Raw genomic sequence first — 55,985 nt, 5'->3', positions numbered from 1 at the left:
TCGGTACGGGGCCGGTCGAGCGCGGCGGCTCCTGGTACCCGGTGCGTTCGCCGTTCTCCCCGCTGAAGATCCGGTTCAGGGCGCTCGCGAGACCGGCGCCCTTGATCACGGCGGTGATCTTCCGGCCCTCGATCGCGGCGCGGCCCGTCATACCGAGCACCTTGTTGGTGAGCTTGACGGCGACGCCGTTCATGAAGTTGTCGCCCACACCGCGCAGCGCTCCCATGCCGCCGATCCTGAGCCGGCCCAGGCCCGAGACGCCCTTGAGCCCCTTGAGGGCCGTGAGGCCCTTCAGCGCACCGAGGCCGGGCAGTACGCCCAGCACGTCGGTGCCCAGCTTCATCCAGTCGACCTTCCCGCCGCGCGCCGTCATGTCGTAGGCGTGACCGGCGAGGGCCGCCGCGCTGGCGATCACGGCAAGGGCCGCGAAGATCGGCGCGAGGAACTGCAGCGGCGGTACGAAGGCGCAGATCACCGCGAGCACGGACAGTACGGCGGAGATGTTGGAGAACAGGTCCGCCCAGTCGGCGAGCCAGTTCATGAAGCCGCCGGGGTCGCGGACCGCGTCGTGGTGGATGACGTTCCGGATGTGCCGGGCCGCCTTGTCGCCCGCGTCGTCGTAGATGTCCCGCGCGTCCTTCACCGCCCGGCGGGCGTCACCCATGCCCCGCATGGCCTCGGCGCGCTTCTTGACCCAGCGGTCGTACTCCTCCTTCTCGGCGGCGGGAATGTCGCCGAGGGGGTGTTTGTCCATGACCTTCTTGACCTCGGCGTCGGCGAGGTCGAAGTCCGACTTGGTCTCCCGGTAGTCGGCGAGCGCCCGGTCCGCCTTGCGCTGGGCGCGGCGCATCTCGCCGGCGAACTGGTCGGAGGCGCCTTCCTGCACGCTCTCCCCGACCGCCTTGGCGGCCTCGTCGTAGCGCTCGAAGGACTTCTTCAGTTTGTCGCCGGTGCCGTCGGCTATCTCGTGGAAGCCCTTCCCGGCCTCGCTGTCCCAGCCCTCGACCGAGGCGAGGGCCTTGATGACCCGGGACTGCTCCTCGATCATGTTGGCCATCTTGCGCAATTTACGGCCGAGTTCGGCCACTTCGTCCGGATCGCCGGGGGTCGGGTCGTCCTCCCACAGCGGCGGCCAGTCGGAGTCGGTCCTGCTCACTTCTTCCCCTTGCTCTGCGCCTTGGCTTCCCGGATGGCCTTCGCCAGTTCCTGGTCGATCTCGTCGTAGGCCTTCGCCGCGGTCTTGGTGAACTCGGCCAGCGCCTCCAGTTCCTCCATCAGCTTCTTCCTGGTCTTCTTCCAGGTGTCGCCGAACTCCTCGAAGGCGTCCTTGAGACCACCGTGCCCCACCGCCGGGCCGTACTCGTCCGCAGGATTGCCGTTGCGCTCGAACTCGCCGTGAATCTTGGTGAGATCGCGCGAACACTGCTTGATGGCGGCGAGATCCGCCTTTATGTGGTCCCCCACGGGTCATCCCTCTCTACGACTTCCTGACCTTCTCCGGTGGCCTTCGGGGAGAGCCCGCCGAGTGCGGACTCCGTCACTCCTCCCGCCGACCCGTGCCAGCTAGGCTCTCGACGCAACGCAGTCCGGCGCCGACGAGGAGAGTCCCGACGTGACACGTAACGACAAGCCGCGCGTGCTTTCGGACCGCCTCGGCGTGCAGGTCGAAGCGGCGGAGTGGTCCTGGATCGAGAAGATCCCCCAGCCTCCGGCGGAGGTCCTCCAGGCCGCCGGCAACCCACGCCTGCGCCCCGCCCGGCTGCCCCCGCTGGCCCTGGCCGGCACCGTGCTCGGCAAAGCGCTCTGGCTGCCGTTCCTTCCCCTGATCCTGCTGCTGATCCCCCTGTCCAAGGCACAGGACGCGGTCATGCGGGCCCTCGACTCGAAGGAGGAGAAGGAGAGTCGGCGGGCGAACAGGGAGGCGGAGCGGCGACGGGACGCCACGATCGCCGAACAAGGCCTGGACAAGGTCTTCGACGGCAACTGGCAAGGCGACGCCGGGCAGTTCCTGTTGCGCTGGTACACCCACTCCACCCACCCTCAGCGACTGCTTGTGGCGACCCCGGACGGCATAGCCCTGGCGGCCCCGCCCCAGCGCGTCAGCGTGGGCCGGGAGAAGCACATGGAGGTCGTCGCCCGCATCCCCTCCGCCGAAGCGAGCCTGGTGGACCCCTTCTCCGGCGAGTTCGCGACCAGGATGCTGCTCATCCGCTTCCGCGACGGATCCTGGCTGCGCGTCGACACGGAGGAACTCCGCAGCGACCTCCACATGCACCTGCTCCGGCAGCCGCTCTCCGACAGCTGAAGCGCGCACGTCCCGCGCGGTGGTGGGGCGGCGCCCGAACGCCGCCCCACCGCACGGGAGAACAGCCCGTTACCGGGCCGACGTCACTTGCCCCGAGCCTGCTTGGCCAGCTCGTCGTCGATCTGCTCGAACTTCTCCGCGGCCATGGTCAGGTAGTCGCCCATGCCGTCGAGGCCGTCCAGGGTGTCCTTCGAACCCTGCACGAACTCGGTGAAGTTCTCGTCGAACGCCTTGGAGGAGCTCTTGGTGACGTAGCCCGACTCGACCAGGTTGTTGATGTACTTCTTCAGGCCCTCGAGCTTCTCCTGGAGCCGCTCCTTCTCCTTCACGACATGCTTGGCAGCATCCCGCATGTCCTGATATGTGACATCAAGGTCCTTGGCCATGAAGCCGCTCCCTCTTCAAAACGCCGCAGGGCCAACCCCCGTGGCTCCCTGTTTGCGGACCGACAGCCACCGATTCGCCCCAACTCGTGTGCGACAGCCGGTGTGATCGTCCGCTCTTGGGTCAGCAGCCTACTTGCGAGGCCTGAGGTGGCACATCCCGGCTTTGTGAACATGACGTCGTGAGCTCGTCACAGCCTCGTGGGGGTCGCGTTGCCATCGGGAAGGCTCCGCGGCCACCCGCTGTCCGCGTTCCACCCCCAGCGGATATCGTCGCTTCCAGCTGTGACCTGCGTTGCGGAAGCGGTCACGGGGGCAACGGGGAGGACAAGAGACGTGCGCCTGACTCTGACCGTCGTCGACCCGTTCGGCGGGGGCACCGCCGACGTCGTACTCGACGCCGATCCCGAGTCCACGATGGGGGACATCGCCCAGGAGCTGGCGAAGCAGGTCGGGCACAGCGGGGCACAGGTCATCCCCATCGGACAGCAGCCGCAGCAGGTGCCGGGCAACAACGCGCCCCTGCTGTACGTCGACGGGTACGCCGTCGATCCCGCCGCGACCGTGCTCAACTCCCCCGTGCGGGAAGGGGCGGTGGTCAGTCTCCAGGATCCCGCCGGGTGTCTGCCGGGCGAGCCGTCCGGGCTCGTCGAACTGCGGGTCGTCGGCGGTCCGGCCGCGGGGTACGTGCACCGGCTCGGCGTCGGGCGGTACGACATCGGCAGCGGCGCCGCCAGCCATCTGCGGATCGACGACCCCGAACTCGACGCCCGCGTCCTGACCCTCTCCGTCTCCACCGACGGCACCTGCCGGTTCAAGGTGCACGGCGACGAGGAGAAGGTGTTCCTCGACGGGACGTCCGTCGACGACATCCTCCACCCCAAGGAGGACAAGAAGGAGGAGAAGAAGAAGCGGCGCCGGCGCAGGAAGAAGGCGGCCGAGGAGGAGGGCGAGACGGCGGCCGCGGAACCCGTGGAACCCGTCGACCCGGACATCTGGCCCCTCGGCGGCCAGTTCGCCGTCGGCAACTCCCTGATAGAGCTGACCCGTTACTCCCCTCCCAACGCCGCCCTGAAGTGGTCCGACGACGGCGTGGGCCTCGACTACAACCGGCCGCCGCGGCTGCGGCCCCCCGAGCGCCAGACCCGGTTCCGGCTGCCCTCCTCGCCCCGCGAGTACGAACCCCGGCCGCTGCCCTGGCTGATGGCCCTCACCCCGCTCGTCGGCGCCGTCGTCGCCGTGATGATCTTCGGGCGCTGGTACTACCTGATCATGGCGGGCCTCAGCCCGATCCTGCTCTTCGCGAACTACTACAACGACAAGAAGCACGGCCGTAAGTCGCACGCGAAGCAGGTCAAGGAGTACGAGGAGCAGAAGGCCCGCATCGAGCAGGACGCCCAGGACGCCCTCGTCGTCGAACGCAACGACCGACGGCACGCCATTCCCGACCCGGCGACCGTGCTGTCCATGGGCACCGGCCCGCGCACCCGCCTCTGGGAGCGGCGCCGCACCGACCGCGACCACCTGCTCCTGCGGGTCGGCACCGGCCAGTTGCCGTCCGAGGTGATCCTCGACGACCCCGAGCAGGACGACCACAAGCGCGAGGTCACCTGGAAGATAGAGGAGGCGCCCGTCGCACTGAACCTGCGCGGTCTCGGCGTCGTCGGCATGGCCGGCCCCGGCGACTCCGCGCGGGCCATGGGCCGTTGGGCGGTCGCCCAGTTCGCGGCGCTGCACAGCCCGATGGACGTGCAGTTCTACGTGCTCAGCGAGCAGAGTGCGCAGGACAGTTGGGACTGGGTCCGCTGGCTCCCGCACGCCAGGCCCAGCACCGGCCAGGACATCAACGTCCTCATCGGCACCGACGCCGAGACCGTCGGCGCCCGCATCGGTGAGCTGACGCAGATCCTCGACGCCCGCAAGAAGGCCGCCGAGCAGAACCGCAGCCAGGGCACCAGCTTCACCGACCCGGACATCGTCGTGGTCTGGGACGGCTCACGGCGGCTGCGTTCCCTGCCCGGTGTCGTACGGCTGCTGCGCGAAGGCCCGGCCGTGTCGATGTTCGCCCTCTGCCTGGACGCCGAGGAGCGCTTCCTGCCCGGCGAGTGCCAGGCGTACGTGGTGGCCGAGCCGAAGGCCGAGGAGCCCGGGCAGCCGCAGCGGGCGGCCGACCGGAGCCCGCAGGCGCCCGGCGGTTTCCCCTCCTTCCAGGCCTGGCACCAGGCCGCGCCCGAGCCCGACCGGGCCCGCGAGCCGGACAAGCTGCGGCTGCGGGTGGAGGAGGCCGGAGCGGAGCGGCGCAGGGACGTACGGCCGGACTTCGTCTCGCCGTCCTGGTGTCTGCGGCTCGCCCGCTCGCTGTCCTCGCTGCGGGACATCAGCGGCGAGACCGAGGACTCGGCGCTGCCCGGCGCGAGCCGGCTGCTCGACGTGCTCCAGCTCGAACCGCCCACCAGCGACGCGATCATGGCGCGCTGGCGGACCGGCGGCCAGTCGACGATGGCCGTCATCGGCGAGTCCTACGACGGCGCCTTCGGCATCGACATCCGCAAGGACGGGCCGCACGGCCTCATCGCCGGCACCACCGGTTCCGGTAAGTCGGAGCTGCTCCAGACGATCGTCGCGGCGCTGGCCGTGGCGAACACCCCGGAGAACATGACCTTCGTCCTCGTCGACTACAAGGGCGGCGCGGCGTTCAAGGACTGTGTCCATCTGCCGCACACCGTCGGCATGGTGACCGACCTCGACGCCCACCTCGTGGAGCGGGCGCTGGAGTCGCTCGGCGCCGAGCTGCACCGGCGCGAGCACATCCTGGCGAAGGCCGACGCGAAGGACATCGAGGACTACCAGGACCTGGTGCGCAGGGACCCGAGCCACAAGCCGGTCCCGCGGCTCCTCATCGTCATCGACGAGTTCGCCTCGATGGTCCGCGACCTGCCCGACTTCGTCACCGGCCTGGTCAACATCGCCCAGCGAGGCCGTTCCCTCGGCATCCACCTGCTGCTCGCCACGCAGCGGCCCTCCGGTGTGGTCTCCCCCGAGATCCGCGCCAACACCAACCTGCGGATCGCGCTGCGCGTGACGGACGGTGGCGAGTCGACCGACGTCATCGACTCCCCCGAGGCCGGCCACATCTCCAAGAACACCCCGGGCCGGGCGTACGTCCGGCTCGGCCACGCCTCGCTGGTGCCGTTCCAGTCCGGCCGCGTCGGCGGACGCCGTCCCGGTGCCGCCGATCCCGCGGTCCTCATGCCCTGGGTCGGCCCGCTGGCCTGGGAGGACCTCGGCCGGGCGGCGCTGGCCAAGCCGAAGGCCGAGTCGCGCGAGGACGAGGAGATCACCGACCTGAAGGTGCTGGTCGACACGATCCGCTCCGCCAACACCTCGCTCGGCATCCCGCCGCAGCACAGCCCATGGCTGCCCGCGCTGGACGAGCAGCTGCTGCTCGACGAGATCCCGGCGCCCGCGTTCACGCCCGCGCCGGGCAAACTCGCCCCGGCGGCGTTCGGTGTCGAGGACCTCCCCGCGTCGCAGTCGCGCCGCCCGGTCGCCATCGACTTCGCGGGCTTCGGCCATCTGATGATCGGCGGCGCCCCGCGCAGCGGCCGTTCCCAGCTGCTGCGCACGATCGCCGGTTCGCTGGCCCGTACGCACTCGGTCGCCGACGTGCACCTCTACGGCATCGACTGCGGCAACGGCGCCCTGAACGCGCTGACCCGGCTGCCGCACGTCGGCGCCGTCGTGAGCCGGAACCAGACCGAGCGGGTGGTCCGGCTGGTGAACCGGCTCAAGGGCGAGATGGACCGCCGGCAGAACCTCCTCGCCGACAAGGGCTTCGCGGACATCGGCGAGCAGCGGGCCGCGTCGGCCGAGGAGGAGCGGCTGGCGCACATCGTGGTCCTGCTGGACCGGTGGGAGGGCTGGGTGCCCACCCTCGGCGAGGTCGACCACGGCGCGCTCACCGACGAGTTGCAGACGATGATGCGCGAGGGCGCGAGCGTCGGCATCCATCTGGTCCTGACCGGTGACCGGACCCTGCTGGTGGGCCGGATCGCGACACTGACGGAGGAGAAGTACGGTCTGCGGCTCTCCGACCGCAGCGACTTCTCCATGCTCGGCATCCCGGCGCGCAAGGTGCCCGAGGAGATACCGCCGGGCCGCGCCTTCAAGAACGACGCGGGCACCGAGACGCAGTTCGCGCTGCTCGCCGAGGACACCACCGGTCAGGGCCAGGCCGCCGCGCTGGCCGCGATCGGTGAGGCGGCCGCCGCGCGGGACGCCGAAGTGCCGCGTTCCAGGCGGCCGTTCCGGGTGGACAGCCTGCCGAGCCGGATCGCCTTCGACGAGGCGTGGGAGATGCGCGACCCGGACCTGTCGGGCTCGAAGCTGTTCGCGCTGGCCGGTATCGGCGGCGACGAGATCATCGGCTTCGGCCCCGATCTCGCCCAGGGCGTGCCGTCGTTCGTGATCGCGGGCCCGGCGAAGTCGGGCCGCTCCACGGTGCTGATGAACTTCGCCCAGTCCTTCCTCAAGCAGGGCACGCGGCTGGTCGTCGCCGCCCCCCGCCAGTCCCCGCTGCGCGGACTGGAGGGCGTGGAGGGCGTGCTCAAGGTGTACACGGGCGACGACATCGACGAGGACGAGTTCGAGGAGCTGATCGACGACGCGGAGCCGTCGCCCGGGAGCCCGGTCGTGGTCCTCATCGACGACGGCGAGATCCTGGAGGACTGCGACGCCGAGAAGCAGATGAAGAAGATCATCTCGCGGGGTGCGGAGCGGGGGCTCGGCCTGGTCATCGCCGGTGACGAGGAGGACGTCTGCTCGGGCTTCTCCGGCTGGCAGGTCGACGCCAAGAAGGCGCGGCGCGGCATCCTGCTCTCCCCGCAGGAGTCCTCCAGCGGGGAGCTGATCGGCGTCCGGCTCAACCGGAGCATGGTCGGCGGCCCGGCGGTGCCCGGCAAGGGCATGCTGCACCTGGGCGACGGCGAGCTGCGGACGGTGGTCGTCCCGGGCTGAGCCCCGGGGTCAGGGGTGGTCCCGGGCCGGCGCCCGGGACACCGTCCGCCGAAACGTCACGGCTGGAGCAGGTCCACCTTCACGTCCGCCGGGAATCCCGTCGTGGGGCCGACCCGGCGGGCGAACTCCGCGACCGCTTCGAGCTGCGGCCCGCCGAAGCGGAAGTCGAGCGTGGTGAAGTACCGCTCCAGGATCCGCTCGTCGAAGGCCTCCCAGCGGGCCGCCTGCTCGGCGACCTTGCCGACCTCCTCCAGGGAGAGGTTGCGGGACTCCAGGAACGCCTGGTGGACCCGGCGGGTGATGACCGGCTCCCGCTCCAGGTAGTCACGGCGGGCGGCCCACACGGCGAAGACGAAGGGCAGCCCGGTCCACTCCTTCCACAGCGCGCCGAGGTCGTGCACCTGGAGGCCGTAGCGCGGGCCCTCGTGGAGGTTGGCGCGCAGGGCCGCGTCGCCGATCAGTACGGCCGCGTCCGCCTCCTGCATCATCAGGCTGAGGTCGGGCGGGCACGAGTAGTAGTCGGGCCGTACGCCGAAGCGCTCGGCGAGCAGCAGCTGGGCCAGGCGCACCGAGGTGCGCGAGGTGGAGCCGAGGGCGACGCGGGCGCCGTCCAGCCGGTCCAGCGGTACCTGCGAAACGATCACGCACGACATGACCGGTCCGTCGCAGCCGACGGCGATGTCGGGGAAGGCGACCAGGTCGTCGGCGTTCTTCAGGAACTCGACCAGGGTGATGGGCCCGATGTCGAGGTCTCCCTGCACCAGCTTCTCGCTGAGCTTCTCCGGGGTGTCCTTCGTCAGCTCGAAGTCGAGGAGCGTGCCCGTTCTGGCGAGCCCCCAGTACAGGGGCAGGCAGTTCAGGAACTGGATGTGGCCGACGCGCGGCCGGGTGCGAGAATTGTCCACATCGCGAGGCTAGCCCCTTTGGGGTACGCTCCAGACTCCGGCCCCGACGTCAAGCGATTTCACCCTTTCAAACGTCCGGGTGACGTGATCTTGACCTCTATTGCTTTCGGCTGCCCGCGTGCTAGGCTCGCCGCAAGTTGCAGTTTGGTTTCCCTTGCAGTACAGAGCCTGCGGAGCATGTAACCGCGGGCTCTAGTCGTTTTCAGACGTATGCAGTGCGGCATTTGCTCTCACACTTGCAGGTTCTGGAGCAGGGCAACCCTTTGGGCCCAAGGAGGGCTTATGGCTACCGGAACCGTGAAGTGGTTCAACGCCGAAAAGGGCTTTGGCTTCATCGCCCAGGAGGGCGGCGGCCCCGACGTCTTCGTCCACTACTCCGCGATCAACGCGAGCGGCTTCCGTTCGCTGGAGGAGAACCAGCAGGTCTCCTTCGACGTGACCCAGGGCCCGAAGGGCCCGCAGGCGGAGAACGTCACCCCCGTCTGAGGCGATCCTCGTCTCTGATCCGGACCTGAGAGCAGTACCCAAGGAGCCCCGCGCCGCAAGGCGACGGGGCTCCTGCCTTTTCCCGGCCCCTTTCCCGGATGCTCAGAGGGTGCCGGCGAGGTGCCTGGCCGCGATGTAGCCGAACGTCATCGCCGGGCCGATGGTCGAGCCCGCGCCCGCGTAGCTGCGGCCCATCACGGCGGCGCTGGCGTTGCCCGCCGCGTACAGGCCGGGGACGGGCGTGCCGTCGGGGCGCAGGACCCGCGCCCGGTGGTCGGTGCGCAGGCCGCCCTTGGTGCCCAGGTCGCCGGGCACGATCCGGAAGGCGTGGTACGGCGGCAGCCAGAGCGGGGCCAGACAGGAGTTCGGCAGGACCGCGGGGTCGGTGTAGTAGTGGTCGTAGGCGCTGTCGCCGCGCCCCTGGTCCAGGTCCCTGCCCCGGAGGGCGAGGGAGTTGAAGCGGTCCACCGTGGCGCGCAGGGCGGCCGGGGGCACCCCGATCGACCGGGCGAGGCCGTCCCAGGTCCACGCCTTGTGGGCGGCGCCCGAGGAGTACCAGCCGTCCGGGAGGGGCAGCGTGGGCGGCACGTCCCGGAAGAGGTACCGGTTGCGGTAGTTCTGGTCGACGACCAGCCAGGCCGGGATCGCCGGGTCCGTGGGGTTCTGGTCGTACATGGTGTGGACGACGTCGCTGTACGGCGCCGCCTCGTTGACGAAGCGGGCGCCGGCCCCGTTCACCAGCAGCCCGCCCGGAAGGGTGCGCTCGGCGAGGCAGAAGTACGGCTGACCCGGTATGGGGATCGCCGGGCCCCACCAGGCGTCGTCCATCAGGTCCAGGGCGCCGCCCGCACGTTCACCCGCCCGGATGCCGTCTCCCGTGTTCTCCTTGGCGCCCACCGTCCACTCCGTGCCGATCGGCTGGCGCTGGTACTCGGCCCGCATGGCCGCGTTGTGCTCGAAGCCGCCGGAGCCCACGATCACTCCTTTGCGGGCACGCACCAGGGCCGGTTCCTGGCCGTCGCGGGTGACCACCGCGCCCGTGACGGCGCCGGCCTCCACCAGGAGGTCGGTGAGCGGGGTCGAGAGCCACACCGGCACCCCCGCCGAGGCCAGCCCCGCGCGCAGGCCGGCCGCCAGGGACTGCCCCATGGTGAGCGGCTTCTGCCCCAGCGCCGCCGCCTTCGTGCCCCGCGCCAGACAGGCGGCGGCCACGGCGGCGCCCCTGGCGTTCACCGCGGCCAGCGCGAGCCACTTGTAGTCGGCGCTGAAGACGACCATCCCGGCCGGGACGTCCATGTACGGCGGGTTCAGCCGGGCCAGCTCGGCGCCCAGGACGTTGCCGTCGAGCTGGTCGGGCTCGACGGACCGCCCGCCGGGCAGGCCGCCGGACAGCTCGGGGTAGTAGTCGCTGTACCCCTCCATCCAGCGGAAGCGCAGCGGGCTGTGCGCCATGACGTACGACAGCATGGCCGGGCCGTGGGCGAGGAACGCGGCCTGCCGGGCGGCGGAGACCTCGGGCCCGACCACCGCGGCGAGGTAGGCGGCGGCCTTCGCGGGGGTGTCCGGGACGCCCGCCGCGAGGATCACGGAGTTGTTGGGGATCCAGATCCCGGCACCGGAGCGGGCCGCCGAGCCGCCGAAGGTGGCCGCCTTCTCCACCACCACGCAGGACAGGCCCTGGCGGGCGGCGGTGAGGGCGGCGGTCATCCCGGCGGCCCCTGCTCCGACGACCACCACGTCGTAGGTGCCGAGGAGGGGCAGGTCCGCCGCGGACGCGCCCCGCCCGCTCAGCGCCAGGGCCGCGCCGGCGGCCGTCGCGGTGGTGAGGACCCGTCTGCGGGTGGGTGACTGGCTCGTGGTCATGGCAGGCCGCTCCAGCGTCACGGGAACCGGATTCCTGACGATGTGTCAGAAATCGGAATGTGTCGCGACGGTCTTGTGAAGTCAAGCGCCGTTCACCGCTCAACCGGTGCCGATCTCCGCCCACACCGTCTTGCCGACGTCCCTCCGCGCCACGCCCCACGCCCGCGCGAGCAGCGTCACCAGGATCAGCCCCCGCCCGCTCTCGCCCTCCGGCTCCGACACGTACCGCAGTTCCCGGTCACCCCGCGCGTCGCTCACCTCGATACGGAGCGTGCCCTCCGGGAGGAGCAGCAGCCGCAGTTCGAAGGCGCGGCCGGACACCCGGCCGTGGGTCACGGCGTTGGCGGCCAGCTCCGCCACGAGTTGCTGCGCCGCCAAGCTGACCTCGCCCTCCTGCGGGAAGCCCCACAGGGCGAGCTGCCGCAGGGTCAGATGGCGGGCCTCGCGGGCTCCCCGCGGAGTGGCTCCGATGCGCTGCGCCAGTTCGGCGGTGGGGGTGATGATTTCGGCGTTCACGTCACCGAGAGTGGCGGGTTCTCTCTACCCTGACCAGGAGTGACAGGTCGACGCCGGGTATCTGTACGACTGCGGTGCGTTCTGCGTGCGGGTCGTCGGGCGGGAGGGTCCGAGTGGGCGAGAACGAGGGCGCGGCGGGGTTGTTCGTCGCACTCGGCAAGCAGATGAAGGTCCTGCGCGAGCGGAAGGGCCTGACGCAGAAGGAGTTCGGGGCGCTGGTGGGGTACGGCCCCGACGCCATCTCAGCGATGGAGCGGGGCGTACGGACGCCACAGCCGGAGCTGTTGGAGAAGGCGGACGAACTCCTGGACGCCGGGGGGCTGTTACGGGAGGTCGTCCCGGAGGTACGGGAGGCGATGTCCACGGCTCGGACTCGGCATCCGGAGTGGTATCGGGATTATGCCGGGATGGAGGCGCAGGCAATCGAGCTGCATTTCTATGCCAGTCACGCGATGCAGGGTCTCCTCCAGACCGAGGATCACGCTCGGGCCGTGTTCGCGAAGCGGCGTCCGCTTCTCGATGAGGAAATGATCGAGAAGCGGGTCATGGACCGGCTCTCCCGACAGCAGATCTTCGAGCGTGTACCGGCCCCTGTCGTCAGCTACGTCCTTGAAGAAGTGATCCTGGACCGGCCGACTGGTGGACGGCGCATCCACTCGGACCAGCTCCGGCGTCTGCTGCACATCGGGCACATGAGGAACGTCGAGATTCAGGTGATGCCGACCTCGCAAGAGGAACACCCCAACATGGACGGCGCGTTCAACCTGGTGACGCCCAAGGGGCACGGGCAGGTGGCCTACACGGAGATCCAGGGTATCCCCGACTGATCACCGATCAGGAAGAGGTCCGGAAGATCGCAGACCGCTATGGAATCATGCGAGCGATGGCCCTGCGCCCGGCGGAGTCCCGGAAGTTGATCGAGAGGAAGCTGGAGGAGCTGTGAACACTGAGCGCCTTAACTGGTTCAAGTCCAGCTACAGCGACGGCGAAGGCGGTCAGTGCCTCGAAGTCGCCTACACCTGGCGCAAGTCCAGCCACAGCGGCGGCGAAGGCGGCGACTGCGTGGAGGTCGCCAAGACCCCCACGCACATCCACCTCCGCGACTCCAAGAACCCCGCCGGAGGCCACGTCACGCTCGCCCCCGCCGCCTGGGTCGCCTTCCTCGGCTCCGACTACTGCGGGAACGACGCCACGACGTCCAGCTCCTGAGCGCCGGTTCCGGTGATCGCGGAACCCGTGCCCGGCAGCAGCACGCTCGGGCCGTACCAGTCGGGCGAGACCAGCAGGTCCCTGTCCCCGTCCCGGTCGATGTCGCGGATGCGGACCAGGTGACCGAGGGTTCCGAAGTCGGTCGGGCTGCCGGGGACACCCGCCGTGGCCCGCGTGAACCACTGCGAGCCGGTTCCCGTGATACCGGACGTGCCGCCGCGCAGGACGTGGACGCCGCCCGCGTTCTCGACCGAGCCGACCGTCTCCCACGGCACGCCGACCGCCAGGTCCGCGTAGCCGTCGCCGTTGATGTCGGCGGCGGAGACGGCCCGGCCGAAGCCCTCCCCCTGCGCCGCGGCCGTAGCCACGCCCGAAGTGGACTGCGTGATGCGGTACTTCGTCGTCGGGCCCGTGCTGCCGCCCCGCCAGACGACGACCGAACCGGCGGACTTGTTGTACACCGAGTCGCCGACCGCCAGGTCCCCGTAGCCGTCCTTGTTGAAGTCGGCGACGACACCGGTCGCGTCGTAGCCCGCGCCCGAGCTGTTGTAGACGGTGACCGATCCCGGCTTGATCGTGGAGCCGCCGCGGAGGAACCATGCCTCCGAGGTGAACTTGTCGTCGCGGTAGCCCGTACCGAGCAGGAACAGGTCGGTCGCGCCGTCCTTGGTGACCTTCCCGGCGACCAGGCCCGCGGGTTCGAGCAGGCTGTTGGGGACGTGCTTGGTGACCGACCCCGTCGTACCGGTCTTGGAGAAGCCGCCGCGGTAGATGCGGACGCCCTCGATGCCGTCGGCGACCGCGAGGTCGGCCTTGCCGTCGCCGTTGAAGTCGCCGGCCTCGATCTGCTTGCCGAAGGCGCGGTGGGAACTGGCGGTGATCTTGAGGCGGAGGGCGCCCGTGCCGGTGAGGCCGGACGACGAGCCCCACACGATCGTCACGGCGCCCGCGCTGACCTTGCCGTCGACCTTCTCGGTGAAGTCGGCGACGGCGAGGTCGGCGTAGCCGTCCCGGTTGAGGTCGGCGGCGGCGACGTCCTCACCGAACGCGTCGGCGTAGCCGCCCGCGTCCCCGGCCGTGCCCGGGATGCCCGCGGTGGCCTGTGTGAAGGTCTTGCTGGTGGTGCCGGGACCCTTGGCGGTTCCGTAGGTCACGGTGAACTGGCCGTGGCCCGCGGCGGCGAAGTCGCGGTACCCGTCGCCGTTGAAGTCGTCGAAGTACTGCGCCGGGGTGGCCGCGTGGGCGGCGCCCACGGAGAGGGTGAGCAGTCCGCCGGTGAGGGAGGCGGCCGTGGCCGTGGCCAGCGCCAGGCGAACGGTGCTGCGCGTGAACATGCGTCTCCTGCGATGAGCTGTGACTGGCGACGAGGAGACCCACGGCGGTGGGTGATGGTTGTACGCCGATTCGGACTCGTGATCAGCGCGCGTACAGCGCCTCGATCTCCTCGGCGAAGTCCCGCATGATCTGATCCCGGCGGAGCTTCATGGACGGGGTGAGGTGGCCTTCCACCTCGGTGAAGTCCACCGGCAGGACCGCGAACCGGCGGATCGACTCCGGGCGGGAGACCAGCTTGTTCGCCTCGTCGACCGCGCGCTGGAGGATGGCCATCAAGTCGTCGTCCTCCAGCAGGAGTTCGGCCGGCACCGGGTGGCGGCCGTTCATCCGGCGCCAGTGCGTGATGCCCTCCATGTCGAGGGTGATCAGGGCGCTGACGTAGGGGCGGCGGTCGCCGAGGACGATGGCCTGCGAGATCAGGGGGTGCGAGCGGAGCCAGTTCTCCAGCGGGGCGGGGGCGACGCTCTTGCCGCCGCCGGTGATCAGCAGCTCCTTCTTGCGGCCGGTGATGGTCAGATAGCCCTCGTCGTCGAGTTCGCCGATGTCGCCGGTGTGGAGCCAGCCGTCCACCGCGGCGGGGACCACTCCCCCGGCGGACGGGTCCCAGTAGCCGCGCAGCACCTGCTCGCCGGAGATCAGGACCTCGCCGTCCGCGGCGATCCGGACCTTGGTTCCGGGCAGCGGCCAGCCCACCGTGCCCAGCCGGGGCTTGAGCGGCGGGGTGACGGTGGCGGCGGCGGTGGTCTCGGTGAGGCCGTAGCCCTCGAACACCTCGATGCCCGCGCCGGCGTAGAAGGCGCCGAGCCGGCGGCCCAGCGGGGAGCCGCCGCAGATGACGTAACGGACCCTGCCGCCCATGGCGTTGCGCAGGCGGCGGTAGACGAGCGGGTCGTAGAAGGCGCGGGCCATGGCCAGGGCGCGGCCGGGGCCGGACCCGGTGCCGTGCTGTTTCGCCTCGACGGCCTCGCCGTAGCGTCCGGCGATCGCGGCGGCGCGGTCGAAGGAGGCCACGCGACCGCTCTCCTCCGCCTTGGCGCGGGCCGAGTTGAAGACCTTCTCCAGCATGTAGGGGATGGCGAGCAGGCAGGTGGGGCGGAAGGCCGCGAGGTCGGCGAGGAGGTCGTCCGCCTGGAGGCTGGGCGCGTGGCCGAGCCGGACCCTGGCGCGGACGCAGGCGACCGCCACCATCCGGCCGAAGACGTGCGACATCGGCAGGAAGAGGAGGACGGAAACCTCTTCGCTGGTACGGGACTTGAAGACCGGGTAGAGCAGTTCGATGGCGTTGTCGACCTCGGCGAAGAAGTTGCCGTGGCTCAGGGCGCAGCCCTTGGGGCGGCCGGTGGTGCCCGAGGTGTAGATCAGGGTGGCCAGGGTGTCCGGGCCGAGCATCCCCCGGCGTATCTCGACCTCCTGGTCGGGGAGTTGGGCCCCGGACTCGGCGAGCCGCTCGACATGGCCCTTCTCGATGACCCACAGGTGGTGGAGGTCGGGGAGGCGCTCGCGCTCGGGGCCGAGCGCGGCGGCCTGAGCGACGGTCTCGGTGACCAGGGCGACGGCGCCGGAGTCCTGGAGGATCCAGCGGGTCTGGAAGAGCGAGGAGGTCGGGTAGACGGGGACGGTCACCAGACCGGCGGCCCAGGCGGCGAAGTCGAGGAGCGTCCACTCGTACGTCGTACGGGCCATGACCGCGATCCGGTCGCCCGGCGCCAGGCCCTCGGCGATGAGGCCCTTGGCCACGGCGAGGACCTCCTCGGCGAACCGCGCCGCCGTCACATCGGCCCAACGCCCCTGCTCCGTACGGCGGCTGAGCAGCACCCTGTCCGGTACGGCGAGCGCGTTGTCGAACGGCAGGTCGCCCAGCGAGCCGTGCGAGACGGGCGGGGCGAACGGCGGTACGTACGCCTCCCGGACGGCTCCGTCCAGCCGCCGGGTCTCGGGCCGCACGAGGGCGGGCGCGGGGGCGTCGTCGAAGGCGGCGGACGCGGCGAAGGACGGCAGTGACGTGGACACGGGGGCGGCTCCTGGCACGGCGATCACGGACGGCTCCCCAAGTGCGGGAAAGGGGTTACCGCCGGTTAGAGAGGGGATCGTACGGGGCTCACGTGTGGGGTCTGTGCGCGTTCGGAGAGGGTCGGGAGGCGGGGCTGTGCAACCTCGGGGGTAACTCGAGGGTCGTTCGGGTTCGCGTCGTACGCGGCCTATTACCTCCGGTAACCTTACTCCGGAGTCAGCAATTGGAGGAGTAGGGAGACGCCTGTGTCCGAGTCGCTCATGCCGGTGTTGGCGCGCGGCGCCCTGCTGTCGCCGTTCAAGCGGCCGCACCCCGGGGCCGGCTTCCCGCGCGCGCCGCTGACCGTGTCCGGCCTGCGGGTGGACCTGGCGCGGCTCGCCGCCTACGAGCGGATGTGCGGCTTCCCCACCGGCCAGGACGCCCTGCCCGTCACGTATCCGCAGGTGCTGGGCTTCCCGCTCGCCATGCGGCTGATGAGCGGACGGGACTTCCCGCTGCCGCTGCTGGGGCTGGTGCACACCTCGATCGGGATCACCCGGTGGCGGCCGATGCCGGCGACCGGCTCCTACGACCTCTCGGTGCGGGTGGACGGGCTGGCGGCGCACCGCCGGGGGACGGAGGCGTCCGTCGCCACGGAGGTACGGGCGGGGGCGGAGGTGGTGTGGGAGTCGACGAGCACGTACCTGGCCCGGCACCGGACCTCCACGCAGGGCCCGGCGGCACCCGATCCGGCGGCACCCGATCCGGCGGAACCGCTGCCCGCGGTCGCCGAGTGGCGGCCGGGCGCGGATGTGGGGCGGCGGTACGCGACCGTGTCCGGGGACCGCAACCCGATCCACCTCCACCCGCTCACCGCGCGGCTGTTCGGCTTCCCCCGGGCCATCGCGCACGGCATGTGGACCCTCGCGCGGTGCCTCGCGGCCCACGGGGTGCCGGACGCGGCCCGGGTGCACGCCGAGTTCCGGGCGCCGCTGCTGCTGCCCGGCACGGTGACCTACGCGGCCCGCGGCGAGCGGTTCGAGCTACGGGGCGGCCGGACGCATGTGAGGGGCTCGGTCTACCCGGCCTGAGACTCCTCCGGGGGCGACCAGGGGCGGCCGTCCATCAGGTTGCCCAGACCGGCCCAGGCGAAGTCCATCAGGGTCGCCGCGGCCTGGCGGGCGGTGACGCCCGGGGTGGCGTTGGCCCAGTCGGCGAGCGACTCGGCGGCGCCCACGAGGGCCTCGGCGAGGCCGGCGGACTCGTGCTCGGTGAGCCAGGGCCCGTCCGGGGCGCCGGCGCGGGAGCGGAGGCCCGGGCGGGGGACGGCGGCCGCGCCCGCGGCGAGGATCAGCTGGGTGACGAACCCGACGATGTCCTCGCGCATGGCGCTCACCTCGGCGGCGAACGCGTCGCCGTGGGTACGGGCCTGGAGGTGCAGGACGGACCAGCCGTCCGGGTTCTGCGCGGTGTGCGTGAAGAACGCCCGCAGACCGTCCCAGAGTTGGCGGTCGGCGGGCGCGTCGGTGTGCACTCCCGAGCGCACGGCGGCGGTCAGGGCCTGTGCCTCTCGGCGGATGCAGGCGGTGAAGAGGTCTTCCTTGGAGTTCAGGTACAGGTAGACCAACGGCTTGGACACACCCGCCAGTTCGGCGATCTCGTCCATCGAGGCGGCCATGTAGCCGCGTCTTCCGAAGGTCCGCACGGCGGCGTCCAGCATCTGCTGCTCACGGACCGCGCGCGGCATCCGCTTGGTCTTTACTGCACCCATGGGGGCAAGACTAGGACGTCTGCCCCTGCGTCCGTGCGCTGTCGTCCGCGACGTCCTCCTGGCTGCGGTTCGCCTCCAGGTTGGCCTTCGCCCGGTCGACCCGCTCCACGATCTGCACGGAGGCGCGGTCGCGCTCCTTGCGCAGGGCGACGAAGCTGATCGGGGCCGAGATCAGCAGGGCCAGCAGCACGACCCACATGCCGTTGGAGTCGCCCAGGCCGCGCGGGGCGAGACCGGAGTAGACGAGGCCCCAGACGACCACGAGGCAGCCCACGAAGATCCCGAGGCGCATCAGCGTGTAGCGGAGCATCTCAATCCAGTCTTCCGATTCCAAAAGGGGCGGGAACCAGTGAAGCATGTCGCGTGCGCCGGCTTGGGGGCGGGGCTCAGTCGAGGGGCAGGAGCATGATCACGTCGTCGCGGTCGTCGCCGGGGGCTACGCGGATGGCGTCGGGTATGCGGCCGACCTCCTTGTAGCCGCAGGAACCGTAGAAGCGTTCCAGGCCCTGTCCGCCGCGGCAGGTGAGGCGGATGGCTTCGACTCCGTCGAGGCGGCGGGCGGCGTCTGCGGCGGCGGTGAGCAGGTCGCGGCCGTATCCGCGGCCCTGGTGCCGCGGGTGCACCATCACGGTGTACAGCCAGACCCAGTGGGTCATGAGCCGATGCGTATTGAAGGTCAGAAACGCGGTGGCGGCGACCTGCCCCTCCCCGTCATACCCGACGAGCAGCCGGGTCCGCCCTTCCGCCATGGCGGCGAAGTGCTTGACCAGCTCAGGCCGAATCGCCTCACGATCCACGGGCGCCACGAACCCGACGGACCCACCGGCGTTGGTCACATCCGCCCACAGATCAAGAACCCCGTCCCGAAGGTCGGGACCCACGACAGGATCAAGCACAAAAGTAAGGGCCACGACGCCATCGTATCCCTTACATCACCCCATGCGGCCCGACTGTGGCCGATCGCGCAGTTCCCCGCGCCCCTGAAAACGAGGCCGCACCTCCCCTGCGGCCCGGCGGGGGTTGTTCGCGCAGTTCCCCGCGCCCCCTAAAGAACCAGGTTGTACGTCGTCTGCGGGACGGCGGGGGCCGGTCGCGCAGTTCCCCGCGCCCCTGGGTGGGTACACGCCGAGCCCGCCGCCACAGTTCCCACCCCAGGGGCGCGGGGAACTGCGCGAACAGCCCCCGCCGGGCCGCGGGTGGGATTCGGCCCGGCTTTTCAGGGGCGCGGGGAACTGCGCGATGAGCCCCCACCCGCCCGCAGGCGAGGTGCGGCCTGGTTTTTTAGGGGCGCGGGGAACTGCGCGAACAGGCCCCGCCGGGCCGCGGGCGACGTGCTCGGCGTCAGACTCGCATGGGCTGGGGGGAGTCTCGGCGCGCCGCGTCGGGGCCCTCGTACTCGCGGATGATTTCGTAGCGGGTGTTGCGCTCCACCGGGCGGAAACCCGCGTCGCGGATCAGGTCCAGCAGATCCTCGCGCGTCAGCTTGTTCGGCGTGCCGTAGTTGTCCGCGTCGTGCGTGATCTTGTACTCGACGACCGAGCCGTCCATGTCGTCCGCCCCGTGCTGAAGGGCCAGTTGCGCGGTCTGGACGCCGTGCATGACCCAGAACACCTTCACATGCGGCACGTTGTCGAAGAGGAGGCGGGAGACCGCGAAGGTCTTCAGGGCCTCCGCACCCGTCGCCATCTGCGTCCGCGCCTGGAGCCGGTTGCGGACCTTGCCGTCCTGCACGTCCACGAAGTCATGCTGGTACCGCAGCGGGATGAAGACCTGGAACCCACCCGTCTCGTCCTGGAGTTCGCGCAGCCGAAGGACGTGGTCGACCCGGTGCCGAGGCTCCTCGATGTGCCCGTACAGCATCGTGCACGGGGTCTTCAGACCCTTCTCGTGCGCGAGCCGATGAATCCGGGACCAGTCCTCCCAGTGCGTCCGGTGGTCCACGATGTGCTGCCGGACCTCCCAGTCGAAGATCTCCGCCCCGCCACCGGTGAGCGATTCCAGCCCCGCGTCGATCAGCTCGTCGAGGATCTCGGAGGCCGAAAGACCGGAGATCGTCTCGAAGTGGTGGATCTCGGTGGCCGTGAACGCCTTCAGGGAGACGTTCGGCAGCGCGGCCTTCAACTCCCGCAGAGACCGCGGGTAGTACCGCCACGGCAGGTTCGGGTGCAGCCCGTTGACGATGTGCAGCTCGGTGAGGTTCTCCGACTCCATCGCCTTGGCGAGCTTCACCGCCTCCTCGATGCGCATCGTGTACGCGTCCTTCTCGCCCGGCTTGCGCTGGAACGAGCAGTAGGCGCAGGACGCCGTGCACACGTTGGTCATGTTGAGGTGCCGGTTGACGTTGAAGTGGACGACGTCGCCGTTCTTCCGCGTCCGCACCTCGTGCGCCAGACCGCCGAGCCAGGCCAGGTCGTCCGACGCGTACAGCGCGATGCCGTCCTCGCGGGTCAGCCGCTCACCGGAGCGGACCTTCTGCTCCAGCTCGCGCTTGAGCCCGACGTCCATGGTCATCCCTCTCGTAGACATCTCGTAGACAGCTCGTCAACCGTACTCCCCGGCGGGTCACACCCCGCCGGTCACACCTCGTCGGGAAGCGCTCCCACCCTGTTCTCCCACTTCGTGGAGAGCACGATCGTCGTACGGGTCCGGGAGACGCCCTTGGTGCCGCTCAGCCGCCGGATGGTCTTCTCCAGACCGTCGACGTCGGGCGCCCGCACCTTCAGCATGTAGGAGTCGTCACCGGCGATGAACCAGCAGTCCTCGATCTCCGAGAGGTCCTTCAGCCGGGCCGCCACGTCCTCGTGGTCGGCGGCGTCGGAGAGCGAGATGCCGATCAGGGCGATCACGCCGAGGCCGAGCGAGGCGGCGTCGACGGTGGCCCGGTAACCGGTGATGACCCCGGCCGCCTCCAGCCGGTTGATGCGGTCGGTGACACTGGGTCCCGACAGGCCGACGAGGCGCCCCAGTTCCGCGTAGGAGGCCCGGCCGTTCTCTCTCAGGGCCTGGATGAGCTGCCTGTCCACCGCGTCCATGCGATTCGAAGCCTTCCGCTGAAATGAGGTCGATGGGTTCCTGAAGTGATGAGCACCGCGCCCGCCGCGTGATGCTCAGGTGGTGCGGGCACCGCCGAGGTCGCCCTTCCACCGCCGGTACAGCCCGTGCTCCACACCGGCCGCGTCGAGCACCCGGCCGGCGACGAAGTCCACCAGGTCCTGGATGTGGGTGGCCCCGGCGTAGAACGCGGGCGAGGCCGGTACGACCACGGCGCCCGCGTCGTCGAGGGTGACCAGGTGCCGCAGGGTCTGGCCGTTGAGGGGGGTCTCCCGCACGGCGACGACCAGCTTGCGGTCCTCCTTCAGCGTCACGCTCGCGGTCCGCTGCAACAGGTCCTTGGACAGCCCCAGCGCGACACCCGCGACACACGCCGTGGACGCCGGCACGATCAGCATGCCCTTGGTGGGGTACGAGCCGGAGGAGGGCCCGGCCGCCAGGTCACCGGCGCCCCAGTACCGCACCCCGGTGAGGTCCGTGTCGAAGGTGCCCGGCTTTCCGTCGGCACCCCGCGACAGCCATTCCCGCAGGTCGTCCGCCCAGTGCGCGTCCCGGAAGGCGATCCCGGTCTCGTCGAGGAGCGTGAGCCGCGAGGCCCTGCTCACCACCAGGTCGACGCTCTCACCGGCCGCCAGCAGGGCGCGCAGCACAGCGGCCGCGTACGGCGTACCGGAAGCTCCGGACACCCCCACGATCCAAGGCACGCGCCGCGTTTCTCCTGCGTTCACATCTTGAGCGTACCGGGGGACGAGACGGTCAGACGGTCAGCCCCCGCACCAGGAGGTCCAGCAGCGCACAGACGAACAGGGCGATGCCGATGAACCCGTTGACACTGAAGAAGGCCCGGTTCAGCCGGGACAGGTCGTGCGGGCGGACGATGTTGTGCTCGTAGACGAAGGCCCCGGCCACGATCATCAGGCCCAGCCAGAAGAACCCGCCCGCGTCCGTGAGCACCGCGTACCAGACCAGCAGGGCCGTGGTGACGGCGTGGCAGACCCGGGCCGCCCGGATCGCGGCCGGGATGCCGAAGCGGGCCGGAACCGACATCACACCGGTCTCCCGGTCGGTCTCGACGTCCTGGCAGGCGTAGATCAGGTCGAAGCCGCCGATCCAGACACCGACGGCGAGACCGAGGACGACCGCGTCCCAGGACCAGGCACCGGTGACCGCGAGCCAGGCTCCGATCGGCCCCATGGCCTGGGCCAGCCCCAGGATGGCCTGCGGGTAGTTGGTGAACCGCTTGCCGTAGGGGTAGACCACCATCGGGATCACGGCGACGGGGGCGAGCGCCAGACAGAGCGGGTTGAGCAGCGCCGCCGAGCCCAGGAAGACCACCAGCGCGATCAGCGCGCCCGTCCAGGCGTGCCGGACCGACATCGCGCCGGTGACCAGTTCGCGCTGGGCCGTACGGGGGTTGCGGGCGTCGATCTCCCGGTCGATGATCCGGTTCACCGCCATGGCGAAGGTCCGCAGACCGACCATGCAGACGGTGACCAGGAGCAGCTCCCCCCAGTGGATGTTCCCGTCCGCCTCGAACATCGCGGTGAGGGCGGCGATGTAGGCGAAGGGCAGCGCGAAGACCGAGTGCTCGATCATCACCAGCCGGAGGAACGCCTTGGTGCGTCCCGGCTGCGGGAGCGCCGCGGATGCCGAGCTCACAGGCCGTACTCCTTCCAGCGGCGGTCGACCTTGGCCGCCGTATCGGGGTCCGACTCCACCATGTCCGGCCAGCCGCCGTCGCGGGTGTAGCCCTCCTCGGGCCACTTCTTCGTCGCGTCGATGCCCGCCTTGCCGCCCCAGAACTGCTGGTAGGAGGCGTGGTCGAGATGGTCGACGGGACCCTCGACGATGCTGAGGTCACGGGCGTAGTCGGTGTTGCCCAGCGCCCGCCAGGCGACCTCGTGCAGATCGTGGACGTCGCAGTCGGAGTCGACGACCACGATCAGCTTGGTCAGCGACATCATGTGCGCCCCCCAGACCGCGTGCATCACCTTCTGCGCGTGCTTGGGGTACTTCTTGTCGATCGAGACGATCGCGCAGTTGTGGAAGCCGCCGGCCTCGGGCAGGTGGTAGTCCACGATGTCCGGGACGATGATCTTCAGCAGGGGCAGGAAGAAGCGTTCCGTGGCGCGGCCGAGCGGGCCGTCCTCGGTCGGGGGCCGCCCCACCACGATCGACTGGAGCAGCGGACGCTTCCGCATGGTCACACAGTCGATCTTCAGCGCGGGGAACGGTTCCTGCGGGGTGTAGAAGCCGGTGTGGTCGCCGAAGGGGCCCTCCGGCAGCATCTCGCCGGGCTCCAGCCAGCCCTCGATCACGACCTCCGCCTGCGCGGGGACCTGGAGCGGGACGGTCTTGCAGTCGACCATCTCGATCCGCTTGCCCGCGAGGAACCCGGCGAACAGGTACTCGTCGATGTCGCCGGGGAGCGGGGCGGTGGAGGCGTAGCTGACGGCGGGCGGGCAGCCGAAGGCGATGGCGACCGGCAGCCGCTCGCCGCGCCGGGCGGCGACCTGGTAGTGGTTGCGGCTGTCCTTGTGGATCTGCCAGTGCATGCCGATGGTGCGCTTGTCGTGGCGCTGGAGCCGGTACAGGCCGAGGTTGCGCACCCCGGTCTCGGGGTCCTTGGTGTGGGTGAGCCCGAGGTTGAAGAAGGAGCCGCCGTCCTTGGGCCAGGTGAACAGGGCGGGCAGCGCGTCGAGGTCGACGTCGTCGCCCTTCAGGACGACCTCCTGCACCGGCCCGTCCTTGACCTTCTTCGGCGGTACGTGGGTCATCGCGCCGAGCTTGCCGAACGCCTCCCGCACCCCGACGAACCCGTGCGGCAGCTCGGGCTTGAGCAGCCCGCCGATCCGCTCGGAGATCTCCGCGTACGACTTCAGGCCGAGCGCCTTCAGCAGCCGCCGGTCGGTGCCGAAGACGTTCATCGCGAGGGGCATCGCGGAGCCCTTCACGTTCTCGAAGAGCAGTGCCGGGCCACCCGCTTTCTGCACCCGGTCGACGATCTCCCCGACCTCCAGATACGGATCGACCTCAGCCTTGACACGCTTGAGGTCGCCTTCGCGTTCCAGTGCCCTGAGCAGGGAACGAAGATCGTCGTAAGCCATGCGGTCAAGTATCCCCGAGCGGCTACCCTGGCCCTGTACCTGGGGCCCGTGAACGTGCCCCGACCACCATCCCGCGGGAGGGACCCCATGCTCCGGGTGCTGATGTTCCTGGTACCGCTCGCGCTGAGCATCTACGCGTTCATCGACTGCATCAGCACGAAGGACGAGGACATCCGGCACATGCCGAAGCCGCTGTGGGCGATCCTCGTGCTGCTGTTCCCGATGGTCGGCTCGCTGTCCTGGCTGATCGCCGGCAAGCGCCGGGCCCCGGCCGCCGAGGGCTGGTCGGGCGTGCGCGCCAACCGCTCCCGGCAGTGGGTGGCCCCGGACGACAACCCCGAGTTCCTGAAGTCCCTGGACCCCAAGGACGAGGACGACGAGCCCAGGAAGCGCGACGAGTCCTGAGCCGTCCGGGCCCGTCCGTCAGCCGTTCTGCGTTCGGTCGGCGGACGCCTGCCCGACGTGCACGACCCTGATGTGCTCCTCGCCGAAGGCCCCGTGGACCAGGGGCTCGGCGGTGCCGGGTTCGTCGACGCCCACGTGCACCCAGCCCCGTTCGTCGACGGCGACCTCGCGCATGTCGAAGGTGCCGTCCCAGCGGGTCATGTCCTCGCTGATCCGCTCCGCGAGGGCGTCCAGTGCGGCCCGGTCCACGTCGGTGTCGTGGAGGCGGACCTGGACGCCCTGCTCGGCGGCCTCGCAGACCGCTTCGTCGAAGGCGGGCGAGGGGATGCGGTAGAGATCGGCGGCGCCCGCGTCCTCGTCGACGGACAGGCCCGTGAAGACATCGGCGTGCCGCTCCCGGGCGAGCGAGTCGATGTGTGTGATCAGCCGGTTCAGCGGGGTGTCGTCCGAGGTGTCGTTGGTGGCGGCGGACGGGCCGGGACGGCTGCCGACGCACAAGGCGGCCTCCGGCCGGACCTCGGCCCCGAGTCCTCCGTCGCTGTGCCCGCTCTCCGACTCCCGCACCCACAGCCCGACCCCGGTGACGACCAGCGCGGTGGCCACGGCGGCGGTGGCGATCCTGACGCGGTTCCTCATGGCCTCTGCCTCACTCCGGCTGCGGTGTCAGGCGCGGGAGTCGTGCGACCTCGGGCGGCAGTTCGCCGTCCGGGCGCGCGGCCACGAGGAGGACGCCGTCCGGGGCGTCCCCCACCGTGATCGCCACCTCCGGGTCCACACCCTCGACCCGGTACGCCGTGGTGCGGTGCGCGGGCCCGCCGTCGTCCCCGTCGCCCGGGGTGTCGTCGCAGGGCGGCTGGGTCGCGGTGCCCAGCTCGGCGCCGCGTTCGTAGTCGATGTTCGCCGTGTCGGTGTAGCGGCGGCCGTCGTAGTCGACGACGTACGCGCAGGACGCCGCCCCTTCGCCCGCATCCGGCCCGTCGGCCGACGCCTGGCAGCCGGTCGCGCCCCACACCACGGCCGTCACCACGGCCGGCAGCAGTACCGCTCTCATCAAGCCCTCCCTCATGTCTCCCACGACTCCGACGCGGTGGGCGCCGGATTCGTTCGGCAGGGAAGTGCGGGGCGTCAGGGGGCGTCGATGATGCGGCCGTCCTCGTCGAGGGTGTGGGTGCGCCAGTAGACGTCCCACTTGTCGTCGAGCTGCTCGGGGACCTTGCCCTCCGGGTGGCGCGCGTAGCCCGCGGGCGGCTCCGTGCCGTCCTTCTGGCAGGCCGAGCCGGTGCCGTTCACCTGGAGCACCGGGTACTCGCCGTCGTTGCAGACGTACTCCCGGTACTCCAGGCCGGAGCAGGCGGTGAGGGTCGCGGCCGCGAACGCGCCGGCGAGGGCGAGGCCGAGCGCCTGGAAGCGGCGGGACTTGGGCATCGTGTCGTCTCCTGTTCGAGAGGCGGACCGTGGGCGGTCCGTCTGCCCCCCACTCTGGCCGCCGCGCGCCCCCGGGCCCTGAGCACGCGTACTCAGAAAGCGCGCGCACGGGTGCTCAGCCGGGCAGAGTGGTCCCATGGATCAGGCACAGGCACGCACCTGGCTCGGCACCGCCGTGGCGGAGGCCCGCGCCGGGCTCGCCGAGGGCGGCATCCCCATCGGCGCGGCCCTCTACGGCGCCGACGGCACCCTGCTGGGGCGCGGGCACAACCGGCGCGTCCAGGACGGCGACCCCTCGGCGCACGCGGAGACGGCCGCGTTCCGGGCGGCGGGACGGCAGCGCTCGTACCTCGGGACGACGATGGTGACGACCCTCTCGCCCTGCTGGTTCTGCTCCGGGCTGGTCCGGCAGTTCGGCATCTCCCGGGTCGTGATCGGGGAGGCGCACACCTTCCACGGCGGGCACGACTGGCTGGCCGAGCACGGCGTGGAGATCGTGCTGCTCGACGACGCCGAGTGCGCGGGGCTGATGCGCGACTTCGTCCGGGACCACCCCGGGCTGTGGCACGAGGACATCGGCGCGGTGCCGTCCGCCTAGGACCCGGTGGCGGGAGCCGCCCTACGGCGCTTCGAGTGCTTCGATCAGGCGTTCGAAGCGCGTACGCCAGGTCTCCTCCGAGGCCAGGTCGCCCCGGAACTCGTGGGTGAAGCGGAGGGCGCTGCCCGTGTCGCCGTCGCGCTCCAGGTGGAACCGGATGCGGCCGCCGCCCGCCACGGTGTACTCGGCGACCCGGTCCACGTCCCAGGCGGTGACCTGCCCCGCGCCCAGGTCGCGCAGGGTGACCGCGCCGCCGAGCCGCGGTTCGAGGACGTCGGCGGCGGTGAACCAGCCGGCGAGTCCCCCGGGAGTGGTCAGCGCCGGCCAGACCCTCTCCATGGGCCGCGGGAGCCGCACCAGGAAGTGCAGCAGGTGGGTGCTCCCGCGGGTCTGACTGGCGCCCTCTTCTATGGTTCCGGTCATTCCTCCAGTGTCCCCCGACCGGCGAGGAGGACGCGGATCAGAAGCCGACGGCCCCGAGGGCGCCCAGGCCGACGTCGGCGTAGGAGTGCTTGCCGGAGACGAAGATGTTCACGCCGTAGTAGTTGAAGAGCCAGCAGCCGAACGCGACCAGCGCCAGGTAGGCGGCCTTGCGGCCCTTCCAGCCGGCCGTGGCACGGGCGTGCAGGTAGCAGGCGTAGGCGACCCAGGTGATGAAGGACCAGGTCTCCTTGGGGTCCCAGCCCCAGTAGCGGCCCCAGGCGTCGCCCGCCCAGATCGCGCCCGCGATGATCGTGAACGTCCACAGCGGGAAGACGGCCGCGTTGACGCGGTAGGAGAACTTGTCCAGGGAGGACGCGGCGGGCAGCCGGTCCAGGACGGAGTTGGCGAAGCGGCCGGGGGTGCCGCCGCCGGCCAGCTTGTTCTCGTAGCTGTCCTTGAAGAGGTACAGCAGCGTGGAGACCGCGCCGACGTAGAAGACCGCGCCGCACAGGATCGCCGTGGAGACGTGGATGTACAGCCAGTACGAGTGCAGGGCGGGGACCAACTGGTCGCTCGCGGTGTACAGGACGGTGACGGCGAGACCGAGGTCGAGGAGGACCGTGGTGGTCAGGAACAGCCCCAGCCAGCGCACCGGCTTCCTCAGCGCCAGCAGCGTCAGGTACACACCGACGGCGACGGTGGAGAAGGTGATGTTGAACTCGTACATGTTGCCCCACGGCGCGCGCTGCACCGACAGGGCGCGGGTGAGCACACCGCCGAAGGCGATGAGGAAGGCGAGCACCGTCAGGGAGACGGCGATACGCCCGTAGAGGTCGCCCTGCTCGTCCCCGCCGTGCGCGCCCGGCCCGTCGGGCACGTCACGGGAGCCGGCGGCGGCCCGGACCACGACCTTCGGCCGCTCCAGGACGGCCGTCGAGCCGCCCTTCTTCACCGTGACCGCGGGGGCCGCGGCGGCCTGCTTCGTCGCGGTCAGCGCGGCGGCCGTACGGCCGACCTTGCTGCGGCTGCCGAAGAGCCACTCCGCGATGTACGCGAAGAAGGCCAGGGTGTAGACGGCCATCGCGGAGTAGATCAGCGTGTTGCTGAGGCTCGCGAGGCTTTCGTTGGTTGCGGCGGCGAGAGTCACTTCTCAGCCCCTTCGGCAGGTACAGCGGATTCGTCGGTTGTCGGTGCGGAGTCGTCGTCGGGGTCCGGTTCGGGTGCCCCCGGGGCCTGCTCGTACAGGGTTCCGGCGAGGTCGCCGAGTTCCTCGGGGACCTTGGCGGACTCGCTGCGGCCGAGCCCGGCCATCTCGACCACGGTCACCCCGTCGGCGCCCTTGACCGCCCGCACCCACACCCGGCGGCGCTGGATGAACAGGGAACCGGCGAGGCCGAGAATGGCGGCGACGGAGCCGGCCAGCGCCCAGCCGCTCGCGGGCTGGCGGGTGATCTGGAAGTTGGCCCACTCCTTGGTGGACTCGTAGGTCACCGTGCCGGCGCCGTTCGGGAGCTTCATGGTCTGTCCGGGCCGCAGGTTCTCCCGCAGCTGCTTGCCCTTGGAGTCCTTGAACCCCGTCATGTTCCTCTTCTCCAGCTGGTACACGCTCTGCGGGATGCCCGAGTCCACACCCAGGTCGCCGTGGTACGGCTCCAGGTTGAGGACCGGGTTGAGCAGGGCGGGGAAGCTGGAGGTGATCTCGTTGCCGGCGGCGTAGGTGGGCAGCAGGAACGCCTTGAAGGCGAGCTGCTCGCTGACGCCCTCGGCGTTCTTGTAGCCGTCGTAGACCTTGAGCACCCCGGAGGAGGTGACGTTGGCGTCGAGCGGCAGCATCGGTACGGCGTCGCTGAAGACGACCTTGCCCTTGGCGTCGCGGACGGTGAGCACGGGGGCGTAGCCGTGGGCGGTCAGGTAGACCTTCGAGCCGTCGATCTCCAGCGGCTCGTTGACCTTGACGACCGTCGACTCGTCCTTGCCGTAGGCGCCCTCGGCGTAGGTGAGGGACGCCTGGTAGGTGCGCGGGGTGCCCTTGTTCGGGCCGGACGGCTCGTAGGTGCCCTTGAAGTCCTTCAGGTTGAAGGAGAACGGCGTCAGGTCGTCGGTGCCGAAGAGGGTGCCGGACTTGAAGTCGTCGTACTGGGTGAGCGTGTTGGAGAAGCCGTCGCCCTCGACGACGAGCTTGTTGCCCTCCATCTTGAACAGCTGGCCCCAGGCGAAGGCGATCAGCATCACGATCAGGGCGATGTGGAAGGCGAGGTTGCCGACCTCGCGCAGATAGCCCTTCTCGGCGGCGACCGCGTCACCGGCGAGGTGGGCGCGGAAGCGCTTCTTCCTCAGCAGGGCGAGGGCGGCCTCGCGGACCTGCTCGGGCTCGGCCCCGGTGCGCCAGGTGGTGTAGGCGGGCAGCCGGTTCAGGCGCCTGGGCGCGCCCGGCGGGCGGCCGCGCAGCTGGCCCACGAACTGCCAGGTGCGGGGCACGATGCAGCCGATGAGGGAGACGAACAGCAGGATGTAGACGGCGGAGAACCACACCGAGCTGTAGACGTGGAAGAGGCCGAGCCGGTCGTAGAGCGGCGCGAGGACGTCGTGCCGGTCGCGGAACTCGGCGACCTTCGTCTCGTCGGAGCCGGACTGCGGGATCAGCGAGCCGGGGATCGCGCCGAGCGCGAGGAGCAGCAGGAGCAGCAGGGCGACCCGCATCGAGGTCAGCTGCCGCCAGAACCAGCGGGCCCAGCCCACCACGCCCATCGCGGGCACGTTCGGCAGTTCCTCGTTCGGGGCGGTGGAGAGCTGGGAGCCGGCGGCGCCGAGGTCCTGCTCGTCGGCGCGGTCGGTCGTCGTGTTGCTCATCCTCAGATCCCCACAGTGAAGCCGTTGGACCAGGTCTGCATCTCGGACACCATGTTGTCCCAGACGCCGGTCAGCAGGAGCAGCCCGGTCGCGATCATCATGGTGCCGCCGATCCGCATCACCCAGACATAGTGGCGCTTGACCCAGGCGAAGGCACCGAGCGCCTTGCGGAAGGCGACCGCGGCGAGCACGAAGGGCACGCCGAGGCCGAGGCAGTAGGCCACGGTCAGTATGGCGCCGCGGCCCGCGCTCGCCTCGTTGTAGGACAGGGCGATCACCGAGGTCAGGGTCGGGCCGATGCAGGGCGCCCAGCCGATGCCGAACAGCGCGCCCAGGAAGGGCGCGCCGGCCAGGCCGGCCATGGGCCGCTTGTGGAAGCGGAACTCACGCTGGGTCATCCAGGGCATCAGGCCCATGAAGAAGACACCCATGGCGATCATGAGGACGCCGAGCACCTTGGACAGGACGTCCTTGTGCTCCTGGAGGCTGTCCCCGGCGTAGCCGAACAGGGCCCCGCCGGAGACGAACACGGCGGTGAAGCCGAGGACGAACAGGGAGGCTCCGGTCACCATCCGGCCGCGCCGGGCCTCGGCGAGGTCGGTGCCGGTGACGCCGGTGACGTAGGAGAGGTAGCCGGGGACCAGCGGCAGGACGCAGGGGGAGAAGAAGGAGACCAGTCCGCCGAGGACCGCGATGGGAACGGCGAGCAGCAGGGCGCCGCTCATCACGGTCTGGTTGGGGTCGGTGGCCGCCGCGAGTGTCGTGAGGGTGCTCACGTCACTTCTCCGCGAGGACCGGGTCGATCATCTTGCGCAGCTTCTCCTCGCTGAGCGCGGCCAGCGAGCGGGCGGCGATCTTCCCGTCCCGGTCGAGGACGAGCGTGGAGGGGATCGCCTGCGGGTTGAGCGTGCCCTTCTCGAAGCGGAGCATCAGCTTGCCGGTCGGGTCGTACAGGCTGGGGTAGGTGACGCCCTGTTCCTCCTCGAAGGCGAGGGCGTTCCGGGTGCTGGTGTCGCGGGTGTTGATGCCGACGAACTGGACGCCGTCGTCCTTGAGGTCCTGGTAGACCTTCTCGAAGTTCGGCGCCTCGGCCCGGCAGGGCGCGCACCAGGAGCCCCAGACGTTGAGGACGACGACCTGGCCGTCGTAGGAGGAGACGTCGAGCTGCTTGCCGTCGACGGTGGCGCCGGACAGGTCGGGTGCGGTGTCCCGCTCGGCCTTCTTCACGGTCGCGATGCCGTCGGCGCCCGTGACGAAGCCGGTGTCCCCGCCGCCCCCGGACGTGCCGCCCGAGGTGCACGCGGAGAGCAGCAGCCCGGCGGCGACGGCACCGGCGAGGGTCAGGGGGGCACGGCTGGCGGCACTCATGTGAAAAGTTTCGCATGTCCGTTCCGGGGATCTTGCGCACCCCCCTCGCAGGCGAAAACCCGCATTTCAGACCATGTTTCAGAGGTTCTTCCAGCCTCCGGCGGGGGCCTGCCCCACATCGAGGGTGCGGAGCTTGTCGAGGACCTCGGGCGACTGCGCGTCGAGCCAGTCCACGAACTGCCGGAACGACACCAGCCGGACGTCCTCGCCCTTCTCCTTCTCCCGCGCCATGTGCTTGAGCGCCTCTTCGACGGCGTCCATGTAGATGCCGCCGTTCCACTGCTCGAAGTGGTTGCCGACGAAGAAGGGAGCGCGGTTTGTCTCGTATGCCCGCTTGAAGCCGGATATGTAGGCCTGCGTCGACTGTTCGCGCCAGCCCGGGTAGTTGTGGCTCGGGGCGTTCGTGGAGTTCAGCGACTGGTTGGCGAGCATGTTGTAGTCCATCGAGAGGACTTCGAAACTGCGTCCGGGGAAAGGTATCTGCTGAAGCGGCAGGTCCCATATGCCCTGCTTTTTGGTGGGCCAGACCTGGCGGCCGCCCGGCGAGGAGGCGTCGTAGCGCCAGCCCAGCTCGCGGGCGACGGGCAGCAGGTTCTCCTGACCGAGCAGACACGGCGTACGGCCGCCGACGAGTTCCTTGTCGTAGTCGAAGGGCAGCGAGGGCAGTTCGGTCCAGCCGCTGTGGGTGCGCCACTTCTGCACGAAGGACTTCGCCTGGTCGATCTCGCTGCGCCACTGCGCGCCGGTCCAGTTGGCGACGGAGCCGGAACCGGCGCAGAAGTGGCCGTTGAAGTGGGTGCCCATCTCGTGCCCGTCGAGCCAGGCGCGGCGGACGTTGCGCAGGGTGTCCTTGATGTGCGCGTCGGTCAGGTAGCCGATGTCGGAGGCGCCGCGCAGGTTGTTCGGGGGGTCGTAGAGACGCTTCTTGGACTCGGGCAGGAGGTAGAGCCCGGAGAGGAAGAAGGTCATGGCCGCGTCGTGCTCGTCGGCGAGGTCGAGGAAGCGCTCGAAGAGGCCGTTGCCGACGTCACCGGCGCCGTCCCAGGAGAAGACGACGAACTGGGGCGGGGTCTGGCCCGGTTCCAGGGGTACGGGCTCGGCCGGCTGCTTGGGCTGCTTGCCGGTGTAGGAGGTGGACCCGTCGCCGATGGGGCGGGCGGCGGGCCTGTCGGCCGGGGGGCGCTCCGCGGAACCGGTGGAACCCCGGGAGGGCTCCGGGCCGTCCGACGGGGTGAGGTTGCCGCATCCCCCGAGTCCGACCGCGGCGGCCCCGGCGACGCCGAGTCCGAGTGCTCCCCTTCGGGTGAGAGTGCGCATGGCATCCCCGTTCGTCACGTGCTCTGGTGGTCACCCGGTCAGAGTCCGTGACGAACGAGGCGGTTCCTGTTGATCACCTGTGTTACAGAACAAATACGGCAGGTCGGGCGGGCGTTGCGCTAGGGCCTGTCGTCACATTCCCGTCGTCGCCCGGAGGGCGGCGGCGCGGCGTCAGGTGCGTGCTCTCGGCGTGCCGGGCACGGACCCTCGGACTGGTTGTCCGTGGGTCTGTGCCCGGTGCGGCGAGAGTGCGTGCATGGCGCCGCGCCGCAGACGGGAATGTGACGACAGGCCCTAGGCCCCGAACGCCTTGTCCGCCCCCTTGACCGGCTTGGCGCCGGCGCGGAGATGGGCCGGGACCAGGTCCAGGGCGGGCTCGGTGTAGCCGACCGAGACGATCCGGTCGCCCCGGTAGGTGAAGGTCGTCAGCGAGGCGAGGGTGCACTGGCGGCGGCGCGGGTCGTGCCACAGCCTGCGCTTCTCGACGAAGGACCGCACGATCCAGATCGGCAGCTGATGGCTGACCAGCACCGCCTCGTGGCCGCGCGCCCGGTCCTTGGCGGCGTCCAGCGCCCCCATCATCCGCACCACCTGGTCGACGTACGGCTCGCCCCAGGACGGCTTGAACGGGTTGACCAGGTGCTTCCAGTTCTCCGGCCGCTTCAGCGCCCCGTCGCCCACGCCGAAGGTCTTGCCCTGGAAGACGTTGTCCGCCTCGATGAGCCGCGCGTCGGTGGCGAGGTCCAGGCCGTGCGCCTTGGCGATCGGCGTGGCCGTCTCCTGCGCCCGCTCCAGCGGGGAGGCCACGACATGGGTGACGTCGCGGGCGCCGAGGTGCTCGGCGACCCGGTCGGCCATCTGCCGGCCCAGCTCGGAGAGGTGGTAGCCGGAGAGCCGGCCGTAGAGGATGCCGTCCGGGTTGGCGACCTCGCCGTGCCGCATCAGGTGGACGACGGTGATGTCGGGGTCGGCGGGCCGTACGTCCGTCATGCCTGGGCCTCCGCCGCCGCGCGGGCCGCCGCCGGAAGGGCGTCGGCGATCTTCTGCAGGGCCCGCTCGTCGTGGGCCGTCGAGACGAACCACGACTCGAAGGACGACGGCGGCAGGTACACGCCGCTCGCGAGCAGGGAGTGGAAGAAGGCGGTGAAGCGGAAGGACTCCTGCGCCTTGGCGCCCTCGTAGTCGCGTACGGCGCGGTCGGTGAAGAACACCGAGAACATGTTGGAGGCGGTCTGCAGCCGGTGCGCGACGCCCTCCTTGGTGAGCGCCTCCGTGACCAGGGCCTGGATCTGCTCGGACACGGCGTCGACCTTGACGTAGGCCGCGTCGTCCAGGAGCCGCAGCTGCGCGAGACCGGCGGCCGTCGCCACCGGGTTCCCGGAGAGGGTGCCGGCCTGGTAGACCGGCCCGGCGGGCGCCAGGTACGCCATCACGTCGGCCCGTCCGCCGAAGGCCGCGGCCGGGAAGCCGCCGCCCATGACCTTGCCGAAGGTCATCAGGTCGGGCACGACGCCGTCCACGCCGAACCAGCCGGCGCGGCTGGTGCGGAAGCCCGTCATGACCTCGTCGGAGACGAAGAGCGCGCCGTTCTTCCGGCAGGCGTCCTTCAGGCCCTGGTTGAAGCCGGGCAGCGGCGGCACGACGCCCATGTTGCCGGGGGACGCCTCGGTGATCACACAGGCGATCTCCCCGGGGTGCCGGTGGAACGCCTCCTGCACCGCTTCGAGGTCGTTGTACGGCAGCACGATCGTGTCGCCGGCCTGGGCGCCGGTGACACCCGGGGTGTCGGGCAGCGCGAAGGTGGCGACACCGGAGCCGGCGGCGGCGAGCAGCGAGTCGACGTGACCGTGGTAACACCCGGCGAACTTGATCACCTTGGTGCGCTGCGTGAACCCGCGGGCGAGCCGGATGGCGGACATGGTCGCCTCGGTCCCGCTGGACACCAGCCGCACCTGCTCCAGCGGCGCGATCCGGGCGACCATCTCCTCGGCCAGGGCGACCTCGCCCTCACCGGGCGTACCGAAGGAGGTGCCGCGCGCGACGGCCTCCTGCACGGCGGCGATGACCTCCGGGTGGGAGTGCCCGAGGATCATCGGCCCCCAGGAGCAGACCAGGTCGACGTACTCGCGGCCGTCCGCGTCGGTGAGGTAGGCGCCCTTGCCGGACACCATGAACCGGGGCGTACCGCCCACCGCCCGGAAGGCGCGCACCGGGGAGTTCACACCGCCGGGCGTGACGGCCGCCGCACGGTCGAACAGAGCCTGCGACTCAGGCGCATCGTATGAATAAGGCTGTGAGCTCATGTCCTGCGACTTCTCCGACCTTCTCCGACTGCTCGGACTCCGGTTGTCAGTGACCTCCTCAGAGTAGGCCAGCGGGCACCCGGGCCCGCGGGCCCGCTCTGCCGCGACCTCGCAATCGGCCCCCACCCCCGGGCGATCTGCGAAACTGTGGGCTGGTACAAGATCCTGCGGACAGGTGTTTCCACGCACGTTTCGGCGAGCGACCGTGGGGGAGGTCACTGACACGATGATCGGGTTGCGCGGTAGGGGCCACGCGTCCTAAAAAAGCAGTCGGGTGGAGATATGCATCGCGGTGGCGGACTGGGCGAGGGGACCGACGACGTCGGTCCGCGTCGTGCCCGGCGGGGAAGGCACCGGCGTGACATGGAGGAAACGGCCGAAACACGGCAGGTACAAGGCGGACAGACGGATTCCGAGCGGATCGACCGACGTGTCGAGGAGCTCAGGGCCGCGAGCAGGAATGGTGGTCGGGTGGGGGTGACGTACAAGTACTTCGGCGCGCCGGACGGTGCGACCGCGGCCCGGGTCCCGATCTCGATGCGCCCCGAGGAACTCGGCGGCGACGAGCTCGGTATGAACGGCATGTTCACCAAGATCAAGCCGGAGACGATGGCCGCGATGGTGCTGACCGGCATCGAAGGCGTGCCCCTGAACAAGGTGCCGCCCCTGGAGCTGGTCGTCCTGCACCCCGACTACGCGGTCGTGAAACTCCCCATGACGGTCGTCGACCCCCTGCGCGGCATAGGCGAGGAGGCGGTGGGCGCGGCGGCGTTCATCTGGTCCACGGTCCCGGACCGCGGAGGCCCGCGCGACGCGTTCAACGTCTACCAGCTGCTCCACGAGTGGCAGGACTTCTCGCACCGCCTGCACGAGGCGGGGCACCAGCCGTACTGCTTGGTGTGGCCCTGAGCCGAGGGGCACGAAAAAGCGGGCGGAGCCTTTTCGGCTCCGCCCTTCTGGCTTTCCGGTGACGGGTCAGCCGGTGATTTCGACCTTGCCGTTGGGGGGCGTGGTGGGAGTCGTCGGGGTCGGGCGGGTGGTGATGCCCTTGAGGAGGTCGGCCAGGTCGATGCCCGTGGTGGAGCCGATCAGCTCCAGGCCCTGGGCGACGTTGTCGGCGACCGCCTTCGGGATGCGGCTCGCGCCGTCGGTGGAGATGACCGTCATCTTGTCCACCGCGCTCAGCGGCTCGGACGCCTTCGCCACGACCTGCGGCAGCACCTCGACGAGCATCTGGAGCACCGCCGCGTCCCCGTACTGCGCGAACGCGTCCGCCTTCTTGCGCATCGCCTCCGCCTCGGCCGCGCCCTTCGCCGCGATCGCCGCCGCCTCGGCCTCGCCCTCCAGCCGTACCGCCTCCGCGATCGCCGCACGCCGGGACCGCTCGGCCTCGCCCTGCTTCAGACCCTCGATGGCCTGCGCCTCGGCCAGCGCGCTGCGCCGCTGCTTCTCGCCCTCACCGGTCAGCCGGGACCGCTCGGCCTCCGCCTGGGCGTCCGCGATGCCGGCCGACTTCTCCGCCTCGGCCTGCTTCACCCGGGCCACCCGGCGTGCCTCGGCCTCCTGCTCGGCCGCGTACCGCTGGGCGTCCGCGGGCTTGCGGACCTGGGTGTCGAGCTGGCGGTCGGTCAGCGCGGCCTGCCGCTCGGCGACCTTCTCCTGCTCGGAGAGGATCTCCTGCTGCCTGGCCGCCTCGGCGAGCGGACCCGCGGCGGCGGCACGCGCCGTGGCCTCGTCCGTCTCGGCCTTGATCTCGGCCTGCTTCAGCGCGAACGTCCGCTGCGCGACGGCGATCTCCTCCGCCGCCTTCAGCCGCGCCTGCTCCGCGGCCCGCTGGGCGACGGCCTCGGCGATGTCGGCCTCCTGGCGGGCGCGCGCGGCCTCCGGGCGGCCCAGGTCCTCCAGGTAGGAGCCCTCGGTGGTGATGTCCTGGATCTGGAAGGCGTCCAGGACCAGGCCCTGCCCGGACAGGCTCGCCTCGGCCTCCTCCGCGACCTGCCCGGCGAACGCGGCCCGGTCCCGGATGACGTCCTCCACCGACATCCGGCCCACGATGGCGCGCAGCGCGCCGGAGAGCACTTCCTGGGTGAAGCCGACGATGCCGTCCTGCTGCATCAGGAACCGCTGGGCGGCGGCGCGGATCGAGTCCTCGGTGCCGCCGACCTTGACGATCGCCACGCCGTCCAGGTTCGCCTTCACCCCGCGCAGGGTGACCGCGCCGCGCACCGCCACGGGGATGTGCCGGGAGGACAGGTCGAGGGTGAACTTCTGCTGCACGAAGGGCACGACGAACACACCGCCGCCGACCACGACCTTCTGCCCGCTGTTGTCGGTGAAGACGCGCCCGGTCTCCGGATCGGTGGCCTTCTTGCCCCGCCGGCCGGTGACGATGAACGCCTCGCTCGGACCGGCCACCTTGTAGCGCGTGACGACGACCAGCGCGAGCAGCACGAGGAGTACGACGACTCCCACGACCGCGATGACGACAGGACTCATGGCAATGCCCCCGAATCACAGAGAAGTTGACGGTACGGGGAGGAAATCGGCCGTCGTGAAAGGCGAGTTCAGCGGTCGATCGGGCGGACCACGACCGACGTCGCCGACGGCGCCGACTCCACCCAGACCTCGGCGCCCCGGGCCACCGGTCCGGCGCTGCGCGCGGCGAACTTCGTGGTCTGCCCCGCGAGTCGGAGCAGCACCTCGCCGTAGCCGTCCACCGGAATGGCCGTGACCACACTGCCGGCCGTGCCCACCAGGTCGTTGCCGCTCGGCACGGCGGCCGTCGAGCCCCGCATCAGCGCACGGCTGAAGCGGTACGTCAGCCAGGCCGTCCCCGCACCCGCGCCCACGCCCACCGCGGTGGCCGCCACCGGACCGGCGCCGAAGCCCCCGGCCGCGATGGCGCCGCCGAAGCCGGTCATCGCCACGAACCCGGCGACGACCGGCAACGACAGCAATCCGTCGAGCGCGCCGTCCAGCGCGCCGTCCAGCGCGCCGTCCAGAATCCCCTCCAGGATTCCGTCGAAGACCAGCGACAGGGCGAGCAGCGCGACCCCCGTGATGCCCAGTCCGAGAAACCAGACCATGCGCGCTGTCCCCCGATCCCCGGCGCCGACCTCCGACTTGACGGAATATTGACATGCTCCGCCGGATCGTTTCATTGCCGGAATCCGGCAATTTTTACGCCTGTTTTACGTCGAGGGTCACGCCGCCCGGAGCGTGTGCTCCCCCGTCTCGTCCAGCAGGTCCAGCAGCGTCGCCCGGGCCCGCGCCACCCGTGAACGCACGGTGCCGACCGGGCAGTCGCTCACCTCGGCCGCCTCCGCGTACGGCAGCCCGAGCAACTGCGTGAGCACGAACGCCTCCCGGCGCTCGGCGGGCAGCGCGGCCAGCAGGTCCAGCAGGACGACTCCGTCGTCGAACCCGGGCACATGGCGCGGCTGCGCGTTCTCCACGGCCACCTGCCAGTCCGCGGCGCCCGACAGCCGGGGCCGGGCGGCGGCGCGCCGGTAGCTGTCGATCACCGCCCGGCGGGCGATGGCCAGCAGCCAGGAGCGGGCCGAGGAACGGCCCTCGAAGCGGTGCAGGCTGCCGAGCGCCCGCAGGAAGGTGTCCTGCGCGAGGTCGTCCACAGCCTGGGGATCGGCGCACAGGTACGCGACGTAGCGCTGCACGTCCCGGTGCAGGGCGCGTACGAAGTGGTCGACGGCGGCCGGGTCTCCGGTCCGGGCCGCGAGCGCCCAGGCGGTGGCCGTCTCGTCCAACGACCGCTCCGTGTCGGGTTTTTCGCGCACGGGCAGGGCAGTAGTGATCACCTGGTGTCCTTCTCGGTCATCCATGATCCGGACCGGGGCGCGTCGGGGCGCGGGCGGTCCGGTGCGTGCGGGGAGTGCCGTACGGCGCCGCGAAGGGCGTACGGCCAGGACCCGAGGCGCCTGGCCGGCGGCCTCGGGTCAGGTGTCGTCGTCAGCCGACAACGGTCCCCACGGGCGGACCCCGGGAAGTGATCGCGTGGACGAGGAGAAGGCGCCGCGCACGGCGCGAGGAGCGGCGGCGCGGGCGGATCCGCGGGCGCTCCGGGGTGAGAGTCAGGCCGAGCAGAAGGCGCAGCGGCGCCGAGAGCCGGCCGGCCACGGCCCGCAGGATGCGGAACGCGGCCTGCTCGCCGTACGCCAGCCACAGTCCGCACAGCAGCGCGGCCAGCAGGTGGGCGGCGAGCATGCCGAAGGACGACGAGCCGGTCATGGAGTGGCCGGCGGTGTCCATGGAGTGCCCGTCCATGGAGCCCATCGCGCCCATGGAGTGCATGGAACCCATGGAGCCCATCGGGTGCATGTGCGCGGCACCCATGTCCGTGGGTTCCGCGGCGGCCCCGGCGGCTCCCGCGGACGGTTGCGCCAGGGAGAAGCCCCAGTGGAGCCCGGTCTGGGCGGCCACCACGACCGTCACGACCAGCGGCAGCCCGCGCTCACGGCCGGCGAGCCGCCAGCCCGCCCCGCCGGTCACGACGGCCCCGGCGGCCAGGGCCCACGCGGGCACATGGCTGCCGGACATCAGGACGTGGCCCAGGGCGGCGAGCAGCACACAGACGGCCGCGAACACCGCGGCCCGTACTGTGCGAGAACACCACCCTGCAGTCATGGCGCCTCATCCTCGCATCCGGCCTGCCGTCGTCACGATGAGGTACGCAGCCGCGACCAGGGTCGCTCAATACCGCCTCACGCGGAAGCCCTCCGGTTCTTCCACATCCGCCCTTCGGGACGATCCCCGACAGCAGCGCGAGGACCGCCGGAAGCCGCGGCCATCGGCACACGGCCGCCCGCGAGGAACAGGAACCGCGTCCGCCGACTCAGCCGGGCAGCAGGTGCAGGGTCGCCGTACTCGTCGGGATCGTCGCCATGACGATCATCGCGGTGCGCGGCCGCCGTCGGGTCCGAGGTGGCCGGCAGATGGCGCGCGAGGACGAGTTGCACGAGCGGCCCGCCGACCAGCGCGGCCGCCGTCAGCGACGGCGAGCCCGTCTCGTCGGACATCACCGTGCCGAGCGCGAGGCCGGAGAGGACGGCCCCGGTCATCGCGCACAGCCGCGCCACGCACAGAACCGGAACTCGCGTATCCCGAACAGCCTTCGTCAGGTGGTCATTTGACGTACAGGTGCTCGATCCGGGCCCGCCACGCCTCGACCTCCCGTGCCACGCACTCCGGCGAGGTGCCGCCGAGGCTGCGCCGCGAGTTGACCGAGTCCTCGACGCCGAGCACCGCGAGCACGCCCTCGTCGATGCGCTCGTCGACCTCCCGCAGCTCGTCGAGGGTCAGCTCCGCGAGGTCCCGGCCGCGCTCGTCGGCGAGCCGGACCAGCCGGCCCGTGATGTGGTGGGCCTCCCGGAACAGCATGCCGAGTTCACGCGTCAGCCAGTCCGCCAGGTCGGTCGCGGTGGCGTGGGCGGCCCCGGCCGCGGCGCGCATCTGCGGCGCCCGCGCGGTCATGTCGCCGATCATGCCGATGGTGGCCTTCAGACAGAGCTCGAAGGTGTCGGCGCCGTCGAAGGTCCGCTCCTTGTCCTCCTGCATGTCCTTGGAGAACGTCAGCGGCAGCGCCTTCATCACCGTCAGCAGGCCGAACAGGGAGCCGTGCACCCGGCCGGTCTTGCCCCGGACCAGCTCGGCGGCGTCCGGGTTCCGCTTCTGCGGCATGATCGAGGAGCCGGTGGTCCAGGCGTCCGACAGCTCGACGAAGTCGAACTGCGGCGACATCCACAGCACGATCTCCTCGGCCAGCCGGGACAGGTGCGTCATGCACAGCGCGGCGGCGGCAAGGTACTCCAGGGCGAAGTCCCGGTCGGAGACCGCGTCCAGCGAGTTGTGCATGGGCCGGGTGAACCCCAGGAGTTCCGCGGTGCGTTCGCGGTCGATGGGGAAGGACGTGCCGGCCAGCGCGGCAGCGCCCAGGGGGGCCTCGTTCATCCGCTCGCGGGAGTCCCGCAGCCGGCCGTGGTCCCGGCCGAACATCTCCACGTAGGCCATCAGGTGGTGGCCGAAGGAGACGGGCTGCGCGCTCTGCAGATGGGTGTACCCCGGCATGATCGTGGCGGTGTTCCGCCCGGCCTGCTCGACGAGGACCTCGATGAGCTGCAGGAGCAGGGCCAGCGCGCGGTCGTGCGCGTCGCGCACCCAGAGCCGGAAGCTGGTGGCGACCTGGTCGTTGCGGCTGCGCGCGGTGTGCAGCCGGCCGGCCGCGGCGCCGATCAGCTCACCGAGCCGGGACTCGATGTTCATGTGGATGTCCTCGAGCGCCACGGAGTACGTGAACTCGCCCGCCCGGATCTCACCGCGGATCGTCTCCAGGCCGCCCAGGATCGCGGCGGCGTCCTCCGCGGAGACGATGTTCCGCTCGCACAGCATCGTCACGTGGGCTACGGAGCCGTCGATGTCCTGCATGGCCATTCGCTTGTCGAATCCGATGGACGCGTTGATCTGCTCCATCACCTCCGACATGCCCTCGCCGAAGCGGCCCCGAATCAGCCCGCCGCCTTCGCTCGCGTCGTTCCGCACGATCTGCGCCGCCTTCCTGGCAACAAGAGAGGTAATGGTGCCGACAGAACTTTCGGCTCAGCCTGAATGAATGATCATGCAGTCGCAAGGGGGTTGCGGCAAGATCTCAAGATGCGAGACCAACGGCCGCTTGACGTGCAAGTTTGACTGTAAACAGGTCAGTTGAAGCGTCGCAGGCGACCACTCGGCAAGCTCCGGCGCGACTGAACATATGCGATGCTCTGCAAATCCATTCACTCATGGCCCGGTCGCCCGAGGGGCTCGCGAGCAGCCGTCGAGGCCACCGCGAAACCACCACCCGATGACACCCGGGGCACCCCGCGCACACACCGCGACCCACACCCCTACGTTCACTCCCTTGAACAAGAATCACGTACGCAGATATTGACGCGCGCACGACACCACTCCCAAGCTTCTCGGGAGAAAGCGCTTACCCCCAAGGGGTCGGCACCCGCGTCCGTTTCTCCTGGAGGCACCACGATGCACCTGAGACCCGCTCTCGCGTGCGCCGGCCTGCTCGCCGGCGCGCTCGTCGCGCTGGCCGGCAACCCGGCCGCACAGGCCGCGACCACCCGCTACGAGGCCGAGACCTCACCGTCGGTCTGCACCGGGACGATCGACTCCGACTGGACCGGCTACTCCGGCAGCGGATTCTGCAACGGCACCAACTCCACCAGCGGATACGCCCAGTTCACCGTCAACACGGCGACGGCGGGCACCGCCACGCTGACCATCCGCTACGCCAACGGCACCACGACCGCCCGCCCGGCGAACGTCCTCGTCAACGGCACCACCGTGCAGACCCCGACCTTCGCCGGCACCGGCGCCTGGTCGACCTGGACCACCCAGACCCTGACGGTCAACCTGAACGCGGGCAGCAACACCGTCCGCCTCAACCCCACCACCTCGAACGGCCTGCCCAACGTCGACTACGTCGAGGCGGTGACCGGCGACACCACCCCGCCCACCGGCAGCACCCTCTACGTGGCCCCCAACGGCAGCGACAGCGCGGCCGGCACCCAGTCGGCGCCCACCACCCTGACCTCGGCGATCAGCCGGATCACCGCCGGCGGCACGATCTACGTGCGCGGCGGCACGTACAACCAGGCGTCCACGGTCACGATCCCGGCCGGGAACAACGGCACCTCCTCCGCCCGCACCACCCTGACCGCCTACCCGGGCGAGACACCGGTGCTGAACTTCTCCGCCCAGAGCGAGAGTTCGTCCAACCGAGGGCTGCAACTGAACGCCTCGTACTGGCACATCAAGGGGCTGATCGTCGAACGCGCCGGGGACAACGGCATCTTCGTCGGCGGCAGCAACAACGTCGTCGAGCGCACCATCACCCGCTTCAACCGGGACACCGGACTCCAGCTCGGCAGGATGACCTCCACCACGCCGACCGCGCAGTGGCCGTCGAACAACCTGATCCTCAGCGCCGAGTCGCACGACAACGCCGACTCCGACGGCGAGGACGCCGACGGCTTCGCCGCGAAGCTCACCACCGGCACCGGCAACGTCTTCCGCTACGCCGTCGCCCACAACAACATCGACGACGGCTGGGACCTCTACACCTACGCCGACGAGGACCCCATCGGCCCGGTCACCATCGAGGACTCGCTCTCCTACGGGAACGGCACCCTCAGCAACGGCTCCCAGGCCGGCAACGGCGACCGCAACGGCTACAAGCTCGGCGGCGAGGACGTGCCCGTCAACCACATCGTCCGGCGCAGCTTCGCCGTCGACAACGGCAAGCACGGGTTCACCTACAACAGCAACCCGGGCTCGATGACGATCTCCAACAACGTCAGCGTCGACAACACCGAGCGCAACTTCAACTTCGACGCGGGCAGTTCGGTGTTCCGCAACAACACCTCCTGCCGGAGCGGCAGCGGCACCAACGACCGGATCGTCGGCAACACCGACAGCACCAACCAGTTCTGGTCCGGCTCCAACGGCTCCCGCTGCTCCTCCTACGACGGCGCCCTCGGCTGGTCCCTCGCCTCCGACGGACGCCTGGTGGTGACGTTCGACGGCTCGGTGGTCACGCCGTAACCCGACCGCACCGGCGCCCGACCTGCCTCCGGGCGCCGGTGCTCACCGAGTCCCCACGCTCCTGAGAACGACCGGCACCAACGTCCGCGCGGCGTCCACGACTTCGCGCACCGACACCTGCTCCCGGGCGCTGTGCGCGACCTGGATGTCCCCGGGCCCGTACTGGAGCGTGGGAATCCCGGCACCGGCGTAGAGCCGCAGATCGCTGCCGTACGTCGCACCCCGCACCCGGGGCCGGCCGTCGCCCACCGCGTCGTCCCGCGCGGCCCGCACCAGCGCGGCGAGGGGATGCCCGTCCGGCAGCGCCCCGCTCGCGAACTGCCCGCCCGGCCAGGTCACCGTCGCCGGGTGGTCCCGCAGCCACGGGTCCGCGGCGCACGCCTCGGCCACGCACCGCTCGAACTCCGCCCGCGCCAGGGCCGGTTCCTCGCCCAGCCGCACCCCGAGCCGCCCCTCGGCGACCAGCAGGTCGGGCACGCTGCTCGCCCAGTCACCGGCCCGCAGGGTGCCCACCGACAGCCCGTACGGGATCGGGTACTCGGCCATCAGCGGCGCCGGGTCCCGGTTGCGCTCCTCCTCCAGCCGGGCCAGCGCCCGGTGCAGCGGCAGATACGCGTCGATCGCGCTCACGCCCTGCTCGCGCGAACTGCCGTGCGCGGACCTGCCGGGCACCGCGAGCCGGAAGGTCAGCGCGCCGGCGTTGGCGGTGATCACACTTCCGCCGGTGGGCTCGGTGATGACACAGGCGTCCCCGCGGTGTCCCCGGCGCAGGGTGCCGAAGGCGCCGAGACCGCCGTCCTCCTCCCCCACCACGAAGTGCACGGCGACCTTTCCGCGCAGCCGGATCCCGGCCGCCCGGATCGCGGCCAGCGCGGCGAGGTGCGCGGTCAGCCCCGCCTTCATGTCGCAGGCGCCGCGCCCGTGCACGAGGTCCCCGGTGACCCGGGGCACGAACGGATCGCCCTCCCAGGTGGCGGGGTCCCCGGGCGGTACGACGTCGACGTGGCCCTGGAGGACGAGCGTCGGCCCGTCCTCGCCGCCCGTGGTGCCGACCAGCCCCCAGGCCTCCTCGCGCGGGGCCTCCGAGCCGGGGAAGTCCGGGTCGGCGCGCAGTCCGGCCAGGTCCATGGACCACAGATCCACGTCCAGGCCGAGCAGTTCGAGCCTGCGGGCGAGGAGGTGCTGCAACTCGGACTCGGCCGCACTGCCGGTGACGCTGGGGACGGCCATCAGCTCCAGCAGCGTGCGGACCGCGTCACCTTCGTCGACAGCGGCGAGCGCGGCACCCTCTTCACGGCTCAACATGATCCGGAGCGTAACGGCCGACGGGAGCGGGGCGGGAGGGCGCGGGGCTGGGGCGGGGCGGGAGAGCGCGGGGCTGGGGGCGGGGCGGGAGGGCGCCGGCCTGGGGGCGGGGCGGGAGGGCGCCGGCCTGGGCGTAGGGCCCGGTCGGGCGGCCCCTCAGTCCTCCGTACCGGGGTCCGCCTCGAAGCCCGTGCCCACCGTGAAGCCGATGACCGAGCCGCCCCCGGGCCGGTGGGCGGCGAAGGTCGCGCCGCCGTGGGCCAGGGCGACCTCCCGCACGATCGACAGGCCGAGCCCGGAGCCGGGCAGGGAACGGGCGTCCGTGGCGCGGTAGAAGCGGTCGAAGACATGGGTCAGGTCGTCGTCCGTGATCCCCGGCCCCCGGTCCAGGACCTCGACCCGCACGGTGCCGTGCACGGCGGGGCCGGCCACGTTGATCTCGATGGGTGCGGTGCCGCCCCGGTCGAACTTGGCCGCGTTCTCCACGAGGTTGGACATCGCCCGCTGGACCATCCCGGGCCGCACGTCGGCCGTGGTGTCCCCGCCGGCCCGTACCTCGATCCGCCGCCCGGTGCGCCGCCGGGCCAGCCCCGCCACGTCCTCCGCGATGTCGGCGAGGTCGACCCGCTGCGGCGGCTCCGAGTCGGACTGGCCCGCCGCCAGATCGACCAGCTCATTGACCAGGTCGGTCAGTTCCAGCGCCTCCTGGGCGAGGTCGGCGACCAGCTCGTCGCGCGTACCGGGCGGGAACTCGTCGATCCGGCGCAGCAGCGAGATGTTCGTACGCAGCGAGGTCAGCGGGGTGCGCAGCTCGTGCCCGGCGTCCTGCACCAGCCGCCGCTGGTCCTCCTCGGACTGCGCGAGCCGCCCCAGCATCCGGTCGAAGGCCCGCCCGAGCCGCCCCACCTCGTCGTAACCGGCCACCGGGACCTGGATGCCGAGCCTGCGGGTGCGGGCGACGTCCTCGGCGGCGGAGGTGAGGACGATCAGCCTGCGGGTGATCCGGCGGGCCAGCCACCAGCCGAAGAGCCCGGCCCCGATCACCACGGCGGACATCAGTATCAGCGTCCGCTGCTGGAGCGCGCGCAGCAGGTCCTCGGTGTCGCTGAACTCCTGGGCGATCTGCACCGCGCCGCGCCCGTCGCCGAGCGAGACGGTGGCGATCCGGTACACGTCGCTGCCGACGTCGACGTCGGCGTGGACCACCCAGCTGCCCGAGGGCCGCTCCGCGGCGATCCGCCGGTCGGCGTCGGTGACCGGCAGCCCCGGCCGGCCGGGGTCGTAGACGGAGCCGTCCGGGCCGAGCACCTGCACATCGGTGCGCGCGGGCCGGACCAGGTCGTGGCCGGGCGCGGTGGAGGAGAAGTCCTCCGGGTCCATCCGCCGGGCGGAGACCTCGTTGCGGACGTCCTGGACGACCTCGTCGAAGACGGACTGCTGGTCCACCCGCACCAGTCGCGCGGCGGCGCTGTAGGACAGGATGCCGACGAGCACGGTGACGGCGGCGGTGACGGTGGCGAAGGACACCGCGAAGGTGGTGCGCAGCGAGGCCAGCCGGGGACGCCGGTCCCGCAGCAGCCGCCGGACGCGGCCCACTCAGTCCTCCCGGAGCACGTAACCCACACCGCGCACCGTGTGGATCAGCGGCGGGGCGCCGGGCTCGTCGAGCTTGCGGCGCAGATAGCCGACGTAGACGGCGAGGTTCTTGGAGCCGGGGCCGAAGTCGTAGCCCCAGATGCGGTCGTAGATGGTGGCGTGGTCGAGGACGATCCCGGCGTTGCGCACCAGCAGCTCCAGCAGCTCGAACTCGGTGCGGGTCAGCTCCAGTTCGCGGGTGCCGCGCCAGACCCGGCGGGCCTGGGGGTCCATCCGCAGCCCGGCCGCCTCCAGCCACCGGTCGGGGGCCGGCGCCGTGGGCTGTTCGGGGGCCGGCTGCCGAGGGGGGTCGGCCGCGCCGTTCTCGCCCTGGCCGGTGCGGCGCAGCAGGGCGCGCAGGCGGGCGAAGACCTCCTCGACGTCGAAGGGCTTGACCACGTAGTCGTCGGCGCCCGCGTCCAGGCCCGCGATGCGGTCCTGGGTCTCCACGAGCGCCGTCAGCATCAGGATCGGGGTGCGGTCGCCCTCGGCGCGCAGGACGCGGCAGACCTGGAGGCCGTCGATGCCGGGCATCATCACGTCCAGGACGAGCACGTCCGGCGGCGAGGTGTGGGCCTGCGCCAGCGCCTCCACACCGTCGGCGACGGCGGTGACCCGGTAGCCCTCCAGGGTCAGGGCACGCTCCAGGGCATGCCGGATGGCGCGGTCGTCTTCGGCGAGGAGCACGGTCTGAGGCACCCTGCCAGTCTGCCAACACGTACGGCGGTCCAGCGGGACGGGCCGCTGCTCGCGGGGCCTTTTTACCTGCCTCTCACCGTCCCGGAGGCGCGCACGGAGCCTCCCACGGGGGCCCGGCCGCGGAGGCGCACACCGGGCCCGGCCGCGGGGGCGCGCAAGAACGCGCGCCCCCGCACCGAACCAAACCCCGTCACGCCCGCAGCGCGGCGAGCTGCTCCTCGAACGGCACCAGCCGCTCCTGCGCCGGCACCGCCGCCCGCAGCCCCGTCATCAGCGCCGCCAGCTCCCCCGCCGCGCGCTCGATCCGCCCGTCCAGACCCTCCGCGCCCCAGTCCTCCGAGGCCGCGTAGACGCCGGTCGGGACGGCCACGGCGTGCAGGTAGGCGAAGAGGGGGCGCAGGGCGTGTTCCAGGACCAGCGAGTGGCGGGCGGTACCGCCGGTCGCGGCGAGCAGCACCGGCTTGCCCGCCAGCGCGTCCTGCTCCAGCACGTCGAAGAACGACTTGAACAGTCCGCTGTACGACGCCGAGAACACCGGCGTGACCACGATCAGCCCGTCGGCCCCGGTGACCGCCGCCTGGGCCGCGGCCAGCTTCCGCCCGGCGAAGCCGTTGGTGAAATTGTGCGCGATCTCCACGGCGAGGTCGCGCAGCTCCACGACCTCCACCTCGGCGGAGGTCCGCCCCCGCACCGCGGCGGCCAGCCGGTCACCGAGCAGCCGGGTCGAGGACGGGACGCTCAGCCCCGCCGAGACGACGACGAGCTTCATCGGACGGTCACCTCCTGCGCGGACTTCTCCTGCGCGGCCTTGAGGGATGCGTGGGTCGGGGCGTCCGGCACGTCGGCCGGACGGTTCTTCGCGAACTCCTCGCGCAGCACCGGCACGACCTCCTCGCCGAGCAGGTCGAGCTGCTCCAGCACGGTCTTCAGGGGCAGACCGGCGTGGTCCATCAGGAACAGCTGGCGCTGGTAGTCGCCGGCGTAGTCGCGGAAGGCCAGGGTCTTCTCGATGACCTGCTGCGGGGAGCCGACGGTCAGCGGGGTCTGCTCGGTGAAGTCCTCCAGGGAGGGCCCGTGGCCGTAGACCGGCGCGTTGTCGAAGTAGGGGCGGAACTCGCGCACCGCGTCCTGCGAGTTCTTCCGCATGAACACCTGCCCGCCGAGCCCGACGATCGCCTGCTCGGCGGTGCCGTGGCCGTAGTGGGCGTACCGGCTGCGGTAGAGCTCGACCATCCGCTTGGTGTGGTCGGCCGGCCAGAAGATGTTGTTGTGGAAGAACCCGTCGCCGTAGTACGCCGCCTGCTCGGCGATCTCCGGGGAGCGGATGGAGCCGTGCCAGACGAACGGCGCGACGCCGTCGAGCGGGCGGGGCGTGGAGGTGAAGCCCTGGAGGGGGGTGCGGAACTTGCCCTCCCAGTTCACCACGTCCTCCCGCCACAGCCGGTGGACCAGGGCGTAGTTCTCGATGGCGAGGTTGATGCCCTCCCTGATGTCCTTCCCGAACCACGGGTACACGGGGCCCGTGTTGCCGCGGCCCATCATCAGGTCGACCCGGCCGTCGGCCAGGTGCTGGAGCATCGCGAAGTCCTCCGCGATCTTCACCGGGTCGTTGGTGGTGATGAGGGTGGTGGAGGTGGAGAGGACCAGCCGCTCCGTCTTCGCCGCGATGTAGCCGAGCATCGTCGTCGGCGACGACGGCACGAACGGCCGGTTGTGGTGCTCGCCGGTCGCGAAGACGTCCAGGCCGACCTCTTCGGCCTTCAGCGCGATGGCGACCATGGCCTTGATGCGCTCACGCTCGGTCGGCGTCCGACCCGTGGTGGGGTCCGGCGTGACGTCGCCGACGCTGAAGATTCCGAACTGCATGGTCGCTCACCCTCCAGGTTGTTGATTGTTCAACTATACCCCTGAACGGCGACCCCGCGCCCCCTATTCCCCACCCCCCGGCCGCCGGCTCAGGGCACCAGCACCAACCGCCCCCGCACCCCGCCCCCGGCCAGCCTGGCGTGCGCCTCCGCCGCCTCCTCCAGGGCGTACGTACCGGCCACCCGGAGCGTCAGCACCCCCTTCTCCACCAGCCCGACCAGCTCGGCGAGGCGCTCCCCGTCCGCGCTCACCTCCACCGCGGCCGTACGCACCCCCCGCACCGGCGCCGGATGCGCCCCCGGGATCACCCCGGCGTACGCGCCCCCGTCCCGCACCCGGGCCAGCGCCGGCTCACCGAGCACCGCCGCGTCGAGCACCGCGTCGAAGCCGCCCTCGTCGGCCCCGGCGAGACGCGCCGCGCCCAGCGACCGCAGGAGTTCCCCGTCCGCCTCCCGGGCCAGCGCGGTCACCTCGATCCCGCGGTGCGCGGCGAGCTGGACGGCGTACCCGCCCACCGCCCCCGCGGCCCCGGTGACCAGCAGCGACCGCCCCGGCACGACCTCCAGCAGATCCAGCGCCTGCGCGGCGGTCAGGGCGTTCAGCGGCACCGTGGCCGCGTGTACGGCGTCCACCCCGGCCGGCGCCTTGGCCACCGCGCCCGCGTCCACCACGACGTACTCGGCGTGCGTGCCCAGCGGCTTCACCGTGCCGTAGACCAGCGCGACGACGTCATCACCGACCGCCCACCCGGAACCGCCGGAACCCCCGTCGCCGCCGACCGCGTCCACCGTCCCCGCCACGTCCCACCCCAGCCCGAGCCACTCGCCCGAGCCGCCCCCGAAGACGCCCTCGCGCACCCCGGCGTCCACCGGGTTCAGCGCCGCCGCCGCGACCCTGATCCGTATCTGCCCCGCCCCCGGCTCGGGCACCCGGGTCTCCACGACCCGCACGGCCTCGGGTCCGCCGAACGTCGAAACCACCACTGCACGCATAACCGACCGCTCCTCGAATGGAGTTGCTCGCCTCGGTATCTCCTCGGCATCAACAACCCTAGGAAGAGCTACTATCCATTGGTAAGTAGTTACCTGGAGGTGCGTACATCACCCGGAGGTGAGCCCATGGCGACGAAGACGGCGGCCCAGCGGCGCGAGGAGGCCCGCGTCGAGTACGACGCGTTCCTGCGCGGCTGCCCCACCAACCAGCTCCTGGACCGCATCAGCGACAAGTGGGTCAGCCTGGTGGTCTCCGCGCTCGCCGCAGGCCCCATGCGCTACAGCGACCTCGGCCGCAGGATCGCCGGGGTCAGCCCCAAGATGCTCACCCAGACCCTGCGCTCCCTGGAGCGCGACGGCATCCTCTTCCGCACGGTCACCCCGTCCGTGCCGGTCCGCGTCGACTACGAGCTGACCCCCCTCGGCCACAGCCTCGCGATGCTGCTGACGGCCGTGAAGGACTGGGCCGAGACCCACATCGACCAGGTCCACGCGGCGCGCGAACGCTACGACGACGAGGACCGGACCCCCTCCGGAGCGGCTCAGAAGTAGTACGTGTCCCCGGTGTCGAGGACCAGCACCCGCTGCCGGTCGTTGTCCCGGTTGCGGTCCACCGCGCCGCCGCTCCACACCGTGTCGATCTCCAGCAGGACCTCCGAGGGCGCCCCCTCCAGCCAGACCCGCACCTCGATCCCCTCGCCGACCTCGTCCGCCTCCAGCGCCCCCACCCGGCACAGCACCGCCCGCGCACCCGACCGGGCGCAGCCCTCCGGCAGCCACTGCCGGTTGGCGAGCGGCTCCGACCAGCGCAGCCGTACCGTCGCGTCCTCCACCGCCGCCGGGCCGTGATTGCGCGGGGTGAGCCGCAGGTCGACCCGGCCCAGGGACAGCTCCGCCACCCCGTGATAGGCGAGGTCCGCCTCCGGCTCCGCGACAGCACCGGCCCCCGAGGCGGCACCCGTCACCGCCAGCACCGCCGCGACCCCGGCCCCGACCACCCGCACACACCACATACCGCCCACTCCTTCGCACACACCCGCAATTAGTCATCCAGTCGTACGGATGTATCCCACGCGAAAGGCCCGACAGGCGCCGTCCATCAGGTGACGAACACACCACCCCGCCCCCCACCGGACCAGCCACCTATCCTGACCGGACAGCCTCACCCCTCCCCCTCCCGAGGAGCAGCCCCATGTCCCCCGCCGCACCCTCCGCAGACTCCCGCATCGCCGTCGTCACCGGTGCGAGCAGCGGAATCGGCGCCGCGACCGCGCGGCAGCTGGCCGCGGCCGGCCACCGGGTCGTCCTCACGGCCCGCCGCAAGGACCGCATCGAGGCGCTGGCCGAGGAGATCAACGCGGCCGGGCACTCGGCCGTCGCGTACCAGCTGGACGTCACCGACCGGGCCGCGGTCGACGAGTTCGCCACGGCGTTCCGGACCATCGCGGTCCTGGTCAACAACGCCGGCGGCGCGCTGGGCGCCGACCCGGTGGCCACCGGCGACCCGGCCGACTGGCGCACGATGTACGAGACCAACGTCATCGGCACCCTCAACCTCACCCAGGCCCTGCTGCCGAAGCTGGAGGCGAGCGGCGACGGAACGGTGGTCGTGGTGTCCTCGACGGCCGGCCACGGCACCTACGAGGGCGGCGCGGGCTACGTGGCCGCCAAGCACGGGGCGCACGTCCTCGCCGAGACGCTCCGGCTGGAGATCGTCGGCAGGCCGGTCCGGGTCGTCGAGGTCGCGCCCGGCATGGTGAAGACGGACGAGTTCGCTCTCACCCGCTTCGGCGGCGACACGGAGAAGGCCGCGAAGGTCTACCAGGGCGTGGCGGAGCCCCTGAGCGCCGACGACGTGGCCGAGACGATCACCTGGGCGGTGACCCGCCCCAGCCACGTCAACATCGACCTCCTGGTGGTCCGCCCCCGAGCCCAGGCGTCGAACACGAAGGTCCACCGCGAGGTCTGACCCCGCCACGCGGGCAAACCCCGTTGGCGGAGACGGCCCCGCGCTGTACCACCGGGACCGTGACCGGACGCATACGCTTCGACGCCCTGCACAACTTCCGTGACCTGGGCGGCTGTCGGACCGTCGACGGCCGCCGGGTCCGCCCCGGCCGCCTGTACCGCGCCGACTCCCTCGGCAAGCTCCGAGAGGGCACCGAGGACTGGTCCCGCTTCCTCGCCCTGGGCGTCCGAACGGTGATCGACCTGCGCCACCCCTGGGAGATCGAGGCCCGCGGCCGCGTCCCGGACCACCCCTCCCTCACCTACCGCAACCTCGGCATCGAGCACCGCCCCTACGACCAGGCGGCACTCACCGCGGACGTCGCGGCGGGCCCGTACCTGGCGGAGCGGTACATGGAGGTGGCCGAGGACGGCACCGCGGAGATCCGCCAGGCCCTGGAACTGATCGCGGAGTCGAAGGACCCCCTGGTCTTCCACTGCGCCTCGGGCAAGGACCGCACGGGCCAGCTGGCAGCCCTGATCCTGACCCTGCTGGACGTCCCGGAGCCCACGATCACCGAGGACTTCGCCCGCACCAACAGAGCCACGAAGGCCCTCCTGGCGGACTGGACCACCCGCAACAACAACCAGCCCCCCACCTGGCCCGCCTACGCCCAGGCCCCCACCGAGGTCATGACCCTCTACCTGGCCGCCATGAAAACCCGCTACGGCTCGATCGACGCGTACGTATCCGACCAACTGGGCCTGAAAGCAGAAGCGCTGCGGGAGAGCCTGCGCAACACCCTTCTGGAACACACCGGTTGAAACACAAGAAGGGCCCCGGCAACAGCCGGGGCCCTTCTGCCGGTCACCCCTTCACGCAGATGACCTGCTTCAGCTTCGCGACGACCTCCACCAGGTCGCGCTGCTGGTCGATGACCTGCTCGATCGGCTTGTAGGCGCCCGGGATCTCGTCGACGACACCGGAGTCCTTGCGGCACTCCACGCCCCGGGTCTGCTCCTCCAGGTCCTTGGTGGAGAAGCGGCGCTTGGCCGCGTTGCGGCTCATCCGCCGACCGGCGCCGTGCGAGGCCGAGTTGAAGGACTTCTCGTTGCCGAGCCCCTTCACGATGTACGAACCCGTGCCCATCGAGCCGGGGATGATCCCGTACTCACCAGTGCGGGCGCTGATCGCGCCCTTGCGGGTGACGAGCAGGTCCATGCCCTCGTAGCGCTCGCGGCTCACGTAGTTGTGGTGGCAGCTCACCTCGGGCTCGAAGGTCACCTTCGCCTTCTTGAACTCCTTGCGGATCACGTCCTTGAGGAGCGCCATCATCAGCGTCCGGTTGTACTTGGCGTACTGCTGGGCCCAGTACAGGTCGTGTTCGTACGCCGCCATCTGCGGGGTGTCGGCGATGAAGACGGCGAGGTCCCGGTCGATCAGGCCCTGGTTCTGCGGCAGCTTCTGCGCCACTCCGATGTGGAACTCGGCCAGCTCCTTGCCGATGTTCCGGGAACCGGAGTGCAGCATGAGCCACACCGAACCGGACATATCCACGCATACTTCACAGAAGTGATTTCCCGACCCAAGCGTTCCCATCTGCTTGGTGGCCCGCTCCTGACGGAACTTCACGGCGTCGGCGACCCCGTCGAACCGCTCCCAGAAGTCGTCCCACCCCGCGGTGGCCAGGCCGTGGAAGCCGCCCGGATCGACGGGCGAGTCGTGCATCCCCCGCCCCACCGGAATCGCCTGCTCGATCTTCGAGCGGAGGCGGGACAGGTCGCCCGGGAGGTCGTTGGCCGTGAGGGACGTCTTCACCGCGGACATTCCGCAGCCGATGTCCACGCCGACCGCCGCCGGGCACACCGCACCCTGCATCGCGATGACCGAGCCGACCGTCGCACCCTTGCCGAAGTGGACGTCCGGCATGACCGCGAGGCCCTTGATCCAGGGCAGGGTCGCCACGTTCCGCAGCTGCTGGAGGGCCACGTCCTCCACCGTCGCCGGATCCGTCCACATCCGGATCGGAACCTTCGCGCCCGGCATTTCCACGTACGACATATCGTCCTCTTTCCCCCGACAACCAGCGAAAGTCTTAAATCGCAAAACCGGCGCCAAGGTCAACGAAAGGGACAACGGACCGGCGTCCACGGCATTGCGTGCGATACACATTGTCTCCAGGGGCCGCCCCCACCCCGCAAACGATTAACCCGCAGCGAGAGGAGCCGACCGTGCAGCGGAAGGCGTACGTACCCGGCGCCGCCGCGCTCCTCGCGGCCCTGCTGGCCGGCTGCACCGGCGCCTCCGCGGAGGGCGGCGAGACCGACAACTCCAACCCGGGCGATGCCGGTACGGCGTCCGTGGCGGCCGAGCCCGGCCGCTACCGCACCCTCCCCGAACCCTGCGGCGCCGCCGACCCGGACACCCTCGACCTGCTGCTCCCCGGCATCCAGCAACTCGCCGACGAGGAACAGCGCGAGCGCGCCTACGAGGGCACCGCGACCCTCACCTACGACACCGACCGCAAGGTCGGCTGCCGTTGGAAGGTGGAGTCGGCGCAGGCCACCGACCATCTCTTCGTCGACTTCGAACGCGTGGTGTCGTACGACAACTCCGTCAGCGACGACGCCCAGGCCGAGGAGATCTTCGCCGGCCGGCGCACGGCGGCCAACCTCCCCGAGCCCACGGTCACCGACTCCGCGCCCGTCGACACCGAGAGCCCCGGCGCCACCCCGAGCGGCTCCCCCTCCTCGACCCCCTCGGGCAGCGCCTCCGCCTCCGCCTCACCGTCCGCCACCCCCACCGACCTCCAGCCCCGGGTCCTGGAGGACCTCGGGGAGGAGGCGTTCCTCGACGACCTGTTGAGCAGCGCCGGTTCGACGGCCCGACAGCGCACGGTGACTGTGGCGTTCCGCACGTCCAACGTCATCGTGACCGTCCAGTACGAGGAGCAGCCGGCCGTCGTCGGCGCCGTACCGGACAGCGAGGAAATGCAGGACAGGGCAAGGAAACTGGCCGCCGAGCTGGCCGAGTCGCTGGCCGGCTGAGGGCTGTTCGGGTGCTTTCGCGAAGACGGCGAAAGCGAAACGTCCGCCTTGCTCACCGCGTACCGTGGCCCCTCGGACCCGATCCGACGGCAGGAACCACGAGTCTGATGAGTGAAGGAACCATGCAGCGAACAGCCCAGCGTGACCCGAGCGAACAGCGACCCCGGCGCCTTTCCCGCGCCCTCGTCGGCGTGGCCGCCGTCCCCGCGATGCTGATCGTCGCGGGCTGCTCCTCCGACTCCGGCTCGGACGAGGCGGGCAAGGACTCCGCGGCGAGCGCCTCCGCGTCGGCGAGCCCGTCACCGACGGTGCAGGCCGCCGCGTACGACAGGCTGCCGGACTCCTGTGACGTGCTGTCGAAGGGCACTCTGGGTGATCTCGTGCCGAAGAGTGGCAAGTCGGGCAAGGAGGGCGCTTCGGACGACACCGCGACGCGCGCCAGCTGCTCCTGGAGCAGCCTCGACAACAACGGCGTGGACGGTTCGCAGTTCCGCTGGCTCAACGTCTCGCTGCTGCGCTTCGAGTCGGACGTCACCCGCGGTGAGGGCGACAAGCTGGCGCAGGAGTACTACGCCAAGCAGGTCTCGGAGGCCCAGGGGGTGGACGGCGCGAAGAACGTGAAGTCGCAGCCGGTCACCGGGACGGGCGACGAGGCGACGCTGGTGCGGTACGACCTGAAGAAGAAGGAGGGCGCGTTCAAGCAGCAGACGATCGTGGCCCGGGTCGAGAACGTCGTCGTCACCCTCGACTACAACGGTGCCGGTCTCGCCGGTGAGAAGACGCCGAGCGCGGACACCCTCACCAAACTGGCGCAGAAGGCCGCCAAGGAGGCGGTGGCCGCGGTGGCCGAGGCCAACGGCAGCGGCGCGGCCGAGGCCGACCCGTCCAAGGGCACCGAGAAGTCGCCGTCGGCCTCGGCGTCCAAGTCCGCCTCGAAGTCCGCCTCCAAGTCCCCTTCGAAGTCCGCCGCTTAGGCGACCTCGCCGAGGGCTTCGCGGTCTGCTTCCGGCAGCGACTGACGTACCGGCAACACGTTCGCCGCACACATGTGCCACCCTGTTGCGCGCAACAACACGCAAGGGGAGGGGAGTGCGGGTGGCCGCGCCAATACAGCTGACCCGGATGCACCGCGTTCTCATCGGCGTGGTCGTGTTCGGCGCCGTGATCATCGCCGGCATCGGCTTCGCGGGTTCGTACGCCGCCGTACGGGAGCTTGCCCTCAAGAAGGGCTTCGGCAACTTCAGCTACGTCTTCCCGATC

Annotated in this window: 56 protein-coding genes and 1 pseudogene (1 of these 57 running past the window's edge); 16 read left to right on the top strand and 41 right to left on the bottom strand. The window is 70.9% G+C overall.

Going from position 1 to position 55,985, the window contains the following annotated elements; translation table 11 throughout:
- Both ABT296_RS31125 and ABT296_RS31120 read right to left on the bottom strand, forming a co-directional pair.
- Positions 1–1,156: the 5' portion of a putative T7SS-secreted protein gene (locus ABT296_RS31125; RefSeq protein ID WP_351932128.1), read on the bottom strand. It extends 152 nt beyond the left edge of the window; 1,156 of the gene's 1,308 nt are visible here — the first part of the coding sequence; it begins with the start codon at positions 1,154–1,156; the stop codon falls past the left edge of the window.
- The gene (locus tag ABT296_RS31120; protein ID WP_351932126.1) at positions 1,153–1,464 is read right to left on the bottom strand and encodes a WXG100 family type VII secretion target; all 312 of its coding nucleotides are present in this window, start codon (positions 1,462–1,464) and stop codon (positions 1,153–1,155) included. The genes ABT296_RS31125 and ABT296_RS31120 overlap by 4 nt, the downstream gene beginning before the upstream one ends.
- A gap of 148 nt (positions 1,465–1,612) precedes the next feature.
- On the opposite strand from ABT296_RS31120, the gene ABT296_RS31115 reads away from it, so the two are divergent.
- Positions 1,613–2,305, top strand: a complete 693-nt coding sequence (locus ABT296_RS31115) for a hypothetical protein (protein ID WP_351932124.1) — start codon at positions 1,613–1,615, stop codon at positions 2,303–2,305.
- Positions 2,306–2,388: 83 nt separating this feature from the next.
- On the opposite strand, the gene ABT296_RS31110 is transcribed toward ABT296_RS31115, so the two are convergent.
- Positions 2,389–2,691: a WXG100 family type VII secretion target gene (locus ABT296_RS31110; protein ID WP_351932122.1), complete on the bottom strand. Its 303-nt coding sequence runs from the start codon at positions 2,689–2,691 to the stop codon at positions 2,389–2,391.
- A gap of 333 nt (positions 2,692–3,024) precedes the next feature.
- On the opposite strand from ABT296_RS31110, the gene ABT296_RS31105 reads away from it, so the two are divergent.
- Positions 3,025–7,704 (top strand): FtsK/SpoIIIE domain-containing protein, encoded by a 4,680-nt coding sequence (locus tag ABT296_RS31105; RefSeq protein WP_351932120.1) that lies wholly within the window; start codon positions 3,025–3,027, stop codon positions 7,702–7,704.
- Between the two features lie 56 nt (positions 7,705–7,760).
- On the opposite strand, the gene ABT296_RS31100 is transcribed toward ABT296_RS31105, so the two are convergent.
- Complete coding sequence (locus ABT296_RS31100) at positions 7,761–8,609, bottom strand: menaquinone biosynthetic enzyme MqnA/MqnD family protein (RefSeq protein WP_351932118.1); 849 nt, start codon at positions 8,607–8,609, stop codon at positions 7,761–7,763.
- Positions 8,610–8,891: 282 nt separating this feature from the next.
- On the opposite strand from ABT296_RS31100, the gene ABT296_RS31095 reads away from it, so the two are divergent.
- Positions 8,892–9,095 (top strand): cold-shock protein, encoded by a 204-nt coding sequence (locus ABT296_RS31095; protein WP_003992177.1) that lies wholly within the window; start codon positions 8,892–8,894, stop codon positions 9,093–9,095.
- Between the two features lie 102 nt (positions 9,096–9,197).
- Here ABT296_RS31095 and kstD read toward each other — a convergent pair whose 3' ends face one another.
- Positions 9,198–10,958 carry a 3-oxosteroid 1-dehydrogenase gene (gene kstD, locus ABT296_RS31090; RefSeq protein ID WP_351932116.1) on the bottom strand — a complete coding sequence of 587 codons (1,761 nt, stop codon included), beginning with the start codon at positions 10,956–10,958 and terminating at the stop codon, positions 9,198–9,200.
- A 99-nt stretch (positions 10,959–11,057) separates the two neighbouring features.
- Positions 11,058–11,474, bottom strand: a complete 417-nt coding sequence (locus tag ABT296_RS31085) for an ATP-binding protein (protein ID WP_351932114.1) — start codon at positions 11,472–11,474, stop codon at positions 11,058–11,060.
- Positions 11,475–11,638: 164 nt separating this feature from the next.
- Between ABT296_RS31085 and ABT296_RS31080 the strand changes: the two are divergent.
- Positions 11,639–12,417, top strand: a pseudogene (locus ABT296_RS31080) (helix-turn-helix domain-containing protein).
- On the top strand, positions 12,414–12,683 hold the full coding sequence (locus ABT296_RS31075) for a DUF397 domain-containing protein (RefSeq protein WP_351932112.1): 270 nt from the start codon (positions 12,414–12,416) through the stop codon (positions 12,681–12,683). Before ABT296_RS31080 ends, ABT296_RS31075 begins: the two are co-directional and overlap by 4 nt.
- Here the strand turns inward: ABT296_RS31075 and ABT296_RS31070 are convergent.
- Positions 12,647–14,017, bottom strand: coding sequence for an FG-GAP and VCBS repeat-containing protein (locus ABT296_RS31070; RefSeq protein ID WP_351932110.1), 1,371 nt, complete (start codon positions 14,015–14,017; stop codon positions 12,647–12,649). The genes ABT296_RS31075 and ABT296_RS31070 overlap by 37 nt on opposite strands.
- Before the next feature lie 82 nt (positions 14,018–14,099).
- A complete protein-coding gene (locus ABT296_RS31065) occupies positions 14,100–16,028 on the bottom strand; it encodes an AMP-dependent synthetase/ligase (protein WP_351932108.1) in 1,929 nt (642 codons plus the stop codon).
- A gap of 261 nt (positions 16,029–16,289) precedes the next feature.
- On the opposite strand from ABT296_RS31065, the gene ABT296_RS31060 reads away from it, so the two are divergent.
- On the top strand, positions 16,290–17,099 hold the full coding sequence (locus ABT296_RS31060) for a MaoC family dehydratase (protein WP_351932177.1): 810 nt from the start codon (positions 16,290–16,292) through the stop codon (positions 17,097–17,099).
- Here the strand turns inward: ABT296_RS31060 and ABT296_RS31055 are convergent.
- The 8 genes from ABT296_RS31055 to ABT296_RS31020 all read right to left on the bottom strand — a co-directional run bounded on the left by ABT296_RS31055 (position 17,087) and on the right by ABT296_RS31020 (position 23,937).
- Positions 17,087–17,779 carry a TetR/AcrR family transcriptional regulator gene (locus ABT296_RS31055; protein WP_351932107.1) on the bottom strand — a complete coding sequence of 231 codons (693 nt, stop codon included), beginning with the start codon at positions 17,777–17,779 and terminating at the stop codon, positions 17,087–17,089. The genes ABT296_RS31060 and ABT296_RS31055 overlap by 13 nt on opposite strands.
- A 10-nt stretch (positions 17,780–17,789) precedes the next feature.
- A complete protein-coding gene (locus tag ABT296_RS31050; protein WP_351932105.1) occupies positions 17,790–18,089 on the bottom strand; it encodes a DUF4229 domain-containing protein in 300 nt (99 codons plus the stop codon).
- Between the two features lie 76 nt (positions 18,090–18,165).
- Positions 18,166–18,690: a GNAT family N-acetyltransferase gene (locus ABT296_RS31045; protein WP_351932103.1), complete on the bottom strand. Its 525-nt coding sequence runs from the start codon at positions 18,688–18,690 to the stop codon at positions 18,166–18,168.
- Between the two features lie 430 nt (positions 18,691–19,120).
- Positions 19,121–20,284, bottom strand: coding sequence for an aminofutalosine synthase MqnE (mqnE, locus tag ABT296_RS31040; RefSeq protein WP_351932175.1), 1,164 nt, complete (start codon positions 20,282–20,284; stop codon positions 19,121–19,123).
- A gap of 71 nt (positions 20,285–20,355) precedes the next feature.
- Positions 20,356–20,811, bottom strand: coding sequence for an Lrp/AsnC family transcriptional regulator (locus ABT296_RS31035; protein WP_351932101.1), 456 nt, complete (start codon positions 20,809–20,811; stop codon positions 20,356–20,358).
- Between the two features lie 75 nt (positions 20,812–20,886).
- The gene (locus tag ABT296_RS31030) at positions 20,887–21,534 is read right to left on the bottom strand and encodes a UbiX family flavin prenyltransferase (protein WP_351932099.1); all 648 of its coding nucleotides are present in this window, start codon (positions 21,532–21,534) and stop codon (positions 20,887–20,889) included.
- A 52-nt stretch (positions 21,535–21,586) separates the two neighbouring features.
- Positions 21,587–22,489, bottom strand: coding sequence for a menaquinone biosynthesis prenyltransferase MqnP (mqnP, locus tag ABT296_RS31025; protein WP_351932098.1), 903 nt, complete (start codon positions 22,487–22,489; stop codon positions 21,587–21,589).
- Entirely contained in the window at positions 22,486–23,937 is a 1,452-nt protein-coding gene (locus ABT296_RS31020; protein WP_351932096.1) for a menaquinone biosynthesis decarboxylase, read from the bottom strand. The genes mqnP and ABT296_RS31020 overlap by 4 nt, the downstream gene beginning before the upstream one ends.
- Before the next feature lie 87 nt (positions 23,938–24,024).
- Between ABT296_RS31020 and ABT296_RS31015 the strand changes: the two genes are divergently transcribed.
- Positions 24,025–24,342, top strand: a complete 318-nt coding sequence (locus ABT296_RS31015) for a PLD nuclease N-terminal domain-containing protein (protein WP_351932094.1) — start codon at positions 24,025–24,027, stop codon at positions 24,340–24,342.
- Positions 24,343–24,360: 18 nt separating this feature from the next.
- Here the strand turns inward: ABT296_RS31015 and ABT296_RS31010 are convergent, their stop codons facing one another.
- The 3 genes from ABT296_RS31010 to ABT296_RS31000 form a co-directional block, all read right to left on the bottom strand.
- Positions 24,361–24,978, bottom strand: a complete 618-nt coding sequence (locus ABT296_RS31010) for a hypothetical protein (protein ID WP_351932092.1) — start codon at positions 24,976–24,978, stop codon at positions 24,361–24,363.
- Between the two features lie 10 nt (positions 24,979–24,988).
- Positions 24,989–25,393, bottom strand: a complete 405-nt coding sequence (locus ABT296_RS31005; RefSeq protein WP_351932090.1) for a DUF6281 family protein — start codon at positions 25,391–25,393, stop codon at positions 24,989–24,991.
- A gap of 74 nt (positions 25,394–25,467) precedes the next feature.
- On the bottom strand, positions 25,468–25,767 hold the full coding sequence (locus tag ABT296_RS31000) for an SCO0607 family lipoprotein (protein ID WP_351932088.1): 300 nt from the start codon (positions 25,765–25,767) through the stop codon (positions 25,468–25,470).
- 136 nt (positions 25,768–25,903) lie between these two features.
- Between ABT296_RS31000 and ABT296_RS30995 the strand changes: the two genes are divergently transcribed.
- Positions 25,904–26,365 (top strand): nucleoside deaminase, encoded by a 462-nt coding sequence (locus ABT296_RS30995; protein ID WP_351932086.1) that lies wholly within the window; start codon positions 25,904–25,906, stop codon positions 26,363–26,365.
- Between the two features lie 21 nt (positions 26,366–26,386).
- Here ABT296_RS30995 and ABT296_RS30990 read toward each other — a convergent pair whose 3' ends face one another.
- The 8 genes from ABT296_RS30990 to hemL all read right to left on the bottom strand — a co-directional run bounded on the left by ABT296_RS30990 (position 26,387) and on the right by hemL (position 34,626).
- Positions 26,387–26,788: an SRPBCC family protein gene (locus tag ABT296_RS30990; RefSeq protein ID WP_351932084.1), complete on the bottom strand. Its 402-nt coding sequence runs from the start codon at positions 26,786–26,788 to the stop codon at positions 26,387–26,389.
- A gap of 37 nt (positions 26,789–26,825) precedes the next feature.
- Positions 26,826–27,935, bottom strand: a complete 1,110-nt coding sequence (gene ccsB, locus ABT296_RS30985) for a c-type cytochrome biogenesis protein CcsB (RefSeq protein ID WP_351932082.1) — start codon at positions 27,933–27,935, stop codon at positions 26,826–26,828.
- Positions 27,932–29,638, bottom strand: a complete 1,707-nt coding sequence (resB, locus tag ABT296_RS30980; protein ID WP_351932080.1) for a cytochrome c biogenesis protein ResB — start codon at positions 29,636–29,638, stop codon at positions 27,932–27,934. The genes ccsB and resB overlap by 4 nt, the downstream gene beginning before the upstream one ends.
- Before the next feature lie 2 nt (positions 29,639–29,640).
- A complete protein-coding gene (locus ABT296_RS30975; RefSeq protein ID WP_453168223.1) occupies positions 29,641–30,414 on the bottom strand; it encodes a cytochrome c biogenesis CcdA family protein in 774 nt (257 codons plus the stop codon).
- Position 30,415: 1 nt separating this feature from the next.
- A complete protein-coding gene (locus tag ABT296_RS30970) occupies positions 30,416–31,006 on the bottom strand; it encodes a TlpA family protein disulfide reductase (protein WP_351932078.1) in 591 nt (196 codons plus the stop codon).
- Between the two features lie 78 nt (positions 31,007–31,084).
- Positions 31,085–32,323, bottom strand: coding sequence for a polysaccharide deacetylase family protein (locus ABT296_RS30965; protein WP_351932076.1), 1,239 nt, complete (start codon positions 32,321–32,323; stop codon positions 31,085–31,087).
- Positions 32,324–32,617: 294 nt separating this feature from the next.
- Complete coding sequence (locus tag ABT296_RS30960; protein WP_351932074.1) at positions 32,618–33,313, bottom strand: histidine phosphatase family protein; 696 nt, start codon at positions 33,311–33,313, stop codon at positions 32,618–32,620.
- Positions 33,310–34,626, bottom strand: coding sequence for a glutamate-1-semialdehyde 2,1-aminomutase (gene hemL, locus ABT296_RS30955; RefSeq protein WP_351932072.1), 1,317 nt, complete (start codon positions 34,624–34,626; stop codon positions 33,310–33,312). The genes ABT296_RS30960 and hemL overlap by 4 nt, the downstream gene beginning before the upstream one ends.
- 471 nt (positions 34,627–35,097) lie before the next feature.
- Between hemL and ABT296_RS30950 the strand changes: the two genes are divergently transcribed.
- Positions 35,098–35,535: a hypothetical protein gene (locus tag ABT296_RS30950; RefSeq protein WP_019061278.1), complete on the top strand. Its 438-nt coding sequence runs from the start codon at positions 35,098–35,100 to the stop codon at positions 35,533–35,535.
- Positions 35,536–35,601: 66 nt separating this feature from the next.
- Here the strand turns inward: ABT296_RS30950 and ABT296_RS30945 are convergent, their stop codons facing one another.
- The 6 genes from ABT296_RS30945 to argH all read right to left on the bottom strand — a co-directional run bounded on the left by ABT296_RS30945 (position 35,602) and on the right by argH (position 41,178).
- Entirely contained in the window at positions 35,602–37,122 is a 1,521-nt protein-coding gene (locus ABT296_RS30945; RefSeq protein WP_351932070.1) for a flotillin family protein, read from the bottom strand.
- A 68-nt stretch (positions 37,123–37,190) separates the two neighbouring features.
- Positions 37,191–37,712 carry an NfeD C-terminal domain-containing protein gene (locus ABT296_RS30940; protein ID WP_351932068.1) on the bottom strand — a complete coding sequence of 174 codons (522 nt, stop codon included), beginning with the start codon at positions 37,710–37,712 and terminating at the stop codon, positions 37,191–37,193.
- Between the two features lie 117 nt (positions 37,713–37,829).
- Positions 37,830–38,441 carry a sigma-70 family RNA polymerase sigma factor gene (locus tag ABT296_RS30935; RefSeq protein WP_351932067.1) on the bottom strand — a complete coding sequence of 204 codons (612 nt, stop codon included), beginning with the start codon at positions 38,439–38,441 and terminating at the stop codon, positions 37,830–37,832.
- 151 nt (positions 38,442–38,592) lie between these two features.
- Entirely contained in the window at positions 38,593–39,267 is a 675-nt protein-coding gene (locus tag ABT296_RS30930) for a hypothetical protein (protein ID WP_351932065.1), read from the bottom strand.
- Positions 39,268–39,344: 77 nt separating this feature from the next.
- Positions 39,345–39,719, bottom strand: coding sequence for a hypothetical protein (locus tag ABT296_RS30925; RefSeq protein ID WP_351932063.1), 375 nt, complete (start codon positions 39,717–39,719; stop codon positions 39,345–39,347).
- Between the two features lie 46 nt (positions 39,720–39,765).
- Entirely contained in the window at positions 39,766–41,178 is a 1,413-nt protein-coding gene (argH, locus tag ABT296_RS30920; RefSeq protein WP_351932061.1) for an argininosuccinate lyase, read from the bottom strand.
- 480 nt (positions 41,179–41,658) lie between these two features.
- Between argH and ABT296_RS30915 the strand changes: the two genes are divergently transcribed.
- Positions 41,659–43,233 (top strand): right-handed parallel beta-helix repeat-containing protein, encoded by a 1,575-nt coding sequence (locus ABT296_RS30915; protein ID WP_351932059.1) that lies wholly within the window; start codon positions 41,659–41,661, stop codon positions 43,231–43,233.
- Between the two features lie 42 nt (positions 43,234–43,275).
- Here the strand turns inward: ABT296_RS30915 and ABT296_RS30910 are convergent, their stop codons facing one another.
- The 6 genes from ABT296_RS30910 to ABT296_RS30885 all read right to left on the bottom strand — a co-directional run bounded on the left by ABT296_RS30910 (position 43,276) and on the right by ABT296_RS30885 (position 49,730).
- Positions 43,276–44,538, bottom strand: a complete 1,263-nt coding sequence (locus ABT296_RS30910; protein WP_351932057.1) for an ArgE/DapE family deacylase — start codon at positions 44,536–44,538, stop codon at positions 43,276–43,278.
- Between the two features lie 156 nt (positions 44,539–44,694).
- Entirely contained in the window at positions 44,695–46,134 is a 1,440-nt protein-coding gene (locus tag ABT296_RS30905) for a HAMP domain-containing sensor histidine kinase (protein WP_351932055.1), read from the bottom strand.
- Entirely contained in the window at positions 46,135–46,872 is a 738-nt protein-coding gene (locus ABT296_RS30900; RefSeq protein ID WP_351932054.1) for a response regulator transcription factor, read from the bottom strand.
- 190 nt (positions 46,873–47,062) lie between these two features.
- The gene (locus ABT296_RS30895) at positions 47,063–47,641 is read right to left on the bottom strand and encodes an FMN reductase (RefSeq protein WP_351932052.1); all 579 of its coding nucleotides are present in this window, start codon (positions 47,639–47,641) and stop codon (positions 47,063–47,065) included.
- A complete protein-coding gene (locus ABT296_RS30890; protein WP_351932048.1) occupies positions 47,638–48,738 on the bottom strand; it encodes an LLM class flavin-dependent oxidoreductase in 1,101 nt (366 codons plus the stop codon). The genes ABT296_RS30895 and ABT296_RS30890 overlap by 4 nt, the downstream gene beginning before the upstream one ends.
- Positions 48,739–48,827: 89 nt before the next feature.
- On the bottom strand, positions 48,828–49,730 hold the full coding sequence (locus ABT296_RS30885) for an NADP-dependent oxidoreductase (RefSeq protein ID WP_351932047.1): 903 nt from the start codon (positions 49,728–49,730) through the stop codon (positions 48,828–48,830).
- A 126-nt stretch (positions 49,731–49,856) separates the two neighbouring features.
- Between ABT296_RS30885 and ABT296_RS30880 the strand changes: the two genes are divergently transcribed.
- A complete protein-coding gene (locus ABT296_RS30880; RefSeq protein WP_351932045.1) occupies positions 49,857–50,282 on the top strand; it encodes a winged helix-turn-helix transcriptional regulator in 426 nt (141 codons plus the stop codon).
- Here the strand turns inward: ABT296_RS30880 and ABT296_RS30875 are convergent.
- Positions 50,273–50,743: a hypothetical protein gene (locus ABT296_RS30875; protein ID WP_351932043.1), complete on the bottom strand. Its 471-nt coding sequence runs from the start codon at positions 50,741–50,743 to the stop codon at positions 50,273–50,275. The two genes, ABT296_RS30880 and ABT296_RS30875, sit on opposite strands and share 10 nt — an antisense overlap.
- 179 nt (positions 50,744–50,922) lie before the next feature.
- On the opposite strand from ABT296_RS30875, the gene ABT296_RS30870 reads away from it, so the two are divergent.
- Positions 50,923–51,699 carry an SDR family NAD(P)-dependent oxidoreductase gene (locus ABT296_RS30870; RefSeq protein WP_351932041.1) on the top strand — a complete coding sequence of 259 codons (777 nt, stop codon included), beginning with the start codon at positions 50,923–50,925 and terminating at the stop codon, positions 51,697–51,699.
- Between the two features lie 59 nt (positions 51,700–51,758).
- Positions 51,759–52,502, top strand: coding sequence for a tyrosine-protein phosphatase (locus ABT296_RS30865; protein WP_351932039.1), 744 nt, complete (start codon positions 51,759–51,761; stop codon positions 52,500–52,502).
- A gap of 43 nt (positions 52,503–52,545) precedes the next feature.
- Here the strand turns inward: ABT296_RS30865 and ABT296_RS30860 are convergent, their stop codons facing one another.
- The gene (locus ABT296_RS30860; protein WP_351932037.1) at positions 52,546–53,739 is read right to left on the bottom strand and encodes an RtcB family protein; all 1,194 of its coding nucleotides are present in this window, start codon (positions 53,737–53,739) and stop codon (positions 52,546–52,548) included.
- A gap of 170 nt (positions 53,740–53,909) precedes the next feature.
- Here ABT296_RS30860 and ABT296_RS30855 point away from each other — a divergent pair, with 170 nt between their 5' ends.
- The 3 genes from ABT296_RS30855 to ABT296_RS30845 form a co-directional block, all read left to right on the top strand.
- The gene (locus ABT296_RS30855; RefSeq protein ID WP_351932035.1) at positions 53,910–54,725 is read left to right on the top strand and encodes a DUF3558 domain-containing protein; all 816 of its coding nucleotides are present in this window, start codon (positions 53,910–53,912) and stop codon (positions 54,723–54,725) included.
- Positions 54,726–54,832: 107 nt separating this feature from the next.
- Positions 54,833–55,699, top strand: a complete 867-nt coding sequence (locus ABT296_RS30850; RefSeq protein WP_351932033.1) for a DUF3558 family protein — start codon at positions 54,833–54,835, stop codon at positions 55,697–55,699.
- 121 nt (positions 55,700–55,820) lie between these two features.
- On the top strand, positions 55,821–55,985 hold a 165-nt coding region (locus ABT296_RS30845), incomplete at its 3' end, for a DUF2637 domain-containing protein (RefSeq protein WP_351932171.1).

Origin of the sequence: Streptomyces sp. NPDC000983 (genome assembly GCF_040299205.1) — a bacterium.
Lineage (GTDB): Bacteria > Actinomycetota > Actinomycetes > Streptomycetales > Streptomycetaceae > Streptomyces.
This window is presented reverse-complemented; position numbering and strand designations above follow the sequence as displayed.

Coding starts and splice junctions, on each gene's coding strand:
- ABT296_RS31110 (WP_351932122.1), bottom strand. CDS start 2,691: ATGGCCAAGGACCTTGATGTCACATATCAGGACATGCGGGATGCTGCC.
- ABT296_RS31095 (WP_003992177.1), top strand. CDS start 8,892: ATGGCTACCGGAACCGTGAAGTGGTTCAACGCCGAAAAGGGCTTTGGC.
- kstD (WP_351932116.1), bottom strand. CDS start 10,958: ATGACCACGAGCCAGTCACCCACCCGCAGACGGGTCCTCACCACCGCG.
- ABT296_RS31070 (WP_351932110.1), bottom strand. CDS start 14,017: ATGTTCACGCGCAGCACCGTTCGCCTGGCGCTGGCCACGGCCACGGCC.
- ABT296_RS31060 (WP_351932177.1), top strand. CDS start 16,290: ATGCCGGTGTTGGCGCGCGGCGCCCTGCTGTCGCCGTTCAAGCGGCCG.
- ABT296_RS31055 (WP_351932107.1), bottom strand. CDS start 17,779: ATGGGTGCAGTAAAGACCAAGCGGATGCCGCGCGCGGTCCGTGAGCAG.
- ABT296_RS31050 (WP_351932105.1), bottom strand. CDS start 18,089: ATGCTCCGCTACACGCTGATGCGCCTCGGGATCTTCGTGGGCTGCCTC.
- mqnE (WP_351932175.1), bottom strand. CDS start 20,284: ATGGACGTCGGGCTCAAGCGCGAGCTGGAGCAGAAGGTCCGCTCCGGT.
- ABT296_RS31035 (WP_351932101.1), bottom strand. CDS start 20,811: ATGGACGCGGTGGACAGGCAGCTCATCCAGGCCCTGAGAGAGAACGGC.
- ABT296_RS31020 (WP_351932096.1), bottom strand. CDS start 23,937: ATGGCTTACGACGATCTTCGTTCCCTGCTCAGGGCACTGGAACGCGAA.
- ABT296_RS31015 (WP_351932094.1), top strand. CDS start 24,025: ATGCTCCGGGTGCTGATGTTCCTGGTACCGCTCGCGCTGAGCATCTAC.
- ABT296_RS31010 (WP_351932092.1), bottom strand. CDS start 24,978: ATGAGGAACCGCGTCAGGATCGCCACCGCCGCCGTGGCCACCGCGCTG.
- ABT296_RS31005 (WP_351932090.1), bottom strand. CDS start 25,393: ATGAGAGCGGTACTGCTGCCGGCCGTGGTGACGGCCGTGGTGTGGGGC.
- ABT296_RS31000 (WP_351932088.1), bottom strand. CDS start 25,767: ATGCCCAAGTCCCGCCGCTTCCAGGCGCTCGGCCTCGCCCTCGCCGGC.
- ABT296_RS30995 (WP_351932086.1), top strand. CDS start 25,904: ATGGATCAGGCACAGGCACGCACCTGGCTCGGCACCGCCGTGGCGGAG.
- ABT296_RS30990 (WP_351932084.1), bottom strand. CDS start 26,788: ATGACCGGAACCATAGAAGAGGGCGCCAGTCAGACCCGCGGGAGCACC.
- resB (WP_351932080.1), bottom strand. CDS start 29,638: ATGAGCAACACGACGACCGACCGCGCCGACGAGCAGGACCTCGGCGCC.
- ABT296_RS30970 (WP_351932078.1), bottom strand. CDS start 31,006: ATGAGTGCCGCCAGCCGTGCCCCCCTGACCCTCGCCGGTGCCGTCGCC.
- ABT296_RS30965 (WP_351932076.1), bottom strand. CDS start 32,323: ATGCGCACTCTCACCCGAAGGGGAGCACTCGGACTCGGCGTCGCCGGG.
- ABT296_RS30960 (WP_351932074.1), bottom strand. CDS start 33,313: ATGACGGACGTACGGCCCGCCGACCCCGACATCACCGTCGTCCACCTG.
- hemL (WP_351932072.1), bottom strand. CDS start 34,626: ATGAGCTCACAGCCTTATTCATACGATGCGCCTGAGTCGCAGGCTCTG.
- ABT296_RS30945 (WP_351932070.1), bottom strand. CDS start 37,122: ATGAGTCCTGTCGTCATCGCGGTCGTGGGAGTCGTCGTACTCCTCGTG.
- ABT296_RS30940 (WP_351932068.1), bottom strand. CDS start 37,712: ATGGTCTGGTTTCTCGGACTGGGCATCACGGGGGTCGCGCTGCTCGCC.
- ABT296_RS30930 (WP_351932065.1), bottom strand. CDS start 39,267: ATGACTGCAGGGTGGTGTTCTCGCACAGTACGGGCCGCGGTGTTCGCG.
- ABT296_RS30915 (WP_351932059.1), top strand. CDS start 41,659: ATGCACCTGAGACCCGCTCTCGCGTGCGCCGGCCTGCTCGCCGGCGCG.
- ABT296_RS30910 (WP_351932057.1), bottom strand. CDS start 44,538: ATGTTGAGCCGTGAAGAGGGTGCCGCGCTCGCCGCTGTCGACGAAGGT.
- ABT296_RS30895 (WP_351932052.1), bottom strand. CDS start 47,641: ATGAAGCTCGTCGTCGTCTCGGCGGGGCTGAGCGTCCCGTCCTCGACC.
- ABT296_RS30890 (WP_351932048.1), bottom strand. CDS start 48,738: ATGCAGTTCGGAATCTTCAGCGTCGGCGACGTCACGCCGGACCCCACC.
- ABT296_RS30885 (WP_351932047.1), bottom strand. CDS start 49,730: ATGCGTGCAGTGGTGGTTTCGACGTTCGGCGGACCCGAGGCCGTGCGG.
- ABT296_RS30880 (WP_351932045.1), top strand. CDS start 49,857: ATGGCGACGAAGACGGCGGCCCAGCGGCGCGAGGAGGCCCGCGTCGAG.
- ABT296_RS30875 (WP_351932043.1), bottom strand. CDS start 50,743: ATGTGGTGTGTGCGGGTGGTCGGGGCCGGGGTCGCGGCGGTGCTGGCG.
- ABT296_RS30870 (WP_351932041.1), top strand. CDS start 50,923: ATGTCCCCCGCCGCACCCTCCGCAGACTCCCGCATCGCCGTCGTCACC.
- ABT296_RS30860 (WP_351932037.1), bottom strand. CDS start 53,739: ATGTCGTACGTGGAAATGCCGGGCGCGAAGGTTCCGATCCGGATGTGG.
- ABT296_RS30850 (WP_351932033.1), top strand. CDS start 54,833: ATGAGTGAAGGAACCATGCAGCGAACAGCCCAGCGTGACCCGAGCGAA.